This window comes from Nostoc sp. FACHB-888, from assembly GCF_014696655.1.
Classification (GTDB): domain Bacteria; phylum Cyanobacteriota; class Cyanobacteriia; order Cyanobacteriales; family Nostocaceae; genus Nostoc.
On record NZ_JACJQM010000034.1, the window covers coordinates 1 to 57,671 of the forward strand.

Sequence of the window (57,671 nt, forward strand, 5' to 3'; positions counted from 1 at the left end):
AAAAGAGGAGATAGAAACGTTCCAGCAAAATTTCATCAAAGGATTGGGTTACTGTCCACAAACCTTGGCTTGACCTCAGATTATTTCTTGCACTAAACGCTATTGACGCGGTTGTTGACAGAAAATTAAAGGTAAATGAATTTATAGAGCTTTTAAGAAAACCAATTAATGACTTATCATTAAGACCGCAGGGAGCAGGGGAGAAAGAGGGTTTTCCGATTTTTGCACAGATGTGGTAACTGTAACTAATTAGCCAGACATGATATGAAAGCGATCGCAATATCTTATGGATATCACCATTATTTACCCAAGCTACTTTCGCATATTTGAATGCAGGAGTGGGCGTTGGTTTATCAAAAACCTTGAAACCTTCGTAACCACCAGCACAACAAATCACAAAGACATCAATACAGTTTATGGTATTACTGAGGGACAAGTGGTAATTGAATTATTCCGAATTAATGGAGGAAAGTCAGGGTACTACCTCGCAAATATTCGGGATAAAAATACTATTACTGCATTGACCGCGATGGGGTAAAAACTAAATTGTTTGAGTTGGGCATTGGTCGAGTAGACCCAATGGAAGACGTGCATGGCTAAATCAGGATATCAACGGGTGAAAGAATGGCGCGATCACAACTCAAAAGGCGAGCAACTTCCTTTTCTGGATATCCAGAAAAACCGATCGCATTCCCCCATCTGCTACCATCATGAGTTAACCGCAGTTAACCCATGTCTCAGAACCAACGCCCGCTAATCGCGGCGAAGATTCACCCTCAACAAATGCAAGAAGTAGACCAAATATGCCACCAGACAGGGAAAAGCCGCAGTCAGATTTTACAAGAGGCGATCCAATACGGTTCGGTTAAGGTCACACACTATGTAAACTGATAATTTTCATCAGGGTGCAAACGGCAAAAATGCAACTCAAAGAATTCTCCTTATTTGTACCCAAACCGGAAACATCCCAAAGCTTGGATTATACGAAAAACGCAGAATGGATGTATGTCTGCATTGAAGGGGCTACGCTTACTGCCTGCACCTGGAAGGCAAAGCGGAGAGAGCCGTTTTTAAAGCTGGTAAGGCGCTGATGGAACTTGGCGATGGGCAGTAAAATACTTTTTAAGTAACCTCCTAAGGGAAAAATATACTTACAATGTAAGTATTAATTATATTATATAAGCGAAATATTACTGTGATTTCGTGAAGGTATTTATATATCAAAGAGTTCATTTCAGAGAATCTACGGTAACAAAAACCAAAGCGATCGCGGTACTTTAATTTCAATAAACTTTACCTTATCAGGTTAAAAAACTCAGAAAGGGTGACAAATACAGAATGTAGAAGCCTCAACTTTTATTCTGTACTAGGCTAACGCTAGTACAAGAAAGCTCTGACAAACGCCGGACGTGTTCTCATAAAGAGTATGAGAAGCCACACTCTAGGCGTCTGTATTTCTACTAAAGGTGCTTAAGCTCAAAGCCTCTTGCTTTATTACACTTTGGACTTTGGTAAAGACTTGTGCAGTGTATAGATTTTTATGATGGAATTTTTAAATAATTTTTTCTCTACTAGTCAGTTTATTCCCCACGGACATTGCTACCTCTGGAAACCAGAATTGGTCTGGTTGCACCTAGTTTCAGATGTATTAATTGGACTTGCTTATTATTCAATTCCAGTGATGTTGGTTTATTTTGTCCGTAAACGGCGAGATATACCTTTCGGCTGGATGTTCCTGATGTTTGGCACATTCATCATTGCTTGTGGCACAACCCATTTAATGGATGTGTGGACGCTTTGGTACCCTACCTATTGGCTATCAGGGTTAATTAAAGCTATCACCGCTTTCGTCTCCGTATTGACAGCTGTAGAACTTGTGCCATTAATACCCCAAGCACTGGCTCTACCGAGTCCTGCCCAACTAGAAACTGCAAATTCCCAACTAGCAAAGGAAATTGCTGAACGTATACGGACTGAGGAGGTGTTGAGGGAAAGTGAACAACGCTGGCAATTAGCTTTGCGCGGCAATAATGATGGAATTTGGGACTGGAATGTTAAAACCAATGAAGTTTTCTTCTCGGCTCGCTGGAAAGAAATGCTCGGTTACGAAGACCACGAAATTTCTAACCATTTAGATGAAAGGCTGACACGAGTGCATCCTGATGATCTTAACTGGGTGACACAAGCAGTTCAAGATCACTTTGCTCAAAAGACACCGTTTTATATTGCTGAGTATCGAGTTATATGTAAAGACCGCACTTATAAATGGATTTTAGATCGAGGTCAGGCACTGTGGGATGAAAACGGTAATGTAGTGCGGATGGCAGGTTCACATACTGACATTACTGGGCGCAAGCAAGTAGAGGAGGCATTAAGTAGCTTACTTTACCAACTAGAAAACAAGGTTGAGCAACGGACAGCAGAGTTAAAAAGAATTAATCAATCACTACAAGCAGAAATTACTGAGCGCCAGCGAATAGAACAAGCATTGCGGGAAAGTGAACAGCGATTCCGGGCTGCATTCCATCAAGCTGCTGTTGGCATCGCCCATGTAGATATAGATGGAAGATGGTTGTTAGTTAACCAGAGGCTTTGCGATATTGTCGGTTACACACCCGAAGAACTACAGTTGCTAACTTTCCAAGATATTACTCATTCAGATGATCTTAACGCCGACCTGAAATATGTTGACCAGATTTTAGCAGATAAGATTCAAACTTACTCAATGGAAAAGCGCTATTTCTGCAAAGATAGCTCCACAGTTTGGGTTAATCTCACCGTATCTTTAATGCGTGAACCTAGTGGGGAGCCAAAGTATTTTATTGCTGTGGTCGAAGACATTACCGAACGGCAAGCCGCGCAGCGCGATCGCAAGCAGTGGGAGGAGCAAATCAAAGCATCACTCTTAGAAAAAGAGGTGTTATTAAAAGAAATTTACCATCGTGTCAAAAATAATTTACAAGTTATTTCTAGTCTGTTAAGCTTGCAATCTGCTTATATCAAAGATAAAGACGATTTGGTAATATTCAAACAAAGCCAACAACGGATTGCATCAATGGCTCTAGTTCACGAAAAATTGTATCAGTCTCAAGACTTAGCAAAAATTGATTTTGGTGAATATATCCGAGATTTGGTAGCCAGTTTATTTAGTGCATACGAAGCCGATGAAGATGCGATCGCTCTGACAATAAATATCGATGAGCAACTGTTTTTAGGCTTAGATACAGCAATTCCTTGTAGCTTAATTATCCATGAGCTTGTATCCAATTCATTGAAATATGCATTTACAAAAGATATAAATGGTACGATTTATATCGGAATTCAAAAAAATCAGGATCATCAGGTTACAGTGGTAGTTAGTGATAATGGAATTGGTTTACCATCAAATTTTAATTTCAAAAATATGGCATCTTTAGGTTGGCAGTTAGTAGATGCCTTAACCAATCAACTTGGAGGAAATCTCCATATAAAAGGTACTAGTGGAGTAGAATGCCATATGGTATTTACATTAAGTTAAATATAAAATAACTACAAGATGGCAAACGCAAAAATTTTAGTTGTGGAAGATGAAGCTATTGTTGCTAAAGATTTACAGTATCGACTTACCAAATTCGGTTATACAGTTCCTGCTATCGCTTCTTCAGGAGAAGAAGCAATCGATAAAGCAGTAGAAATATCCCCTGATTTAGTACTAATGGATATTAGGCTAAAAGGATCAATGGACGGGATAGAAGCTGCCCAAGAAATTTATAAGCGTTTGGATATCCCAGTAATTTATTTGACTGCTTATGCAGATGAAAATACATTGGAACGAGCTAAGATAACTGAGCCGTTTGCCTACCTAATCAAACCTTTTAAAGAAAGAGAACTACAAACAAATATTGAAATAACTTTGACTAAACATGGTTTAGAAAGGCAATTAAAAGTAAATAAAAAATGGTTGGATGCCCTTTTAAGAAGTATTAGCGATGGTGTGATTGCTAGTGATATGCAAGAATTGATAACTTTTATGAATCCTGTTGCTGAAAATCTCACCGGATGGAAACAGCAAGAAGCTTGTGGCAGAAATTCATCAGAAATATTCAATATTGCTAATGCAGAAACTCATAACTCTATTGAAAGCCCGATCGTAAAAGTCCTTCAAGATGGGATTATCGTCAGTCTTCCAGCAGAAACTATTCTAATTACTAAACAAGGTGGAGAAATACCAATTGATGATAGTGCCGCACCAATTAAGGATGATCAAGATAAGATTACAGGCGCTGTGTTAGTTTTTCGAGATATAACTGAGCAAAAACGAGCTATTGAGGCGCGCCAAAAACAAAGTGAGCAAGAGCAACTTGTAGTGCAATGGCAGGAGATAAATCAACTTAAAAATGACTTTTTGAATTTAGTTTCCCATGAACTGCGATCGCCTCTGAGTAATATAAAGTTAATGATTCAAATGATACAATTATCTCCTGGTACTGAGGAAGCTCAACGCTATCTAGAACTGATGGAAGGTGAGTGCGATCGCGAGCTAGAATTAATTAACGATCTACTAGACTTACAACGGCTGGAAAGCTCATCTTATCCAGTTATTGCACCTGATGCGTTGCTCTTACAACAGTGGTTACCTTGGGTTATTGAGCCATTTCAAATCCGTGTTCAAAAACATCAGCAAACTCTACAGTTGAATCTCCCTTCAAATCTTCCGCCGTTGTTCTCAGATGGTATTAGCTTGGAACGAATCTTAGTAGAATTGCTCAATAATGCCTGTAAATACACACCTGCGGGTGGTGAAATTGCCCTAAGCGTACGTTACAATTCCTCGGAAGCGCCCGCAAAAACTATTATTATTACCAGTAATTCAGCAGAAATTCCGGTAACAGAGCTACCACGGATATTTGATAAATTTTATCGCCTCCCCAATGCAGATATCTGGAATCAAGGTGGTTCGGGATTAGGTTTATCTATAGTAGAGAAATTAGTCAAACAACTGCAAGGAAGCATTCAAGTAGAAAGCGGTAACGGCTGGACGACATTTACTGTCATACTAACTGATTTATAGCTTTGAAGTTCTATGAAAACTTTATGGATTTTCTGTTATAGATAGGTTGCTAAAAGCTTACATCTATCTAGACTATCTTACAGGCAATTTATTTGCCATAAATATTTTTGTAAATGATATGAGATAATTAATCAAAATTATTAAATTCAAAAAAAATGTCATCAATTATATCTTCCATGCCTCAAGGTTTTAGTGCATTTATTACTAATTTGGGAATACGAGATAAAACTGATGATTTTGTATTTATTAAATCATCAGTTCCTTGTGTTGCTGATGGAGTCTTTACTCAAAGTCTTTTTGCCGGGCCAAGTGTTACTATTAGTCGCAATAACTTAAAAGATTCACAAGCACAAGCAATTGTCGTTATATCTAAAAATGCAAATGTAGCTAATGGTTCTGTTGGCATCGCTGATGCTCAAGAGGTTCTGCAATTAGTTGCAGCTGAAACTGGAATTGCTGCACATAACATTGTCATAGCTTCTACAGGTGTAATTGGCAGACGTTACCCGATTGAAAAAATCCGGGCGGGTTTATTAGGATTGGGGAAGAACTTGACTGATGCTGATTTTCATGCAGCAGCCCGTGGAATTATGACCACCGATACAGTGCCGAAATTAGCTACACGGCAAATAGGCAATACCAAGCTGGTAGGAATTGCTAAAGGTGTTGGCATGATTGAGCCTAATATGGCTACCCTTTTAACTTTCTTTTTTACTGACGCTGCAATTTCTCCAAATAGCCTTCGTGCTATTTTTCGCTCTACTATAGATAAAACCTTTAACTGCTTGAGCGTAGACACTGACACTTCTACCAGTGACTCCGCCGTGATTCTAGCTAATGGAATAGCTGGTGAAGTTTCAGAAGCAGATTTTGCCAGCGCATTGCAAGAAGTTGCACAAGAATTGGTGCTAAAAATTGCCAGAGATGCAGAAGGTGCTACCAAAATTATTCAGGTGACTGTAGATTCAGCGATTAATTATGCACAAGCTAAAACAGTAGCTAAAGCAATTGTGAATTCACCATTAGTAAAAACCGCCGTTTATGGAGCAGATCCAAATTGGGGACGAGTTGCTATGGCTATAGGTAAATGTGAAAATGAACAGCAAATAAATCCAGAACAAGTTGTTATTAGCTTTGATAATGTAAAAGTTTATCCTAATAGCTTAACTAATGAAAATCTGGAACAGTTGCGACAAATTATGTCCAAAGATCAAGTAAATATCCACGTTAGTCTCAATATTGGTGAAGCCTCTGCAACTGTATGGGGTTGCGATCTTTCAGAGGGTTATATAGAAATTAATGGCAAATACTCAACTTGATTAACAAGAAGAGATACCTCATCAAAACCCCACCCCGCCAGCAGTTTTGTAGCGTGTGTTATGCCGTAGGCTAACGCACCATCCCTAATTTTCGATGCCTTTTTATAAGGCATCGGGAAAACCTACTCTTTTTAAACATGGGATGAGAGACACCCCGATGCCGTTGACAGTTAACCGAGTGGGATGAGCTTAACTACAGATGGATAAGTGGCGCAAGTACATTAAGAGTTAACTGCTTTGTCAAAAAAGTTGATCCAAGTAGTTGTTGTGTATTATATTGTGCTACATTGATGATGAGTTAAATTAAAAAGACTTCCTAGCTAGTACAGCACTGTGAAACTAAAATTACCATTTGTACGTAATTAGTTGATATTACGAGAAAATTTTTTAAAATCTCCTACTTAACACAAAATAACTCGATTAACGCTGCACAACTGACAAATATGGATTTTGACTATTTTAGAAGTAATGAAGGCAATCCTACAAATAATGCCCGGCAAAGCTTGCTTGCTAGCGGTTGGCGACCGTTTAACCGAGAATTAGATTGGGGGTTTTTGTGGCAACTGTTGTATAGTGACTCCCGCGAATTAACTCAAAAAAGTTTGAATTTAGCAAGTAATGTTGCTGATGTTTTGGGACGAAATAATTATGCTTGGTGGGCTAATTTATTAAATGTTGTATCTGATAATACGCGTTACGAAGTTGAAAAGTTTTGGAATTACATCACGCCAGATCCTCAATCACCGGATCATCGCTACAAAGATGTTTTAAGTACGGAAACACCCATTGTTCAATTTGTTAGCCGTAGTAGTATCCCCATTGACTATGTTCTTAACCGACTGCAAGAAATTACTGTATTACGAGTTTTACGTGTGTTGGGTAATCCCGATATTATTACCCAGTATTACTCAGAAAGAGATTTTTATTTCCCTATAGATAAATTTGTTAACTGGGAACGTTTAGATGTTATCAATACTGTTTATGCTTACTGGTCGAAGAATGACGTTTGGTTGCAAATTGATCCCTACGATCGCGGGCGACGACAATATACTATAATGGCGAAAAATCTCGCGCCGCTAATTAACAAAGCGACTTACGACTTAGCAGTTATGCTGAGTGGATATCAAAGTCGTGTAGGCAAGGTTCATAGTCAATTTCCCATTCGCACATTTCCGGCAGATATTCAAAGTTTTACTGATTCTGTACAACAAGCGATTCTTAATCAAAACCAGTTAGCGGTTGTTGTACATGGACAACCAGGTACTGGTAAAACGGTCTGGACACAGGCCGTAGCAAAAGAAATTCTTGTACCTTTAGGGTATGTAATTTTTATTTTAGATCATGATGCGATCGCTAACTTTGTCCCACCGACTTATATAGAGCGTATCTGTATCGTTATTAACGAAGCTGATAATCTAGCGCAAAATCGTGCTTCCGAGGTAGCTCAATACAATAACAAAACCGAACACATCCTGAGTTTACTGGATGGCACTTTGTATCAAAGTGTAATTGATGAGTCTGGGATTCAAATGCAGCAACGATTAGTTGTCTTGATGACTTGCAACACTACTGAAAGATTAGATCCAGCCATGTTACGTAAGGGCAGGGTGGATTTAATGTATGAATTTACGCAGCTATTTATTTGAATTAGGTAACTCCTTACACTCTGAAGCTAAGGGATAAACCAATTCGCAATTCGCAATTACGTTTTATCACAGCGTTTTAACCCCGTGACAAAACTTTTCGCCTTCAAAGGCGTTAGCGTAGCGGGACGAAGTTCGGTTTTAGACCCGATTGTTTTGATAATGGGGATATAAACACTCTTGACTTGACCGTTGTTGACTGTTAACTGTTGACAGTTAATGGTTATCAGTCATCAGTCATCGGTCATCAGTTTTCACGTAAATGTTCAAGTTAAATGCGTAACAGCTTATCAGCAATTTTGCCAAAATTTTACCTGTTTTTGCGATACAAGTTGATGCTCTTTGCGCCAAGCTTGGGGAGGTAAACCGTGATGTTGGCGAAACTGGCGAGAGAAATGGGACACATCCTGATAGCCCAATGCTTTCGCTATCTTCTCGACTGTCTGATCATCATTTTGGAGTAGAAAACGAGCGCCCGCCATCCGGCGTTTGACAATCCAGCAGTTTACAGTCTCTCCTGTCTGCTTTGCTACTCGGTTAGTTAAGTAAGCAGGTGAGTAACCAACAGCAACAGCCACATCACACAAAGTAATTCCTTGATGATAATGGGCTTCGATAAAGTCGAAAACTTCTTTTAATTGGGGAATGTAGGGAAAGATTGATTTAGGAGGGATCATGATTTCTGTATCAGGGGCTTCTCTAGCAGAGGCTTCTCTAGCAGAGGCTTCTGTACCAGAGGCTCTGCCAACACTAACGCTAACACCTCCAGCGATCGCTGTAGTATGATCTGCAAATACTGATTTTGGAGCTTTTTCAGATTTCATAGCCCACCAGTATTGGAGTGTAGCTTGCTTTTGCAAGCGAATAGCGATCGCTCTGAGCAATTCGTCTAGTGTAGAGGGTTTGGTAAGATAGTCGTCTGCTCCCAATTCCATAGCTTTGCGAACATCTGCTTTGGTACTACTGCCAGTCAGAAAAATGAAAGGAATAATTCCTGTAACGGGATCTTGGCGTAGTGTAGTTAAAACGTTATAACCATCCATATCTGGCATCGTGATATCGCAAATCACTAAGTCGGGTATATGCTCTTGTGCTTGTTGGATACCAGCAACACCGCTGTTAGCACCTATCGTATCAAAACCTTTAGCCTCAAGACCTTTTAAGTAAAGATTGCGGGTAACGTTATCATCTTCAATAACGAGAATTTTTTTTGGCGATTCGTACATAATTTTGTATTACCATAACTTTTTACAGAAGCTGCTTACTATACTCTTTGGTGAGTATGTAAATAGGCATGAGATAAATGACTTCGTTCCGAGAGTTATGATTGTTAATTAGTACTTAACAACTATCTTAATTTCAACACTCATAACTCGGAACTATTAAACTCTGATTTGCTTAATGGCAACATTACGGTAAATGTAGTGCCTGCACCAACTTGACTTTCTACAGAAACTTGACCGTGATGTAAATCTACAAGGGTTTTGAGAATTGATAGTCCTAATCCAGTACCAGGTATACTATCAATATTACTACCACGGTAAAATGGCTCAAATATTCGTTGTTGATCTGCAACTGAAATACCGATCCCCTTATCTTTTACCTGAAAAATTACTTTCTCATTTTTGCAAGAAAGTTTAAAATCAATTGCAATATTTGAGGGAGAATACTTGATTGCATTGTCGAGCAAATTATTTAAAATCGGCTCTAAAAGTTTTTTATCAATGCAGGCTGTTAAAGAGTTATCTTGACTCACAAAATTAATCGGAATTTGGCTAACACTCATCTGCATTTGTGTAACTATATCATTACAGAATTCAACTAACTCAAGCGGTTTTGGTTCACAGTTTATTTTTGCTGCTTCTGCTTTAGAGAAGAACAAAATATCATCCAACATCTGGCTGAGTTGTTCGGTGGCTTTTTGAATGTGATCCAGTAGCGGTTGTATTTTCTTTTGTGTACGTTTGTCTACTTCTTCCTTTAGTAAACTATTAGAAAACGAAACAATATTCAGTGGTGTCCGGAATTGATGGCAAACCATAGAAAGAAAACGCGCTCTAAGTTCGCTAAGTTGTTTTGCTTGTTCTAAAGCTTGGTTAAGACCTAATTCTGCATATTTGTAATCGGTAATATCTATGCCTGCAACCATTTCTACTGGTTTTCCACCAAAATCCAGCCCTCCATCCAGCATTACAACCGCACAAGCTAGCCAGCGCTCTGTGCCGTTTTTTGTCAGAATACTCATCTCCTGATATTCAAAGTTAGCTGCTTCACCCTGCTTACGTATCTGTCTGCGTTTTTTGCTTTTAATCAGTCGGCGAATATCAAAGCCTGTTAGTAGTTCCTCTTTTGTGTAGCCAGTGAGTTGCTCTACTGCTGGATTTATATAGCAAAGCCGCGCACCTTGAATCAAAAAAGTGCTGGTATCTGTCGTTTCGGCTAAAGTCCGAAATCTAACTGCGTTCAGCCGTAATGCTTCTTCAGTCCGTTTCGATTCAGTAATGTCCCAAATGCTCCATACTCTACCAATAATTGTCCCTTCTAATAAGTGGGGCTTAGAGTAATGTGCAAAAACTCTCCCATCTTTCAACTCTAGAATGTCGTAGCTCTCGAAATCAGATTGGCTAGATACTTCCCAAATCAACCGACTAAAAGCTTGTGGATCTTTAAGTTGGTTCTCAAAAAAAGCTTTACATCGAGGACATTTTTTAGATAGTATTAGAGACTCCGGTATCTGCCACATATCCACAAATTTCTGATTCAAGCTCAGAATATCTCCCTCGAAGTTAACTGCAACAATACCAATTGCAGTAGATTCGAGAGTAGAACGAAGTAAAGAAAGAGATGTTTCAAGTTCTACTTCTTTTGCCTTGAGTTGATAAAATTCCTGTTGCAAATTGTCTTTGGCATCCCTTAATTCATCTGTCCACTTTTGCACGCTCAGTTCTACTATTTCATCACTTATCTCACGAGCAAAAGCACAGCCAAATTCCATATTTTGTTGTTTTACATGGCTAATGGATATTTCTGCTAGAAATATCCGACCTCCTTTTGCCCGATAGCGAGATTTAAAGGTAAGGGAACTCTGTAAGCTAATATCTGACCAATTGTGTAGAGAAAAATCTACGTCTATATCATGCAGCCTCATGGAAAGTAATTCCTCACGGGAATACTCAGTCATCCGACAAGTGGCATCGTTGACGTAGAGAAACTGTGCGTTTTCTCCTAAACAGAAAGCAGCATCTACAGAGTGATTTATTAGGAAGTGAGCAAACTTCATCTCTACTTCTGGTTGTAGTACCGATTGATTCTTTGATCTAGCCAATGTATAGTCGCCAGAATTCATATTCCTACTTCCTCCTGGTAATCAATCAGTACCATAGCCATTAACGAGTTAATAGTCATAACTTACTAAAATCTTTAGGACACCGTTAGGCTATTAAAAAATTAAGATTAGTTAGTAAATTAAAAAATATTACTAATCAGGTTTACAAAACTTATCATACCAATAAACAGTGAATTATTAAACTAAATTCTCCTAAAAAAAACCTAAAGTATTCAAAATTTATTACTTATCTAAACAGTTTTTTATAGCTACACAAACCTTAGACCAATCAAATCTAGATTAGTCGATAAATCTTATTAGGTAAGAGTTCAAAACTCTTAATATATAAAGTAGAAAAGATATTTTACATTTAAACTAGACCTGCACCAAAGCTAATGGTTCACCAACCTAAAATTGCTGGGTTTTGAGAGAGGAAAGGTTAAAGTATACGAATTTTTATCCTTCAACCTTTCCCCAACTAAAGACTTTAGCGAACTACTGGTGTAGAGTCGTTTCATTGTCAGCATAAATCAATTTGCGGTGCTGGGCTTGGCTTAAATGAACAAATTTTCTTCCTCAATTTATTTTCTTAAATTATCTTAACCTACTCTCTCAGGAATTTAACTATAGAAGAATATGATTGGTCATCCGTCCTCAGAAATACATTTGTATTAGAGATATCACGGTTATTTTACGTGTATTTTGTAATTTTTTGTTATATAGAGAACATTTATTTTGATAGGATACGGTAATCGTGCTATATTTCACATCAAAATCTAATAAATTTTATCAAGCAGTACAAATATTTAGTTTTTAGCAATCTCTCAAAAGAAAGATAAAAGTTAAGTTATGATGTCTTTAGCGTTACAAGTTAACTTCTTCAAAGTAAGGCTGAAAGACTTATAGGGCTTACCTTACAAAAGATCACCCCCCCGAAAAAGAGGAGTTTGAAGGTTCTCCCGGTTGTAGCAAGTGGCGTAGGTTAGGGGGAATCTAGAAACAAAAGAATTGACAACTAGATCAAAAGATTGTCTATTATAAATTTGGTAATGTGTCTTAGCGGCGATCCCGGTATATCAATGTTTCAAAATGTCTAAGTTAAAAATGTCGCAATCACGATAAAAGCGAAAGAATTAATACCCTCATCAAAAGATTTTTCATTGCAAATAGGTTTTGTTTGTAGTAGACATCACAAAACAAGCACCTCTGCAAGCGTCTCATTAATTAGGTCGGCGTTATTAAACTTAACTATATTAAGTTTCGTAAAGTTTATGAGAAAGCCTTGAATTAAGCTTATTAGCTCGTTTGCATAGCTTTTATATGGTTTAGTTTTTCCCTAACGGCCTACTTAAGCACTGTAGTCATATAGTAGAAGCGAAAGATTTGACACCCCCATCAAAGGATTTTTGATTGCACAACAGTCTTTATCTCTTCTATTCTGGTCACAAGAAGCACAGTATTGATTGCTGTATGCTTCTGGTAAAAATTTTTTGTTACTGCGCTCACAAGCATCAATCAGCAGTAATCAACTGTTTCTACGAATGACCAAGCTCTGTCATAGTCGTTAAAAACAACAGGGTTGTTTGTATAAAATATTTTAGCGCTGTGATCGTAAATTAAAGAGCTTTTGTTTAACTTTATGTAATTACGTGAAACTAATGAGTCAAAACTATACTGGTTCACACTCTCCTCTAGTCACCACTGAGCCATACAAAGAATTTCCAGCAAACAGATATGTAGAGTCTGTATCTGACGCTTCGCATGAGCTTGATGAATTGCAGAAGAATGCGGAAATTGAGCCTTTTTTAAATGATGAAACGCCTCCAGCCCTCTCAGTTGCCGATGCGATCGCTCAGATGTTGGTAAATTTGGGAGTAAGCAACGCTTTTGGTGTTGCTGGTGGTGCGATGGCAAGCCTTTGGGGTGCGCTGTCCAATAGCACTATTAATGTATTGAACTTCCGCCATGAATCAGGAGCAGCATTTGCAGCCACCGAAGCATACTTTGCTAATAATCGCCCCACTGTAGTTTTTACCACAGCAGGGCCGGGGATCACCAATGCCCTCACCGGATTATTCGCGGCTCGTGGTGAAGGTGCAAAAGTAATTTTGCTCTCAGCTTGCACCTCAGCACCGCAGCGTGGACGCTGGGCAATTCAAGAAACCAGCACTTACACATTGCCAAGTGGAGGAATTTTTACCTCAGGAGCGCTATTTAACTATGCAATCACGATTGAATCTGCGGCTCAACTACCGCAGATTTTTCGCAAACTTGCTTTGGCTATGGCGCAACCAGGCGGATTTGTCGCTCATTTGAGTGTTCCCACGGCTGTGCAAACAAGTCTAGTTGAGAATATAGCTTTACCTCAACTAGATGTTTCTCCGTTCCCGATGACTGCTTCAAAAGAAGCGATCGCTAAATCTGTAGAGTTATTATCATCTGGCCCCTTTGCCATCTGGGTTGGTTTCGGTGCGCGTGACGCAGCAGAGGAAATCCTTGAACTCGCTGAAAGAACGGGAGCAGCCGTCATGTGTTCACCCCGTGGTAAAGGTATCTTCCCCGAAGATCATCCCCAGTTTGTGGGTGTTACAGGTTTAGGCGGTCATGCTTCCGTCTTAACTTATATGGAACAACAACCTCCACTACGCACACTCGTATTAGGAACCCGCCTTGGTGAACCGACTTCCTTCTGGAGTTCGGCACTAGTTCCAAAAGAAGGTTTTGTGCATGTAGATATTGATCCCGAAGTTCCAGGTGTAGCCTATCCACACGTTGAAACTTTCGGAGTTCGGTCTGATATCAAAGCTTTTGTGGAAGAGTTGTTGCAGCAATTACCGGATGCTGCTGATTCCACGACTTTGTCGCTACCTCGTCCAGAACAAAAAGCAATTGAACCTGCTCCAGAGGTAGATTATCCAGTGCGCCCAGAAGTATTGATGGCAGCTATTCAAAAAATAATTGTTGAAGATAGCGATGCCGTAGTCATGGCGGAGTGTGGTAACTCCTTTACTTGGTCAACTCATCTACTCCAATTTTCCGAAGCCAATCGTTACCGAGTCAGCACCGGAGTCGGCGCCATGGGTCACGCCGTTACAGGAGTGTTGGGTGCAGCAGTGGCGAACAATGGCAAAGCTGTAGGGATTGTAGGCGATGGCGCAATGCTGATGAATAACGAAATCAGCACTGCCGTGAAATACAAAATTCCTGCGATTTGGATTGTCCTCAACGATGCGCGTTACAACATGTGCCATCAAGGCATGAAAATCTTGGGATTAAAGGGCGCAGATGCAACGCTTCCACCAACAAACTTTGCCATGATTGCTCGTGGTATGGGAGCAGAAGCGATCGTAGTCGTCAGAGAGTCAGATATTGAAGCCGCATTAGAACAAGCGATGGCATCAACTGTTCCCTTTCTGATTGATGTAGTGATTGACGCTGATCGACCAGCACCTTCTGGGGCACGTAATAAAAGTTTGGCAGCACAAGGAGTTAAATCAAGTGCAGCTAAAAATGGAGCAAAGCAAGTTTCATTTCCAATGGTTTAATTCTAAAACCTGACAATTTCCTTCAATATAGACACTGAAACATCTCAACAAGACGGACTTTACAATCCAGTTTTGATTCGTCTATTGAGTAAAAGACAAAGGATGAATTTAGAAGCAGCAAAAACTTTATTGTAGCCAAAAAACTACACCTAATCAACTGGAATTTAAAGTTTTTGATTTTTAAACCCTAAGTCTTTTCCTAACTTCATCCAATCTTAATGTTTGAAAAGGTTTTTGTGTCTATATCTTTACATTTTGTAATGTTAATTACTTTCTCTAACCAATTCCAAACAATATCGAGAGGTGAAAATGCTGCTATTTGAAACTGTTAGAGAAATGGGCCACGAACAAGTGCTTTTTTGTCATGGTAAAAATCCCGAAATTAAGGCGATTATTGCTATCCATGACACAACTTTAGGCCCAGCTATGGGAGCTACAAGAATTTTACCTTATGTCAACGAAGAAGCTGCTTTAAAAGACGCACTTCGTCTTAGTCGTGGTATGACATATAAAGCTGCCTGTGCCAACATCCCGGCTGGTGGTGGAAAAGCAGTCATTATCGGTAATCCTGAAAATAAAACAGATGAGCTGTTAAGAGCCTACGGACGTTTTGTTGACAGTTTGAATGGGCGTTTTATTACCGGACAAGATGTCAATATTACTCCTGATGATGTGCGGACAATCAGTCAAGAAACTAAATATGTAGTTGGGGTATCAGAAAAATCTGGTGGACCTGCTCCCATAACATCACTAGGAGTTTTTCTAGGGATAAAAGCTGCTGTGGAGTCTCGTTGGCAAAGTCAAAGACTTGATGGCATGAAAGTTGCAGTTCAAGGTTTAGGAAATGTAGGTAAAAACCTTTGTCAGCACTTACATGAGCATGATATCAAGCTTTTTGTTAGCGATGTAGATCCAGCCAAAACGGAAGAGGCAAAACGGCTTTTTGGCGCAACTATTGTAGAACCAACTGAAATTTACTCTCTTGATGTAGATGTCTTTGCTCCTTGCGCTCTAGGAGGAATTCTTAATAGTCATACAATTCCTTTCCTAAAAGCTTCCATTATTGCTGGTGCAGCTAACAATCAGTTGGAGAATGAGCAACTACATAGTCAAATGCTTGCCAAAAAAGGGATTCTTTACAGCCCTGATTATGTAATTAATGCTGGAGGGCTAATCAATGTTTACAACGAAATGATTGGCTATGACGAAGAAAAGGCTTTCAAGCAAGTGCATAACATTTATGACACACTTCTAGCAATTTTTAATATTTCTAAAGAGCAGGAAATTACTACCAACGATGCTGCTAAACGATTAGCAGAAGACCGCATTCAGAACGGTAAACGAAAGAAGACTCAGGCGGTCGCAGCTTAATTATTATTATCTTAAGGAGTGATAAGTGGAAAAAAATACATTTGCAACATCAGCTTACATTGCTACTTCACCAGAGAGCGCCTTTGAGTACCTTTGCAGTTTAAAAAACTTAGACGAATGGACTCTTTATAGCCGGATGAAAGAGCAAGTTGACGAAGATACCTGGATCGGAACTGCATCTGGTTATCACAAAAATCTCTATTATCATGTTAAAAAATTAGAAAATCCGCTTTTCTACGGAATTGAGTGGCATTGTGGATTAGAGTATCAAAAATATTATCAGGTTTACCCTGTTTTGTTATTTCCCACTGATTATATTGAGCCGGGAACCGATGAAAAAGGTGTATACTTCCATTGGTTGAGCTTTGTCGATCCAAAACGACAAACTCAGATGATTATGCAGGGAATTCACACGGTACATACTTCCGAGTGTCGTTCTCTAAAAGGTAATTTGGAACGCAAGGCTGGTCTGACCTCAGCAGCCAAAGGAAGCCACTTTATCGATACAGATACTATCTATGTTGATGCCCCAATTGAAATGGGCATTGAATACCTACAAAACCTACAAAACATAGATGAGTGGGCACATTTACTACGCCCAAATGGTGACATTACTTCTGATTCAGGTGAATTCAAAGATGAATATGACCAGAAAGTAAAAGTTTCCGTGCGGGTTCATAGTCTGAGCAAATACTACTTGCTTGAACAAGAACACTTTTATCCAGATTACGAATATTATCAGCGTTCTGTAGCGTTACTGATCCCAACCGCTTATGCTTTCGCTGATCCGGAAGCTTCTGGTTTTATCCTGCATCGGATCACATTCTGGAAAACAGATGGAACTGTTACTCACGGCAAACTTCAAATTGAAGACTTTGGCGCTGAGAGCATGAACATCAAACGTTTACTAGAAGCCAAAGCTGGCAACCTCCAATCATTTGACCGAGGAATGAGCTATCTACCAAAAACTCCAGAATCACTAGTTAATAGTCATTAGTCATTGGTCATTGGTCATTCGTCAACTAACAAATGACAAATGACAAAGGACAAAATATGAAACTGAAACAACTTACCATTACTATCCTCACTTTTTGTGTTGCCAGTTTTTCTGGAATCAAAGCTGCCTCAGCTGCATCCTTTTCGGTAATCGCCGACGGTTTATATAATGCCGGAGGTTTGAGCTTTAGCCCTGATGGTGATCTCTATGTTACAGAGGCGGGAATAGGGGGGAGTGGGGCTTGTGTTCCACCAGCAAGCGGTCAAGGCGATTCTTTATGCTATGGCACAAGTGGTGCAGTTACCAAAATTGAGAATGGTAAGACCGAGCGCATACTTACAGGACTTCCTTCCTTAGCATTACCAGATGGTACTGGAGCCGCCGGGCCCCGTGACATCAAATTTGATGCTACAGGTAAACCTTATGTTCTGATTGGGTATGGGGCTAATCCAGTCTTTCGCGATCGCAATTTAGGTTACACTGACCTCGGTAAAATCATCGCTCCCGATTTTAAAACCAATTCCTGGGCGAGTATTGCCGATTTAGCTAACTATGAACTCGCCAACAATCCCGATAGTGGTGATGTCGGTAGCAATCCCTTGGGTTTTGCAATAGATGGCAATAAGTTAGTTGCAGTTGATGCAGGTGCAAACAACTTACTCAGTGTTAACGCTGATGGTAGTAATTTGCAGGCGATAGTTGCGTTTCCCCAAGATATCTTGACTAATCCAGTTTTTCCACCCTCCGGAACTCCATCTAATGAACCGGCACAGGTGCCATCTCAAGGTGAAGAGGTGCAATCGCAGTTTGCGAGTCAACCAGTACCCTCAAGTGTGACTAAAGGCCCTGATGGCGCTTATTACATCAGCCAATTTACAGGTTTTCCCTTCCCTGAAGGTGGAGCAAAAATCTATAAAGTCGGTGCTGATGGTAAGCCAACAGTATATGCCGATGGTTTTACCCAACTCACAGACTTGGAATTTGATACTGAGGGCAATTTGTATGCTTTGCAGTACGCTAATCAGTCAGCTTGGAAGGGTGATTTTGATGGTTCTGTCATCAAAATAGCTGCCGATGGGACACGCACAACTCTTCTGAGTGGGAATGGATTAGAGTCACCTAGCGCCTTGACTATTGGTGCTGATGGTGCAGTATACGTCACAAACCGAGGCGATCGCCCTGGACTTGGACAAGTTCTCAGAATTGAAAATGTCAAATCTGTCCCTGAACCAAGTTCTGCTTTAGGCATATTAGCGATCAGTGCCTTTGGCGTTGGTTGGTTGCACAAAAGGAGAGCCACGAAACCTCCCATAAATGGAGCCGTGGTCCTCAAGTAAAGAGTTTCAAACCAATCCTGCGTTCTTCAAAGACTGGGATTCGTTGTCTTTAAAACCATAAAAGTTTCCACTTATTTAACTCTCAATCTCCAAAGGTATGAAACTCAAGTCATTTGCTCTTACATCTCTTACATTTTGTTTTGCTGCTATTTGTGGAACGCCATCTGTACAAGCTGCAACACTAACGACAATTGTCGATGGAATCAGTAATGCAAGGGCTAATAGCTTTGGCCCTGATGGAAGTCTATACGTAGCAGAGCCAGGTATAGGAGGAAATGGGAATTGCCAGCCATCTCCAAGTGCAATATTTCAGCCTCTTTGTGCAGGCAATAGTGGTTCACTCGTTAAAGTCTCACCAGACGGTACCAAAACGCGTTTACTCACTAACTTTCAGTCTGTCGCAGAACAACCCTCCGGCAACCAAGGAGCTGGTATTCAAGACCTGCAATTCGACTCTTTGGGAAATGCTTATCTTTTAACTGGGTTTGCTGGATATCCTGGAAACCGCGATAAAGAAACACTTGAACTTGGTTCTAAATACCCTCTCCCAGAAACGCAACTTAAAGTTTTTCCGCCATCCGCACCCGATAAAGTTTTGAATGCCCCGAATTTAGCACAACTATACAAAGTTGACCTGAATACTGGCTCTCTCAACAGTATTTTCGACTTTGGCAAGTATGAAATTACCAACAATCCAGATGGTCAAGATGTAGTTACCAATCCCTACGATCTGACTATCGGTGGCGATACTGCTTATGTCGTTGATGGAGGTGGAAACGCTGCTTACAAAATTAAACTTGATGGCAGTGACTCTGAAGCGATCGCAATTCCTAAGAAAATCCTTAGCGCCTCAGTATTGCCATCTGCACCACCAGGGCAAGAGTTACCTCCAGACCTAGTAGAATTACTTCCAGGGCTAGTAGAACAAGTTCCTGGAGGAAAAATAGCGCTTCAATCAGTACCAACAGGTGGCGCAATTGGCCCCGATGGAGCTTTCTACGTTGGTGAATATACAGGCTTTCCATATCCAGAAAATGAATCGCGGATCTTCCGCATCGGCGAGGATGGCAACCCAGAGGTTTTTCTAGATGGGTTTACGCACATCACCGACCTAACTTTTGATGAGAATGGCAATTTGCTGGTCTTACAGTTCAGTGACGAGTCCCAGTTAAACGGTGACATCACAAATCTACCTGGTTCTCTTATCCAAGTTGCTCCTGATGGCACTCGCACAACACTCGTTGCAGCAGGTGAAGGATTAGATTCAGCTGATGGAATAGATATTGGCCCTGACGGCAAGATTTATATTACCAACCGTGGTGTCGGCCCAGAAAACGGGCAGGTTGTTCGGGTGGATGGTATCGTTACAGAAAAAGTCCCCGAACCTACTTCAATACTTGGCTTACTAGCACTTGCTAGTGTAGGCGCAACTAGTGCGATCGCCAAGCGCAAACGCCCAAACAAATTGGGTGAAGAGTTACTACCCAAAGCAGAGATAGTCTAATTCCTCATTACCTGGTGTCAGGTAATAGTTAGAGAATAGGCTGCTGCCTCACACAGAAAGTTGCATTTCAAACAGGAGGCAGCAGCCCGAATATTAGGGTTCCCGAACTAGAACTGGGAACGAATATTAGTCTAGGAAAGAGTATACACTCATACAACCAGGACTTCAAACTTATGGGATTAGTCAAAAATTTCTCAATCAGCATTCTCGGTACTGGATTCATGGTGTTGGCAACAGCAGCCCAAGCCAATGCTGTAACATTAACTTACGACAGAAGTATAGGTAGTCCTGGCTTCGGCCCAGGAGAACTGTTTGTTCCCCAAGGCATAGCGGTGGATAGCCAAGGGAATACCCTCATAGCTAACGGACGCGGTGTTAACCCGGCGGATGGTACTTCTAACTACGACATCGGTCACAAAATTGAAATATTTAATCCTAGCGGTCAGTATATTGGAGCAATTGGCTCCGGCGGCACAGGACCTGGGCAGTTTGACGAGCCAACAACTGTAGACTTTAATCCCGTAACAGGGGATTTGTATGCAGGTGATGTTCGCAACAACCGCATCAATCAATTCGATTCTCAGGGTAACTTTATTAGATCCTTTGCAAATGGAGCATTTACCCCTCTGGTAGAGGATAGATTGTTCTTTGGACCATCTGGTGTGACATTTGACAAGGATGGCAACTTCTACGTAGGTGATTTTAACGGCGAAAGGATTCTTAAATATACATCAGACGGACAGCAACTTGGTGTCATTGGTGGTACCAGAGGCACTGCACCTGGGGAATTCCAAGGTGTAGCAGGTGTAAGAATTTCCCCAGTTAGTGGAAATATCTTTGTAGCTGACCAGTATAACAACCGCGTTCAAGTACTCGATCCAAATGGTAGCCCTCTGTTGGCATTTGGTTCAGCAGGTAGCGAACCTGGACAGTTTCTTCAGCCAATTGGCATCGAAGTGGACGAAGAAGAGAATATTTATGTAGCTGATTCTATCAACAGCCGCGTTCAGGTGTTTGATAAAAACGGTAACTTCTTGACTTCCTTCGGTGAAAATGCCCGTGATGCATCAGGTAACCCTGTACCGCCTCCAGCATTCACTGGCCCTCCTTTTGGCAACCCCCTCGACCTCACTCCCGGCAGATTTAACTGGACGGGTGGCACAACCCTCAAAGATGACAAGCTTTATGTGGGCGATTTCTTCCAAGGTCGCGTCCAAGTGCTAAATGTAGAAGGCAGAAAGCAAGTACCGGAGCCAAGTTCAGCACTGAGTTTAGCATTGCTTGGATTTGGGGCTGCTACCGTCACATTGCGAAAACGTGGACAAAAAAAGCCAGTCTTCAGTTTAGAGAAGTAATTGCAAAAACAGTGTTGAGTTCTCATGCTTGATTAACAGTTTCGTAGGGTGCATTAGCCAAGGGCACAACGTACCATCTCAAGAATTTTGGTGCGTTACGGTTCGCTTTAACATCCCCTACGAAACTTTTCTAAAAACTTTCAGGTTATTAAATCCGGAATAAGGGAGATAAAAACTGGTTAACACAATTAAAGCCAACATCATTATCAAGGTGCTTCCAGGACATTAACAACTCATGCAAATTCTTATTTATTCATACAATTATCATCCAGAGCCAATTGGTATTGCACCTTTGATGACTGAACTAGCAGAAGGGCTGGTGAAGCGAGGCCACCAAGTGCGGGTAATCACTGGTATGCCTAACTATCCTCAACGCCAGATTTACGATGGGTATCGAGGTAAGTTATACGTTACTGAACAAAAAAATGGTGTCACCATTCAGCGTAGTTACCTGCGGATTAAGTCTAAACCTAACCTCGTAGATCGGTTACTGCTAGAGTTGAGCTTTGTTTTTACGAGTTTGCCACAAGCTCTTAAGGGCGAACGGCCTGATGTAATTCTCTTAACAGTACCGCCGCTACTAGTTTGTTTACCTGCAACCTTAATAGCTTGGCTATACAATTGCCCAGTAGTGCTGAATGTGCAAGATATCCTCCCGGAAGCTGCTGTACGTGTTGGGCTAATTAAAAATAAGTTGATGATTAAAGCTCTAGAAGCTTTAGAGAAGTTTGCTTACCGAACTGCACATACCATTAGTGTAATTGCCGATGGCTTTGTAGATAATTTAATAGATAAAGGTGTACCGACTGATAAAATTGCCTGCATTCCTAATTGGGTGAATCTAAATTTTATCCGCCCTTTACCGAAAGAGAATAACTCCTGGAGGGCTACCCATCAGCTTGATGATAAATTTGTAGTGCTTTATTCAGGTAATATTGCTCTGACGCAAGGTTTGGAGACAGTAATAGAAGCAGCAGTTCGCTTGCGTCATCTAAAAGAAATTGTCTTTGTCATTGCTGGTGAATCTCAGGCCCTCGAAAGGTTGCAAAAACATTGTCTGGCTTGTGGCGCAGATAACGTTTCGCTGCTACCATTGCAACCGCGAGAAAAACTACCACAAATGTTAGCAGCCGCAGATATCGGGTTGATTGTGCAAAAGAGCAATGTAATTTCCTTTAATATGCCTTCTAAAATACCACTGCTGTTAGCCAGTGGCCGCCCAATTGTGGGTTCAGTTCCTTCTGCTGGTACTGCTGCCAAAGCTATTAAAGAAAGTGGTGGTGGCGTTATCGTTGAACCAGAGTCAGCAGATGCTTTAGCTGCGGCGGTATTGGATTTATATAATCAGCCAGAATTAGTAGCACAATTAAGCTGCAAAGGAAGAAAGTTTGCGGTAGAAAATTATTCCTTTGAGCAAGCGCTAGATCGCTATGAAGAGTTATTTGCTGATGTGATTGCCAAAGAAGCAACAACTTTGGATATCTTGCCCGAATTAACTTCCAACGAATCACTTGTTGATATTTGAAAATTGGGGACAGGAAAAATGCCTTTGAAATCCTCTTATTCAGATCAGCTTAAAAAAACTGACCAAAGCTTAATCGCCCTACTTAGCGATCGCATATCATTATTAGCAGCATCAGAACAACCTTCTTTAGATGAACAACTCGCTGATGTGGCTCCCCTCCTCGCCCAAGCTGGTATTCCTGAGTCTGTTTGGGCAAGTGTAGTAAATAGTTGCCATGCTACTGTGATTCCTAAATCTGCAACCAATCATGTCAGTCCCCGACAAATTACCATCATCGGTGGACGCGGCAGAATGGGAAGATTATTTAAAGAACAGCTTTCGCTAGTAGGCCACAATGTCAGCGTTCTCGAACATGAGGATTGGGAATATGCAGATAAACTGTTGAGTCAGGCAGACTTAGTAGTAGTAAGCGTTCCCATTGAATATACGGTTGATGTTATCAAGCGTGCAGCCAAATACCTTGCCCCAACTACAGCTTTATGTGACATCACCAGCGTAAAGACTCAGCCAACTCAAGCGATGATCGAACACCATTCCGGCCCAGTTATGGGTTTACATCCAATGTTTGGGCCAAATATCAAATCGTTTTCGGGACAAAAAGTGGTAGTCTGTCCAGGTCGAAACGATGAATCATTTCAATGGTTATTAGATTTTCTTAAAAGTAAAGGTAGTGAATTAATTGTTTGCACGCCTGAAGAACACGATCAAATGATGGTGGTTATTCAAGCAACGCAGCATTTCTGTAGATTTAGCCTTGGTGTTTTCTTAGCACAAGTGAAAGTGGATGTAGAGCAGAGCTTAACAATGTCAACACCTAACTACCGTCAAGAAATTGATATTGTTAAACGTTTGTTTTCTCAAAATCCTAATTTATGTGTTGATATTATGCTAGCTACTGAGGAAAGGTGTAACGCAATTAACTTTTTAGCTAATACTTACAGCCGATTGGCGAAACTGGTAGCTAGGAAAGATAGAGACGCATTAATTCAAGAGTTTGAAAATACTCAAAGCTTTTTTGAAGAAAAAATCAACGTTTTTCTACAGCCTTTAAATCCAACGATTCAACGAGATTTTAAACCACAAATGCACAGAAATATTAGCATTTGAAGAATGACAACTATGCTGATAGACATCTTTCACGATCCAGTTTGTCCCTGGTGTAGAATAGGGAAAAAGCATCTGTTTGATGCACTAGCACAATGGCCAGAAAAAGAAGTTGATATTCGCTGGCATCCTTTTATGCTTGACAATACCGTTCCTGCTGACGGGTACGAATTTCGCAGCTTTATGCAAAATAGAAAAGGCATCAAACCAGAAGAATTGCAATATCTGTTTGATAGTACGCGACGTGCAGGTGAGGCGGCTGGAGTCAAACTAGATTTTGACAAAATCCGTTTGGCTGTAAATACTAAGCTTTCGCACCGACTGATTACCCTCGCACCAGCAAAGGTAAAAAACGATGTTGTAGAAGCCATTTATAAAGCTTACTTTGAAGACGGTTTGAACATTGGAGATATTGAAGTTCTTATTGCCATAGGTAGAGCTTATCAAATAGATGCTAGGGAATTACGGCTACAATTGAGCGATGATGCTGCGGTTAAAGGTTTTGTAGCGGAATCAATATTTGCTCGTCCCAACGGTATTAACAGCGTGCCATTTTTCATCATCAATAATAAAGTCAAGATCAATGGCTCTCACTCGGTAAAAATGTTCCTTGAAGCTTTCAATCGTGCCACACTTGTAGATATATCAGCAAAAACATGGTAGTTGACATTAAGCAAAAAAGTAGATTCAGTCTGCAACCAATTCATCAACGTGTTTCGGTTACTTTCAACTATGAGGTTTACTTCACCCAAAATTTATTTGAGTTGAAAAATCCCACCTTAGCCCAAGTGATTACAGCAGATGGGGAGACAAAGCCGAAGAAAGTTGTAGCAATAGTAGACGCAGGAGTATTGCAGCATCAACCTGAATTGGTTAAGCAATTAGTAGCGTATACCAAATTTTATGCAGAGATAGTAGCGATCGCAGCCGAACCAATGATCATTTCAGGAGGAGAAGCTGCTAAAAATGATGGCACTTTAGTAGAGCAAATCCAGCAATTGATTGAAGCAGCCGGATTATGCCGCCATTCTTATGTGTTAGCGATCGGCGGCGGGGCTGTATTGGATTTGGTTGGATATGCTGCTGCAACTGCTCACCGAGGAATTCGTCTAATTCGGATTCCAACTACGGTGTTAGCACAAAATGATTCTGGAGTTGGCGTAAAAAACGGCATCAACGCCTTTGGTAAAAAGAACTTTCTCGGCACATTTGCACCACCTTATGCAGTTGTAAATGATTCTGCCTTTTTAACAAGCTTAGACGATCGCGATTGGCGTTCTGGAATTGCAGAAGCCGTGAAAGTGGCGCTGATTAAAGATGCTAACTTTTTTGAGTATATCCACTCTCACACCACAGCCCTGGTGCGGCGAGACATGGATACCATGCAACAAGTGATTTATCGTTGCGCCCAATTGCACCTAGAACATATTGCCAATAGCGGCGATCCTTTTGAAATGGGTTCGTCTCGTCCTTTGGATTTTGGACATTGGGCGGCTCATAAATTAGAGCATTTGACAAATTATCGCTTACGTCATGGCGAAGCAGTTGCGATCGGTATCGCTTTGGATAGCACCTATTCCTATTTAGTAGGATTGCTGGATTGTTCAGAATGGCAACGGATATTAAGTACTTTATCAGCGTTGGGTTTCACTTTATATGTGCCAGAACTGGTTGAGAAGCTATCACAAATGGAACATCCTCATTGTCTATTCCGGGGTTTAACCGAGTTCCGCGAACACTTGGGCGGAGAATTGACTTTAACATTGTTACAACGCATTGGAAGAGCAATTGAAGTTCACAAGGTGGATTTGTTATTGTACAGACAAGCAATATCGCTGTTGCGCGAGTTTTAGGATTCTTTTTGGTGGCAAGTGAGGGGTGAATTTTAAATGCATAGGCGCTTCTCTACGAGACGCTACGCGTAGCTTGCTTCCCCGTAGGGGTACGCCTTCCTCTAAGGTAGTAATGCAGAGATTTGCTATTAACTTGTGAAATAATCTACTACCTTTGAGGGAAGCAAATAACTTTAAACAGTACTATCAGGAAATGTACTAGAAGAGCAGTATAAAAAGCGAATAAATTGACACCTAATCGAAAAATTATTCAATGTCTTATCTGCTTAATATCTAGTAATCTTAAATAACAAGCAAAAAGTTTTTCATTACATCTTTTAAAAAGAATATACAGGTCTGGATAATTTGAATTAAATTGACATCGGATTATCTGGATTTGTTTTGAATTTTAAGATAGTTATCAATAATGATTAATGGCTCTTGACTAATAACTCTTCCAGAGAAATTCCCCATGATTTTTGATTCGCGTTCCTACAAAACCTTTGGCGGTGTGATTGTTTCTCGCTCCATCACAGAAGTTAAGATGGACACTGCCCTTGAAGATATTCTGTTCCGCTTAAATTCTCAGCGTGGAGGCTTGCTAAGGAGCAGCTACGAATATCCAGGTAGATACAAAAGATGGGCGCTCGGATTTGTCAATCCACCATTGGAATTGACTACACAGGGAAATGCTTTTACTTTGATAGCGTTAAATGAGCGTGGTCGGGTACTTTTGCCATTCCTTTTAGAGCAAGTATCTCAGTCAGAACAACTCGAGAAAGTTACCCTAGATAATAATCATATCATCGGCTTTGTTAAAGCTGCGAAAAAATTATTTACTGAAGAAGAGCGCAGTAAACAACCTTCAGCATTTACAGTTGTCCGTGAAATTTTATCCGCTTTTTCTAGTCAAGAAGACGAGCATTTAGGATTGTATGGTGCTTTTGGTTATGACTTAGTTTTTCAGTTTGAACCAATTACCCAACGTCTAGAACGTCCTACAGATCAACGTGATTTAGTACTTTATCTGCCTGATGACTTGATAGTTGTTGACTACTATCAACAACGTGCATTCCGTCTACAATATGAATTTGAAACAGTGCATGGCAGCACTAATGATCTTCCTCGAACAGGTGAGTCTGTAGACTATCGCGGAAAACATCTTCAGCCAAATCAAACTGCTGACCATAAAGTAGGCGAGTATGCTAAAAAAGTTGAGGGTGCACTCGATTATTTCCGCCGAGGCGATTTATTTGAAGTAGTTCCTAGTCAAAACTTTTTTGAAGGCTATGAAGATGAACCCAGCAAACTATTTAATACTTTAAAAGAAATAAATCCTAGCCCTTATGGGTTTATTTTTAATCTAGGTGGAGAATATCTGATTGGCGCATCTCCAGAAATGTTTGTGCGGGTTGAAGGTAGGCGGGTAGAAACTTGTCCAATTAGTGGCACTATTAGCCGGGGACAAGATGCTCTTGACGATGCGGTGCAAATTCGTCAGTTACTCAACTCTCACAAAGATGAAGCTGAGTTGACCATGTGTACTGATGTCGATCGCAATGACAAATCCCGAATCTGCGAACCTGGTTCAGTACAAGTGATAGGTCGTCGTCAAATCGAATTATACAGCCACCTGATACATACAGTGGATCATGTAGAGGGGACGCTGCGATCGCAGTTTGATGCCTTAGATGCCTTTCTTTCACATACTTGGGCGGTTACAGTCACCGGCGCACCCAAAAGAGCCGCAATAGATTTTATTGAACAGCATGAACGTAGCGCCCGACGTTGGTATGGTGGAGCAGTTGGCTATTTAAATTTCAATGGGAATTTAAATACTGGATTAATTCTGCGGACAATCCGATTAAAAGACTGCATCGCCGAAGTGCGAGTTGGCGCTACTGTCCTTTATGACTCCATACCCCAAGCAGAAGAACAAGAAACAATTACCAAAGCTGCTGCCTTATTTGAGACGATTCGCCGTGTAAAGCAAACCACTCAGAAAATTGATGAATCTGATTCCATCAAATTAACTAAAATCCTACCTTGTGCAGAAGCAGGTAAACGCATCTTGCTAATAGACTATGAAGACTCATTTGTTCATACTCTAGCCAATTACATTCGCCAAACTGGTGCAAGTGTTACTACACTCCGTCATGGTTTCTCGGAATCTCTATTTGATACAGAACGCCCTGACTTAGTTGTTTTATCTCCTGGCCCTGGTAGACCAAGTGATTTTGGGGTTCCCCAGACAGTCGGCGCCCTTCTTCATCGCAAAATTCCTATTTTCGGAGTTTGTCTGGGATTGCAAGGCATTGTTGAAGCATTTGATGGAGAATTGGGAGTCCTCAACTATCCCCAACATGGTAAATCCTCAAGGATTTTCGTCACTGATTCTAATTCTGTGACCTTCAAAAATTTACCACAATCTTTTCCAGTGGGTAGATATCACTCATTGTTTGCCCTACCGCAACGTTTGCCAAAAGAACTCAAGGTAACAGCGATTTCTGATGACGACGTAATTATGGGCATTGAACATCAGACACTTCCTATCGCCGCCGTTCAGTTTCATCCAGAGTCAATCATGACTCTAGCGGGAGAAGTCGGTCTGGAAATCATTAAAAATGTGGTGCGTGCATATACAACCAAAGAGTCATTAGTCATTGGTCATTAGTCATTAGGCATTGGGCATTGCCAATTAGTTATTTTTTCTTGCTCCCTCATCTCCCCCTGCCTCCCCTACCCTCCATTCCCCCAAGTATTTTATGACTAACCAAGCTGCCCCTCCCCGCCATATTCTTGAAGAAATTGTGTTGCATAAAAAGAAAGAAGTTGCACAAATGCAGCAAGAACTGCCTTTAGCTTCTTTGCGACAACAGTTAAATGCAGCACCTACTGTGCGAAATTTCTTGAATGCTTTGCAGGAAAATCCTAACCAACCTAGCTTAATTGCCGAGGTAAAAAAGGCATCACCTAGCCGTGGAGTTATCCGCGCAGATTTTGATCCAGTAGCTGTTGCTCAAGCTTATGAACGAGGTGGTGCAGCTTGTTTATCAGTCCTGACTGACCAAAAGTTTTTTCAGGGCAGTTTTGATAATCTGCGAAGGGTGCGTCAGCAAGTTGCATTACCCTTACTGTGCAAAGAGTTTATCATTGACCCGTATCAAATTTATTTAGCACGGACAGCAGGTGCAGATGCAGTCTTGTTGATTGCCGCTATTTTATCAGATCAAGAACTCCAGGCTTTTTTGCAACTAATTCATGATTTAGGCATGAATGCACTGGTGGAAGTCCATACCTTGGCTGAACTGGATCGAGTGCTAAAGCTTGACAACCTAAGTTTAGTAGGAATCAACAATCGCAATTTAGAAGATTTTACCCTTGATATAGGCACAACACAGCAGCTTTTAGCACAGCGCCAACAACAATTACAAAGTTTGGATATCACCGTCGTCAGCGAGTCTGGACTGTATACACCTGCTGATTTATCTCTTGTTGCTGAAGCTGGTGCGCGTGCGGTTTTGATCGGAGAGTCTTTAGTTAAACAAAGCGATGTAGAGCAAGCTGTACGTACTTTGCTAAGACTTGATTCTCCTTAACATTAAAGCAAGCCTTTCTAAGGCGGTTGGGTGGATCTTTGGGAAAATAAGTTTCTTGCAGAATGCGGGTAAAGGGGACATTTAAGGAGCAAAATTCCTTTTTTCCTTTCCCCTTAACCCTTTCTTTATTCCCTAACGGAGCTAAAAAACTCATTCACGAGTATCAAAGACTCGTTAACGAAGATAAAAGACTCATTCACGAGTATCAAAAACTCGTTAACGAAGATAAAAGACTCGACGACAAAAAATCTAGCGTGGGCATCGCTAATTGCTAAGTGTTGATTATTCCAGAACTATTAACTAACCATTAACCATTTTTTAGAATGACTTCTATCTCAGCTTCCTTTCAAACTTTACGCGATCGCCAACAGTGTGCTTTAATCCCCTTTATCACAGCAGGCGATCCTGACTTAGAAACCACTGCCAAGGCTTTACGCATCTTAGATTGCAATGGTGCAGACTTCATCGAGTTGGGTGTTCCCTACTCCGACCCTCTAGCAGATGGGCCTGTGATTCAAGCAGCAGCAACCCGCGCTTTGCAAAAAGGCACTAAATTAGAGCAAGTGCTAGAGATGTTACAGGTGGTGAGTCCTAACCTAAAAGCACCGATAATTCTATTTACTTATTACAATCCCATTTTACACCGAGGTATTAAGCCATTTTTAGGAAAAATTGCCGCTGCTGGCGTGCGAGGCCTGGTAGTGCCAGACTTACCCTTAGAAGAAGCAGAAGAATTAATCCAAACTGCTGCATCTTTCGGAATTGAGGTAATTTTACTTGTAGCGCCTACCAGTTCTAAAGATAGAATTGAAGCGATCGCTCATCAATCTCAGGGTTTTATCTACCTAGTGAGCGTTACAGGTGTTACAGGTATCCGCGCTCAAATCCAAGACCGCGTAAAGTATTTATTAACAGATTTGCGAAGCGTTACCGATAAACCCATCGGCGTTGGTTTTGGCATCTCAGGGCCAGAACAAGCACATCAAGTAAAAGAATGGGGTGCAGATGCGGTGATTGTTGGTAGTGCCTTCGTTAAAAAGTTAGCTGAAGGTAGCCCAACCGAAGGACTACAAGCTGTAGAAAAGCTTTGTCAAGAACTGAAAACAGCTATTACAGAAAGTCGGCGCGAAAGTCCATCTCTTCAAGAGGTGAGATAAATTCACCCGCAGACTTAGGGGATAGGAAATAGGGATATTAGTATCAATTATTTCTCTTTCTGCCCCCAGCCTCCTGCCCCCAGCCCCCTGCTTTGATTAAGACAATGAAACTCCTGCTGAAATCTTTCAAAATATTAATTTATAGCTTACTTATAGTTAGCACCTGTGCTATTACAGTCTTCGCCCACGATCGCATTAACTACGGACAAGACAAGAACTATAAGTATGAAAATCTTCCAGGACAATACGCTCACTTAGCTGTAAGAAAGAACGTAACTGACCTGACATCAGCAGAAAAAACAGCCTTCGTCAAGGCTATTAAAACCTTAAAAACTACAATTCCCGCAGGTAGCAAGCTCAGTATTTACGACCAATTCGTTGCCATACATATAGGGGCAACACGGTTAATTCATAATCATAAAGGGCATTCCAATGCTTCCGTTGAGGAACTTGCTCATGAAAATGCCGCATTTTTCCCTTGGCATCGAGAATATATCCGCAGATTTGAACAAGCTCTGCAAGCAGTAGACCCAACTGTTACTCTCCCATACTGGGATTGGACAGATGCCAAAGCACTTGATGTGATTTTTAATGATGACTTTCTTGGTTCTAACGGTCAAGGAGTAACCATCAAAATTCCAAATCAGGGAAAATTTACAGGCGGGCCTGTAAAATCTGGGGCTTTTGCTGCTGCAAATGGCTGGGTTATGAATCCAGTATTAAACATCGACCAAGATACCGGAACATCATTAGGTACATCACTTGTTCGCTTTCTACAAGCACCTCCTGCCAGTGATTACCCTGTGCCCAAAAAAGATGTTGAGCGTGCCCTTCGTCTTAATGACTACTCTCTATTTCGCCCCGCTTTGGAAGGATTTATCTCTGTAGATGAGCAGGGTAAAGTCACCCCAGGAGGATTTCTACACAACTATATTCATGGTTTCGTAGGTGGGGTGCAGATAGACGCAAGCACAAGACCTGTAAAGTTTAAGGGTCTGGGTACCATGAGCAATATACCAAGTTCGCCATACGACCCAGTATTTTGGTTGAATCATGCAAACGCAGACCGCCTCTGGGCTGAATGGCAAGAGAAAGGTCATCAAGGTAGCGATTTTTATCCTGCTGATGGTCAGCCTTATGGACACAATCTTAAAGACCTAATGTGGCCTTGGGACGGCGGTATGTCTACCCCCAAAGCTACGGCGTTTGGAAATTTACTATCCTTATTACCAAATTTTGACTCTGACGATTTGGTGCGCCCTATAGACGTTTTGAATCACAGGAAACTGGGTTATACCTACGAAACCCGTGACAATCAAACGCAAAGAAGATTTTATCAGTGGCATAAGTTCTAAAAAGTTAGAACGAGAGTAAAAAATACTTGAGCATAAAGGATTTTCAACTGTGGTAAGCATCCAAGACATCAACACTATAATTTCAACTACGCCTGTGCTACCTGACCTTTTAGGCAGGTTTGGAAAATTCGGCGGTAAGTACGTCCCCGAAACCTTAATGCCTGCATTAACTGAGTTAGAAGCGGCATTTAATCAATATTGCAATGAGCCGAGTTTTCAAGCAGAACTGCAAAACTTACTGCGCGATTATGTGGGACGACCCAGCCCATTATATTTTGCTGAACGCTTGACAACAAACTACGCTAGACCAGATGGCACAGGGCCACAAATTTATTTAAAGCGTGAGGATTTGAATCATACAGGCGCTCACAAAATTAATAATGCTTTGGCTCAGGTGTTGCTAGCTAAACGCATGGGCAAGCAACGGGTGATTGCAGAGACGGGTGCAGGTCAGCACGGGGTTGCGACTGCAACTGTATGTGCTAGGTTTGGTTTGAAATGTGTAATTTACATGGGCGTTCAGGATATGGAACGCCAAGCCCTGAACGTGTTCCGCATGAAGTTGATGGGGGCAGAAGTTCGTCCAGTAGAAGCAGGTACGGGAACTCTCAAGGATGCAACTTCTGAAGCAATTCGGGATTGGGTGACGAATGTAGAAACAACCCATTACATCCTGGGTTCTGTTGCAGGGCCTCATCCTTACCCGATGATTGTCCGTGACTTCCACGCGATAATTGGTGTAGAAACTCGCGCTCAAGCTCAGGAGAAATGGGGAGGATTACCAGATATTCTACTGGCTTGCGTGGGTGGAGGTTCCAATGCGATCGGCTTATTCCATGAGTTTGTCCATGAACCTTCGGTGCGCTTAATCGGAGTCGAAGCGGCGGGTGAAGGTGTAGATACAGAAAAACACGCTGCTACCTTGACAAAAGGAAAAATAGGTGTATTGCACGGTGCAATGAGCTATTTACTGCAAGATGATGATGGTCAAGTCATCGAAGCCCATTCAATTAGTGCCGGATTAGACTATCCCGGCGTTGGGCCTGAGCATAGTTATTTAAAGGATCTTGGTCGCGCCGAATATTACAGTGTTACCGATAAACAAGCGTTAGATGCACTCCAAAGGCTTTCGCAACTAGAAGGAATTATCCCAGCCTTAGAAACTGCTCACGCGATCGCATATCTCGAAACCCTTTGTCCTCAGTTAGAAGGCAACCCCCGCATCGTCATTAATTGTTCGGGCAGAGGTGACAAAGACGTGCAAACCGTCGCCAAAGTCCTTATTCCTTAATTTTCTCTTCTTGTCATTAGTCATTTGTCCAAAGTCCAATCGTGAATGACTAATGATCCAATAACTAATGACCAATGACCAATGACTAATGACAAATATGATAGCTGTAACTAAAACTTCACTTGACAACATCCCCGTCACTTCTGAGTTCTACAACTGGTCAGCTTTATTGCAACAGTTGTTGAATCGGCAATCGTTGACGGTTCCCCAAGCTGCGGATCTGATGCAAGGTTGGCTCACAGATGCCATTCCTGATGTCCTATCAGGAGCAATTTTAGCCGCAATTCAAGCTAAAGGCGTATCCAGCGAAGAATTAGCTGGAATGGCTAGTGTCCTACAATCCCAATCCCCAATCCCCAGTACCCAATCCCTAACTCCCCTAATAGACACCTGCGGAACTGGTGGAGATGGCGCTTCCACTTTTAATATTTCCACTGCTGTCGCCTTTGTCGCTGCCGCCGCCGGGGTCAAGGTTGCCAAGCATGGCAATCGTTCCGCATCTAGCAAGACTGGTTCGGCTGATGTGCTGGAAGCTTTGGGTATAAATCTCAACGCCACTCCTGAGAGAGTGCAAGCCGCAGTGGGTGAAATCGGAATCACCTTTTTGTTTGCTCCAGGTTGGCATCCTGCACTCAAAGCGATCGCAACTTTGCGAAAAACTTTGAAGGTGCGGACTGTTTTTAACTTGCTCGGGCCGCTAGTAAATCCCATGCGGCCGACAGGGCAAATTATTGGTGTGAACGATCCGCTTTTACTAGAGGAGATTGTTCAAGCTTTATCCCAATTGGGATGTCAGCAAGCGATCGCAGTCCACGGACGCGAACGTTTAGATGAAGCTGGTTTGGCAGATGTCACTGACTTGGCTGTACTCCAAAATAAAAAAGTGCGTTCTCTAACGCTCAATCCTCAAGAACTTGGTTTGAGTTTTGCACCGACTGCGGCGTTGTGCGGTGGAGATGTCGAAGAAAATGCCGAAATTTTGAAGGCAGTTTTGCAAGGTAAAGGCACTCAAGCGCAGCAAGATGTAGTCGCTTTAAATACAGCCCTCGCACTGCAAGTTGGTGAAGCGATTGATGGGGAAACTGATGTTTTAGCAGGTTGTGTTAAAGGTATTGTTCTTGCCAAGGAAATTCTGCAAAGCGGCGCTGCTTGGACAAAACTAGAACAACTTGCTGAATTTTTGCGCTAGACGAACCTCTCCCACCCAGCCTCCCTCTCCTCGTAGGAGAGGGAGGAGCAACGAAAAAATAAGGTTTTTAAGCCTCTCCCCGAAAGGTCGAGAGGTTTGGAGAGGGGTCATAATATTACACCCATAAACTATCTATACACAAGGAAAAATAGATGATTATCATACTTAAAACCGGTACGCCTGTTGAAGAAATTACTCGCATCAGCCAAGAAGTGAGTGAGACTTGGGGAGTCACGGTAGAAAAAAGCGTTGGCACTCATAAAGTTGTGCTGGGGCTAATTGGTGATACCATTAGCATCGATAAATTACAAGTTCAAGAGTTCAGCCCTTGGATTGAGCAAGTATTACGAGTGCAACAACCTTTCAAACGCGTAAGTCGAGAATTCCGACATGGAGAAGCCAGCGAAGTTGTTGTACCAACACCTAACGGTGATATCTATTTCGGCGAAAATCATCCAATCGTAGTAGTAGCCGGGCCTTGTTCCGTTGAAAATGAAGCGATGATTGTCGAAACAGCAAAGCGCGTGAAGGCCGCAGGAGCGCAGTTTTTGCGTGGTGGAGCTTACAAACCTCGCACTTCACCTTATGCGTTTCAAGGTTATGGTGAAAGCGCTTTAGATTTGTTAGCAGCAGCGCGGGAAGCTACTGGTTTAGGTATCGTCACAGAACTCATGGATGCTGCCGATTTATCAGCAGTGGCGAAAACAGCTGACATAATCCAAATCGGAGCGCGAAATATGCATAACTTTTCGTTGCTCAAGAAGGTAGGCGCTCAAGATAAACCTGTGCTGCTGAAGCGGGGGATGTCTGCCACAATTGACGAATGGCTGATGGCGGCAGAATATATTTTGGCATCTGGAAATCCAAATGTGATTCTTTGTGAACGGGGAATCAGAACCTTTGATGGCAAATATGCTCGGAATACTTTAGATTTATCGGTGCTTCCGGTATTGCGATCGCTCACCCATTTACCGATTATGATTGATCCCAGTCATGGTACTGGTAGGTCTGAATATGTTCCATCGATGGCAATGGCTGCGATCGCAGCTGGTACAGATGCTTTAATGATTGAAGTTCACCCCAATCCAGCAAAAGCTTTATCTGATGGGCCTCAATCTCTCACTCCTGATAAGTTTGACCGCTTAGTTCAAGAAATGTCAATTCTGGGCAAAGTAGTTGATCGCTGGTCTACACCTGCATTTGATAAGATTGGTGAAAGCCGCATTCTCACGCCAGAACTATCAAAGTAGATAGACCGTAATCTGAGACGATTTTTTGCAAATGGTTAAACCTGATCAACAGATTCTTTCATCTAGAAAATCCGTTGATCAGGTTTTCATATCATTACCCCCTCTCGAAAAGCGGGGAGGGGTTCTTCGGGTTTAATAAGCAATTAAGCGAACATGATAAGCTAATCGTCATTTAAATTGCACCATTTTTATGGTGATAAAAGCTGCAAACCCTCTCCCCTGCTCCCTGCCCCCTGCCCCCCTGCGATCTCAATGTGCAAATTAAATGCGTAACAGCTTATTAGAGGGATAGTGATTGCCGCGTCTGTAATGAGTTTTATTACTTGCGATGGTTTCAAGTTAAATAAAGTTGTATTTAAGATTACAGATAATGAAAAACTAGATTTGTGCGGAATTAATTTTCCCCGGCTATCAAGGAGTAATAATGGTTTTAAGTCAATATAAACGTGCTATAGGCGTATTTACTCATCGTCGAGATGCAGAACAGGCACTACATGAGTTGAGAGATTCTGGCTTGGCTATGGAAAAAGTATCTGTAGTTGTACAGAATACAGATCGCAATCATGAGATTGCCGATGATGAAATTAAAGAGCGCACTGGTGATAAAGCCGACGAAGGTGCAACAGTAGGAGGGCTTTCAGGGGGCGCTGTTGGTGGGTTGACTGGTTTATTAGTAGGTCTTGGTACTTTAGCAATCCCTGGAGTTGGGCCAATAATGTTGGCTGGCGCAGCTGCAACTGCTTTAGTTACAACCCTTGTTGGTGCAAGTATTGGTGCTGCTACTGGGACTTTTGCTGGTGCGCTAGTTGGTTGGGGAATATCAGAAGACCAAGCTAGAACATATAACGAGCGAGTAGAGCATGGACACTATTTCATAATCGTGGATTGTACATCTTTTGAAATTGCTAAAGTAGAAGCAATCTTACACCGTTGGGGTATTGAAGAGTTTGGCATTTACGAGCCTCTCAATAGTGAGCAACTACCTACAAATTATTTGACCACTAGGACTTCTGCAACTGCCATGACTAATAAAAGTGGGATTTTGACCAAGTATGCTATTAGTTACTTTGATAGTATAAATAATGCTAAAACCGCAATTAACGATATGTATGCCGCAGGTTTTTCAGCAAACCAGATTTCCTTAATTTGCAAAGACTTTTCTCAATTGATTGGGTCAATTGATGTTAATTTAAGTGAGCGTTTTGACGCTATGAGGCTAGGAATAGCAGATGAGTGGGCACGTTTTTACAACGAACAAATTGCTCAAGGCAATTACATACTTATCGTTAGTGGCACAGACAATGAGCTTGAATCGGCTAGCTTAATTCTGGGCAATTACGGGGTTCAAGAATGTCAAATTTATGACCCCATGTTAATCCGTTCTTGAAAAATAGTAACGGAAAATTTAACAATTTTGTTAAAGCAAACAAATATACAGCAATACTTTCAATATACTCTAGTCTTTAGCTGTATCTGTTACAGATGATAATTCAAGCCAAAAACTAAGTATTTAAAAGGTATCAAAAAAGGAAAATACTTTTTATAAAGATTAGATGGCTGATCCCTATGCTTATCGATAGATGCCCTTGTTCACTTCGTTGTGTGAAGAAAGTGACTCTCGTGATTTAGTTTAAAAAAGTATAAAGTATCGGGCTACCTATTTTTTTTGAGTTCGTGCATACTTCTTACAACCTTTGTTACTAAATTTCTGGGTGTAAATCTGACGCTTTCAGTTAATAGCTTATTTCTTATACCAGGAACAACAACGGTTTTCTTTGTCATCAAGCCTCGATAACCAATTTTAGCAACGGTTTGCGTATCCATCATTCTCTTGACGTTAGCAATCTTTGAATCTTCCATTGCAGCAGTTTGTTGAAATTCCGATGCTGTTGGCCCTGGACAAAGAACAGTCACGCTGACACCTGTGCCCTGTAATTCATTAGCGATCGCTTCTGAAAATGATAACACATAGGCTTTAGTAGCAAAATAAACTGCCATTAAAGGCCCTGGTTGAAAAGCAGCCGCTGAGGCCACATTTAATATTTTTCCATAGTCTTGCTCAACCATATCCTTGAGAAATAACTTTGTTAAATGAGTTAGACTCACCAGATTTACCTGAAGCATTTGCAGTTCAATGTTGAGGTCTGTTTCGCTAAATGCTCCATAAGTACCAAAGCCAGCATTGTTAACCAGCACATCAATCTTGATGGATGCTTGCTGTAGTTCTGCGAAAATTTCTTCTGGGGATGTTGGGATAGATAAGTCCTTAGTTATAATTTTCACAAAAATGCCAAATTTTTGCGGAAATTCACCTATAATTTCACTAAGTTTTTCTTCATTCTTATCCACTAACACCAGATTATAACCATGACGAGCAAAAATCTGGGTTAATTGATAGCCTATCCCACTAGCCGCTCCTGTAATTAGAGCAGTTTTTTTTTTCCGACTTTCAGATGTTTTATTCATGCTAAAAAAATGACGAACGTGAGTTAATTAATTTAAGTTTTATAAATTTAGCTACAGCAATACAGCAGTTTTCCTTTGGATGAAGTACAAAATTACAGGTTTTGAGGTAGGGGGTGACTGAGCGTCTTGTCCTAAGCGTAGTCGTAAAGCCTGCGGCATAGATACGCTTCGGGCGAAGCCTCTCCAAGAGTTGGGAGCCGAAGTAAGGCAAGAAATAGAAACTCTTGATATCTGAGTTTTGAGTCCTACATTTTATACTTTACTTACTTCCAATCTGCTGTATAGTCTTTGCTCTAGCTATTTTTATGCAGACAATAAATGATGCTATCCACCTGAAATGAGTATGCTTCAATCAAGCATATTAGACGCAAATATAAAAATCTGTATCTATATAAACAAGAGCAAAAATATTTAATATCGTCATCAATGCTACAGCAAAATTCCGTTGCTATTTTAGGAGTACTACACCGGGCGACTGGAAGTCGCGGCTACACAAACAAAACCCGCCTCCGCGGGTTAAAAATCTTGATTTTCTGTTAATGAGTATATTCGTAGGGGCACGGTATGCCGTGCCCCTACACCTTGCGATAATTGTACTAACTTACGATCGCAGCCGATGTCCCATTCATAGATCCATTTACAGAAGAAGGCTGAACAGAATCGGCTGCTAAAGGATTCGTGACTTTGGAATTGCCTAATACGCTTCGCTTCTTCTTAGTATTACCTCGTCTAGCACCACCTGCCATCTCGTATTCCTGGCTGATTTTACCGTAACGGCTGGCAACTCCTAGTAACATTTTTTCTGACATTGCGATTACAGCCTGTTCTGCGTTATTCACGTCATCTGTGAGTTTGTCAATGGTAGATAACGCAGTGTTGTAAGCAGCTAGCTTAGACCGGAGATCGTTAATTGTCATAGTATAAGCTTGGATAGTCAATCCTTGGCCAAAGTCAAGTTCTACGCTGATAGATTGTAAACTCTCAATCCGGCGATCAGCTCGTTCTAAAACGCTGGAATTTCTTTTACGACGTGCCATAATGCATCTCTGCTACTAGGTTGATAGTACTGTTTTATACCAAAATATTTTTATTTGTCATGGGAAATATAGCAAATCAGTTGCGCTCATACTTCTAAAGCTTTAGTTAATTTCACTTAGACAAAGTTTAGCTTCAGGTAGTCAATAGATTTATAAGTTCATTACAACAAATGCTGCAATGATTAAAGCGTTTCTTATATATGAAAGAGTATTTGTTGCAAAGTATTAAACAATTGCTGCAACGACTTATACATTTGCAAGAAATACTTAAGCCTTTCTTATACATGGAAGAGCCTTTGTTGCAAAGTATTAAACAATTGTTGCAACGACTTATACATTTGCAAGAAATACTTAAGCCTTTCTTATATATGGAAGAGCATTTGTTGCAAAGGTTGAAATTTTTACAGTCTGAAGCGTAGATGCGTAGGCGTAGCCCGTCGTAGACATCGCTTTTGCTTGCTGTCTAAGATAAAATTGCCCCTCAAAGCTTGTTAACGTGATAAATGAAGTTCTGTTGGTATTGAGACAGATAATTTATGACAGCCAGAGAGCAACTTATTCAGGAAATTGAGCAGGTTTCAGATTCTTTAGTGAAAGAAGTGCTAGACTTCTTGCTATTCATCAAAGATAGACAGGATCAGAAAAATTCCCCATCTCATGGTGAGCAAAGCCAGCCATTTGAGCAAAGCATTCTAGAGCGCATGGGAGGAATTCCAAAGCATTTGCTCTCAGTTGGTAATTTATCAGATCGCCTAGACGCTAATCAAACAGCGATCGCCTATAAACAATAAGAATGTTACGATATCTTTCACCAGCTGCATCTGACTTATGAAATTAGTTTGCTCCCAAAGCGATCTCAGTACAAATCTCTCACTCGTTAGTCGTGCAGTACCTTCACGGCCGACTCATCCAGTACTTGCCAATGTACTGTTGCAAGCGGATGCTGAAACTAACCAGGTAAGCTTAACAGCCTTCGATCTCAGCTTAGGAATCCGCACCAGCTTTAACGCAGAGGTATGGCAAAGTGGTGCGATCGCACTTCCTGCTAAGTTACTTGTAGATATCACCTCTCGTCTTCCAGAAGGCGAAATCACTCTAGACGATGAATCAGCCCTCACAGGTGCAACACCCGGTGGAGAAGGTTTAATAGTCACACTTACCCCCAAGAGTGGACATTACCAAGTCCGAGCAATGGGGCCTGAAGAATTTCCCGAACTACCTGTAATTGAAAATACCGAAGTAATCCATCTCACCACTGCTGCATTAATTGAAGGATTACGGGGTTCATTGTTTGCGACAAGTGGTGATGAAACTAAGCAAGTACTTACGGGAGTACATTTAACAGTTAAACAAGATACGCTAGAATTTGCAGCTACCGACGGACATCGCCTCGCAGTGGTAGAAACTAGCAACGAGCGTCCTTTGGGTGGAACTAGTCAACTAGAAGTGACAGTACCAGCTAGAGCATTACGCGAACTTCAACGAATGCTAGCTCATAGCGCCTCATCAGATGAACCTGTAGCTTTATATTTCGATCAAGGTCAAGTTGTGTTTGCGTGGCAAAATCAACGTTTGACTAGTCGTACATTAGAAGGGCAATATCCTGCATATCGACAACTAATTCCGCGTCAATTTGAGCGACAAGTGACAATTGAACGGCGACAATTCGTCAGCACTTTAGAACGGATTGCTGTGTTAGCCGATCAGAAAAATAATATTGTTAAGGTTAGTATTGATAGCGAAGCTCAAGAAATTACCTTATCTTGTGAAGCTCAAGATGTGGGCAGTGGTAGAGAGTCAATGCCGGCGCAAATTTCTGGGGAAAACATTGAAATTGCTTTTAATATTAAATATTTGATGGAAGGCTTGAAAGAGTTACCATCTTCTGAAATTCAAATGCATTTAAATCAAAGTTTAACTCCAGTGATTTTTACGCCATTGGGTGGTTTGAAAATGACCTATTTAGCTATGCCTGTACAACTTAGAAGTTAAAAAGAATAACTTTAAGCACTTTTTATCGTCGCCCCCTTAATCCCCTCCTCGCTTGGGCTACGGTGTACACACAAGTCTTCTAGAGTTGCCCCACAGCCTTTTGATCCCCCCAACCCCCCTTAAAAAGGGGGGCGAAAACCTCTGATTATTTTTTTATTTGGAAGTGCCTTATGCACCATCTACTGGATGCTGCCCATAATATGGCAAAGCCTCTGACCAATTAGGAGACTTGCCCTCTTGCCAATCGAGATTAGCTAGTTCTAAAATACTCGTCACCGTTGCTGCTAACCCAGATTGGGCTTGAATCAACTGATAATTAGTGTTCCAATTAGCTAAAGTTTCCTGCCATGCTTCTGGCGCGAACACTCTATCTGGTAAACACGCTGTTAATTTAGAAGTATCTGGCTCAAACTGATAAATAGCAGCAAAAATTTGACCTCGTTGTGCTGGCATTTCCACAGCAAGAGTTTTTGGATTTTGACTTTTACCTGCTTCTGACCAAGCTACCGCAGCCAAAGTTGAAATCGCAAATACAGGAATATCTAACTGTTGTCCTAAAGTCCGAGCAGTGACAACGCCAATCCGAGTTCCCGTAAAGCCGCCAGGGCCTTTTGCAACTGCGATAAATGATAAATCTGCCCATGTTTGCGGTTTGATAAACTCAATTAAATATTGATGTATTAGGCTAGATAAATCACGTCCCAAATTCCAAACTTGGGAGCGAGTATCGCCTGCAAAATTACTAATTTCCAAACCTAATTCTGGTGTGGTAGTATGTAGTGCTAAAGCGTACTTATTTAATGCAAAGTCTTTTAGTTCCGTTGTCAAAGTTATTTAAAATATCTATTTTTATAGAGTTAACGTGAATTACTCAAGCATATAACATAGCTGTTCTTAATTGAATAGACTATAATTCTTTTGTTTTGGTGTGGATAGAAGCCTCAGCGCAAAGGTTTTGCTGTTTCAACAAAATCAGAAGGCGATGGCGTAGGTGATCGCAAATATTCACTTGCTGTTCACTTTCTCTGTGCGATCGCTTTCTTGACATTTTTCCCCATACCATAGATTCGCGAACGCTGATAAATAAAATCTCATTACAGTAGTTTTCATGTATTTAAACCACATCTGACGTAAGGGCACAGCATTGCCGTGCCCTTACCGCCTGGTCTATTTACCTGAAAATAGCTATAAGATACACCAATCATTTCTGTCAAGTCGGCACTAATTCACCAGGACGCAACTTCGACCATTTACCCGTTTCCCGTTTGAAGCTCAGACAACCAACAACATCCCATTCCATTTCAATTACATCCTCATTAGTCCGAATGTTGACATTAATAGAAGGTTCATTCGGATCAAAATTAGGTGTTTCAGTCAAGTGAGGCTGTTGGTGCTGCCCTTCTACAGCATGATAGGTAACACATCGGTCTACATAGTGGCAGTTCACGCAAATACACATAATAGAACCAACTCCAGGGGCCTTTATTGTTAATCTAACTTAAGCCCAACTTTTATTCATGAGTTGCTGGGTTGATTTTTATTACAATGCATCAATCAGTTCTTTCTACCCTAGCTTCCGAAAATTGGCCTTTTAGCTTGGAATTCTTGCCACAACCCGCTTACATGGTAGGTGGCGCTGTACGGGATGCCATCCTTGGCAGAACTCGCGAATATCTGGATCTAGATTTTGTTATACCATCTAAGGCGGTAAAGGTAGCGAGAGCGATCGCTCGTCATTACAAAGCTGGTTTTGTGTTACTTGATGCAGAACGACAAATTGCGCGTGTGGTTTTTCCCCACGCCACGGCTGACTTTGCCCAACAGGAAGGAAATAGCTTAGAAATTGATTTGCACAGACGGGATTTTACAGTAAATGCGATCGCTTATAATCCCCATACACAAGAAATCATCGATCCTCTGCAAGGTTACGAAGATTTACAACAGGGCATTTTGCGAATGGTATCACCTGCAAACCTAGAAGATGACCCTTTACGGTTAATGCGAGGTTATCGCCAAGCCGCCCAATTAGATTTTACTATTGAGCCAGCTACTCAAGCCGTAATTCGTTCTTTGGCATCGCATATTAGCAAAGTTGCAGCCGAACGAGTTAGGGTAGAAATTGGTTATTTGCTGGCAAATTCTCAGGGGACTCCTTGGATCACAACTGCTTGGGAAGATGGTTTACTTGCTCCTTTTTTCAAAAATGCCACCCCTGAAAGCTTGCTCAAACTAGCAGCAGTTGACGAAGCAGCTGCTTTACTCAGCCAAAATTGGCAACAATTAGGCGCACAACTGCAAGAATATGTCCGCGACAGTATTAAAACCACTTGGTTAGGTATTGCCAAACTTGCTTGTCTTGTCAACCCCAATCCGCAATTAGCAGAAATAGAGTTACAGGAACTAACTTATAGTCGTGCCGAAATTCGTGGTGTAACCACTGTTCTAAAACTATTACCGCAACTTCAAGTAGTCGATATGTCCTTGCGAGAACAATACTTGTTGTTCCGTGACGCAGATATTGTGTTTCCCGCTACGGCAGTGCTAGCTGTAGCACTCAATAATTTGGTAGAGGCGATGTCTGTTGAGAAGCCACTACACACAACAGTCGCTACAACTCTAGAAACCAAACTAAGGAATTGCCAAGTCTTAGCACCTTTGATCAACCGTTACCTAAACCCTGATGATCTGGTCGCTCATCCCACTCTACTAGTGAACGGCAAGGATTTGATCATAACATTAGATATTCCAGCCTCGGCAATCATCGGTCAACTGCTGACAGAAATTGCCGTAGCACAAGCTGAGGGGAAAGTCTCAACGCCAACAGAGGCGATCGCATTTGCACGTCAGTTACTTAAAGGATAAGTAATCAAGCAAACATGATATAACTTGAAATCTGCTGTAATATATGCGATCGCTATTTGGAAACAACCTGAAGCGATCGCGATCGCCCACCAAGACTAAAAACCACGTTTCTTTTTACCAGTGTGTAGTTACCTACACCGAACGTCTCAAACAGTTTTACCTTAGTGTCACACATCGCTTAAGTTTTGGAACGCCTTGTAAACAAGATATGTTAGATTTCTTTATTCCTACTTACATAACTTTTGTACAACAAGATACATTAAATGGTAGTTTAGTAGCAAAGGAACCAAAAAGTATGGCCGTCAGTAGCCCTGAAGTCATCCGTCATATATTGATTGGGCTGGGATATTTAGCTCCTGAAATAGATCCTAAGCCGGATCTGACTAAATTTGCTCCCTGGAAGCGGAATAACAACTCCTTAACAGATGCTCCTACTGAAGAAGCGATTAAAAAGTTTCAGAAGCAGTATTCACAAAAACTTGTGGTTAATGGTAACGCTGATGCTGATACTCGAACTGTAATGGAAGATACAGTCATAGGACTTCAGAATAGATTGAAGTTTCACGGTTTCGCAACCAATGCCGAAATTCCTCCAAACAAGCCATTTTATGGGCCAGCCACTTATACAGCAGTCAAGAAATTTCAGAAATCTCAGGGTTTAACTGAAAATGGCATTGCTACTATTGAACAGCGTCAAATTCTCCAGCTACCTACTCTAACAAATAAGCCCCAACCTCAGCCACAGACCCAACTCAGGCTGATCGATTTATGGTTTCAATTCAAAAAGAATCCTCAAAATCCTTCTTACATCGCAGCCCTAAATAACTTACAACAAAATCTACCCAAGGACGTTTTACACAAAGTTACCAACAAATGGAGGGGGACAAACGATCAAAATCCTGAAATTGTCAAGCTGACGAATTTGTTCACTTATTATGATGACAACAATCAAAATCATCGTGATGCACTAACTCACTTACAAAGTCAGATCACCCCAGCTATTTATAAAGAATTTATTAGTCTCTGGAATAAGAAGTAATATGAAGTTTTTGCCCCCTTTTTTAAGGGGGGTTGGGGGGATCAAAAGCCTGTGAGGCAACTCTAAAGGACTTGTGTGTACACCGTACGCTTGCGGGGAACTCAGGGCCCCCTCTGGGGATTAGCTACGGTGTACACACATCTTTTTGCTGGGTGCAAAATGTGTGTTGATCCCCCTAAATCCCCCTTTTTAAGGGGGACTTTGAGAGTTTTTTGCCCCCCTTTTTAAGGGGGGTTGGGGGGATCAAAAGCCGATGGCGCAACTCTAGAAGACTTGTGTGTACACCGTAGCTGGGGATTAGGGGCAGGGAGACAAAGCTACGCTTTGGCGGGGTGGGGTTCTTCGGGTTTAATAAGCAATCAAGCGGACATGATATAAACTACCCACCGTTGATGCAACGCAAGTGAGTTTGACAAACCTATCCCCGTCTTGAACTCAAGTTAAAATCTGCCTGTCCTTCTCCGGCTCGGAGAGGGACAGGTTTTGCGTAGTAAAACCAGGGAGAGGTTTTTTCTTCGGCTAATTAAGCCAATACCATCTGACCCGTTGAACTCACGCCCTTAGTCGGAAAACACCACAATTACTAATGAATAACTCAAACTGTTCACGCCTAGACGTAGTGAAACAGCATTTATTTTCTTAAACAGTCGATAATGTAAATAAATGTAATAAAACTCTCAGGCAGGACAGAAGCATTTATGCGTGTAATTTTGATGACTGGTAAAGGCGGCGTGGGCAAAACTTCCGTTGCTGCTGCAACTGGACTCCGTTGTGCAGAACTAGGCTATCAGACATTGGTTTTGAGTACAGATCCGGCTCATTCTTTGGCAGACAGTTTTGACATAGAACTAGGACATGCACCCCAAAAAATTCGCCCAAATCTGTGGGGTGCTGAACTGGATGCGCTGCAAGAACTAGAGGGAAACTGGGGTGCTGTAAAACGTTACATTACTCAAGTTTTACAGGCAAGGGGTTTAGACGGCGTACAGGCAGAAGAATTGGCAATTTTACCAGGCATGGATGAGATTTTTGGCTTGGTAAGGATGAAACGCCATTACGATGAAGGTGAGTTTGATGTTTTAATTATCGACTCAGCCCCCACGGGCACAGCACTGCGCTTGCTGAGTTTACCAGAAGTTGGTGGCTGGTATATGCGCCGTTTTTACAAACCATTTCAAAACATCTCGGTAGCGCTTCGACCTTTGGTTGAACCTTTTTTCAGACCAATTGCTGGTTTTTCGCTACCAGATAAAGAGGTGATGGATGCACCTTATGAGTTTTATGAACAAATTGAAGCTCTAGAAAAAGTATTAACAGACAATACTCAAACCTCAGTGCGTCTAGTGACTAATCCCGAAAAGATGGTGATTAAAGAATCTCTTCGCGCCCATGCTTATCTGAGTTTGTATAATGTTGCAACAGATTTAGTAGTGGCTAATCGAATTATTCCTAGCGTTGTCCAAGACCCATTTTTCCAACGTTGGAAGGAAAGCCAGGAGCAATATCGCCAAGAAATTCATGATAATTTCCACCCTTTACCTGTAAAAGAAGTTCCACTTTTTTCTGAGGAAATGTGTGGATTGGCGGCATTAGAACGCCTGAAGGAAACCCTCTATAAAGATGAAGATCCAACTCAGGTTTATTACAAAGAAACGACTATGAGAGTCGTGCAAGAACAAAACCAATACAGCTTGGAAATTTATTTACCTGGGATTCCTAAAAACCAAGTTCAACTGAGTAAGAATGCTGACGAATTAAACATTACTATTGGCAACCACCGTCGTAACTTAGTTTTGCCGCAAGCCTTAGCAGCACTACAACCAGGAGGGGCAAAGATGGAAGATGACTATCTAAAAATCCGCTTCACTGACAATATAAGAGTTTAATTTTGTCGCTACAGCAATGTTCGACAAGAAGCCAAAACTAAAAAGCAAGAATCTTCTCTTGTAGCTAGTACAGACGCGAATTTTTGAGCGTCTGTTTTTGTAAGATTTTGATTAATTTTTATCAAAGGTAAATAAATATTTTTATTAGTGATTTGCCCGTAGTTTTACTGAAGACACTTTGATTAATTAAATCTGAAAATGGCTTTAGATTTAATTATGTCACTTTGCAAATTATTAATTGATTTTCTTATAAGCAATGATTTCCAACCCTGAACAAGATTTGTCCTTATGCCGCCATGAAGAAAGTTTATTACGCCGCATTACAAACCGTATCCGACGAAGCTTAGAGTTGGAAGAAATTATCACGGTGACAACGGCAGAGGTGCGATCGCTATTAAACACTGACCGAGTGATGATTTACAAATTTCATCCCGATGCTAGTGGTCAAGTGATTGCTGAGTCAATTTACGAAAATCGTTTACCATCGCTACTGGGGCTAAATTTTCCTGCTGATGATATTCCAGCTACTGCCCGTGAACTATTTATGAAATCACGGGTGCGTTCTGTTGTTAACGTTGATACTCAAGAGATTGGTCAAAGTCACCTCCATGACTTGGAAAATGGAGAAACTATATCAGAGGAGATCCGTTACCGCCCTGTAGATTCATGTCATGTTGAATACTTGAGTGCAATGGGAGTTAAATCATCTGTAGTAGCGCCCATTATTGATCAAGATCAGCTCTGGGGGTTGCTGGTGTCTCATAATTCCCAAGCGCGTTTGATTTCAGAATATGAACTAGAAGCAGTACAAATGGTAGTTGATCAGCTGTCAGTAGCGATCGCTCAAAGTACCCTGCTCACTCAAGTCCGCAAAACAGCCGAACGGGAAACTATCATTAACCGCATTGCTACCCTACTACATTCACTACCCACAATTGTATTACAACCAGCCTTAGAAGCAGCTGTTGCTGCCTTTAATGGTGTTGGTGGTCGTCTTTGCATTAGAAATGCAGCTTTTGATTTTCACAATGGCAACATCAGCAGCTTAACAGAATGTTTAATACCAGGAAATAATTGTGCCAGGCTTTATATCTGTGGGCAGCAACCTGTAATGCCAGAACAAACCATATATCCATTGATAGAGCAGTATAGCGTTTGGCAGGAACACTACAAGTCTGGTAAATACGATACTTGGGCCATTTCAGATATATATCAAACTTCTAACTTGCGAAGTCTGCAAGTTACTTTTCAACCAACTAAAATTCGCAGTATGTTGATGATCCCACTTCAGTATCGTCAGCAGTTGCTAGGCTATTTAAGTATTTTCCGCAATGAAATAGATACAGAAACTCTCTGGGCGGGGCAGTATGACAGCGATCAAAGGCAACTCTACCCACGTTTATCGTTTGAGGTTTGGCGCGAATCTAAAAAAGCACAAGCTCAAAAATGGACAAGCGAAGAAATTGAACTAGCTACAGACATCGGAAAACACTTTGCTTCAGCAATTCAGCAGTATGAACTATACCAACAGGTGCAAACCTTTAATGAAAATTTAGAAAAACAAGTTAAAAGGCGCACAGTTGAGTTGCAACGGACAAGTGAACAACAACAGGCTGTGTTCAAAGTTATTGCCGAGATTCGAGAATCTCTTGACACAAATATTATTTTTCAAACAACTACTAAAGAAGTTTGTCAATTAATCAAAGCCGATCGAGTTTCTGTTTATCGTTTCGATTCTAATTGGGGTGGTGAATTTGTCGGGGATTTCGAGGCTGCTAGTCCATACTGGTCGAATGAGTCTGAACTAGGTATTAATACAGTTTGGAATGACACCTATTTACAAGAGACACAGGGAGGGCGCTATCGCAACAATGAAACATTTGCTGTGGATGACATCTACAATATGGGGTTTGCTCAGTGTCATATCGACAATCTAGAACAGTTTCAAATTCACGCTTTTGTGCTTGCTCCGATCTTTGTTGGGCAAAAACTTTGGGGTTTGCTGGCAACTTATCAACACACTGGCCCTCGTCAATGGAAAGCTTCTGAAGTTAACTTTCTTAGTCAGATTGCTGCCCAAATGGGAGTAGCACTCCAGCAAGCAGAATTACTCACGCGAACAAAACAGCAGACGTTAAGTTTGCGACAAGGGGCAGAACAACAACGCGTATTATTTGAAGTTGTTGCCAAAATTCGAGAATCTCTTGATCTAAAGACAGTCTTTGCCGCAACTGTGTGTGAAGTCCGTCGGTCTTTGAATGCTGACAGAGTGGTAGTATACCGCTTTGACCCGAATTCCGAACTTGATGAAGGTGAAATTGTTTCAGAGGATCTTTTGCCAGAGTTTACTTCTGCTTTAACATTAAAGATTCAAGACAACTGCTTTAAGAAGAAGTATGATGCCCTCTATCGTCAGGGACGCATCCACGCGATCGCTGATATCCACAACTCTGGGCTGAATGTTTGTTATGTCCAAATGCTGGATCAACTTCAAGTTAAAGCCAATTTAGTCTTACCACTGGCTAAAAGTAATGAATTGTGGGGTTTGTTGTGCATTCACCAGTGCGACCAACCGCGTGAATGGCAATCCTCAGAAATCCAGTTCGTTATCCAAGTTGCTGCACAGCTTTCTGTAGCGCTAGAACAAGCTGATTTACTTGAACAAACTAAACATCAGGCTGCTGATTTGCAACAAGCGGCAGAACAACAACGCGTATTATTTGAAGTTGTTGCAAAAATCCGGGAATCTTTGAACTTAGATATGATTTTTCAAACAACCACTCAAGAAATTTGCAAATCACTGCAAGCGGATCGTGTGGCTGTCTATCGTTTTAATCCAGATTGGAGTGGTGAATATATCGCCGAGTTTGTGGGTGATGGGTGGGTAAAACTTGTAACTTCTAGTTTAAAAACAGTTTGGGAAGATAGCTATTTACAAGAAACCGAAGGTGGACGATATCGCCACAATGAAAGCTATATAGTTGATGATATCTATAAGTCTGGTCATTCGGAGTGTCACATTGCGGCTCTGGAGAAATTACAGGCAAAAGCTTATGCGATCGCACCTATATTTATCGGACAACAGCTATGGGGCTTACTAGCAGCTTATCAGAACTCTGCACCCCGCCATTGGGAAGCCTCAGAAATGAAGTTCATCACTCAAATTGCCAATCAGCTTGGGGTTGCACTCCAACAAGCCCAGTTACATAATCAAACCAAAGAGCAGACCCAAAAGCTGGCTACAGCTTTGCATGATTTACAACAAACTCAAACCCAACTGATCCAAACTGAGAAAATGTCCTCACTGGGTCAACTGGTAGCTGGTATTGCTCACGAAATTAATAACCCGGTGAACTTCATTTATGGCAATATCAATCATGTCAATGATTATGCCGAAGATTTACTCAGTATACTAGACCTCTATGTGCAAAACTGCCCTAACCCCAACTTTGAAATTCGCGATCGCTCTGAAGAAATAGACTTAGAATTTATCATGGAGGATTTGCCCAAAACTCTATCTTCCATGAAAGTTGGAATTGATCGCATCCGGCAAATTGTCTTGGGTTTACGGAATTTCTCCCGTCTTGACCATGCAGAAATGAAGCCAGTTAATATTCATGAGGGCATTGATAGCACCTTGCTCATTTTGCAGCATCGCTTGAAAGCAAAACCAGAGAGTCCAGCGATTAAATTAGTCAAAGAGTACAGCAACCTGCCTTTAGTAGAGTGCTATGCCGGGCCACTAAATCAGGTATTTATGAATGTTTTAAGCAATGCGATCGATGCCCTAGAAGATTATAGGGAATCTCAAGTAAAACCTGATGGCAATCAAATTACTATCAGCACTGCTTTCGGAGAGCTTGAAGGCAATGTTAAGAGTGTAGTAATTCGCATTGCAGATAATGGACCAGGAATACCCGAAGCCTTAAGGGCAAGAATTTGTGACCCATTTTTTACTACTAAACCAGTAGGAAAAGGCACTGGTTTGGGGTTATCAATAAGTTATCAGATTGTTGTAGATAAACACGGTGGTGTATTTAAATGTGATTCTCAGCCGGGTTTAGGTACAGAATTTTGGATTGAAATTCCAGTGATACAAATCACCAAATCGCTCTATCAACTTCCAGAGATGGAGGAGTCATCGCCCTAAAACAGCCACAGCCAAACTGGGAGAGTAATCAGTAATACTATAGCCCCAGCAGCTAAGGCAGTAACTGCCAGATCGCGATCGAGATTGAATGTTTCAGCAATTATCAGCGTACCGAAAGCTGGGGGCATGGCCATTTGTAAGACAATTACCTTTGCTGTGGAACCAGTTAATCCAAACAGTGGTAATGTGCTGCCCAATATCAAGGGAACTAACAGCATTTTGATTCCCAAGCTCATCGCTACTTGTGGTAGGCTACTCCAAGATTTGATTAGCGCCAGTCGCATTCCAATTAACACCAGAGATAAAGCTACACTACTCCAAGCAAATTTTTCTAGCCAGAATTCCGTGACTGTGGGAATTGCCACTTCTCGAACCAACAAGCCAAATCCGAAACTCCATAGGGCAGGATTAATTAAGATGGCTTTAATAATCTGCCAATGATTTTGGGAACCGCCGTTAAAACGGGCTGCTAGAAAAACACCCAAGCCATAAGTTCCTAGTAATGTACCTAGTAAATCGTAAAATAACGCCCAAGCAAAGTATTCCTTGCCTAGTATTGCTAAGGTAATGGGAAAGCCCAGATAACCTGTATTACCAAACATTGCGGCTAGGAGCAAGCTAGCCTGAGTTGGTGCTTGAAGGACAGTATTTCTAAAATAGGCTTGTCCTTTAATTCCTAACCAAGCTAAAAATGCTCCTAGTAAAATGGCTAGATAAGCGATCGCAGGTGCAATCCAAATTTGCCCTGACAAGCTGGATTGACGCAAAAAGGATACTATGCTTATGGGTACTCCCACCCAAAACAGAAACTGTCCTAAACGTGTAGGAACTGTCACAGGTAATTTGCGTCCCAGAATGAAACCTACCAGGACTAATCCTCCCAGCTTGACGTATAGTTCTAAAAGATTTGTCAATATTTCTCCTAAGAACCATAAATGTAAAATGCTACCTGTTACATCTACTTTTGTCCAGTGCAAAATCTGTTATGGCTATCCCACAGAAACAGGAGTTTACCGTTGAATAAGGCTGGGTTTTCTGAAAAACCGCAAAACTCATCGAATGACCTTGGTGATGATATTCCAGTGGCTGTACGCGATGCCCCTGTTGCAGCGCCTAAAATGTGGTTGCAACCCAAAATTATGCTGATTGGGGGAATTGCGGGATTTGTCTTGCTGGGTTTAATTAGTGGGTTTTTTCTTTTCGTTACTGCACCCAAAAAAACCGCAGATTCTCAACCCTCACCCACTACTTCTGCACCCACACCAACTACAGAATCTAGTAATTCTGTCAACGCTCTATTAGGGCATCTGGCATACCCAGAAGCTCCTGTGTCAGAACTAGTAACCATCTCCGCAAATAGGGGCATTAGAATGCGAAAAGCTGCTGCCCAAAAGTTTGAGGAGATGGTAGCAGAAGCGCGGAGTGCAGGTGTAACTTTAGTACCAATTTCTGGCTTTCGCTCAATCAAAGATCAGGAACCGTTGTTTTTTAGTGTCGGTGCCCAGCGAAATCAAACACCAGCACAACGAGCTGCCCTCAGCGCTCCTCCTGGTCATAGCGAACATCACACAGGTTATGCTGTAGATATTGGAGACGGAGCAGTACCAGCTACTAATCTCCAAACCAATTTTGACAATACCAAGGCTTATCGGTGGCTGCAAGCAAATGCAGCGCGTTTTAGCTTTGAAATGTCATTTCCTAAAAATAATACTCAAGGTGTGAGTTATGAGCCTTGGCACTGGCGTTTTGTAGGCGATCGCAATAGCTTAGAAACGTTCTACAAAGCCAGAAATCTGAAACCCGCTCAGATATCGCCATCGGAGCCAAAATAATTCGTAATTATTACCTTGCTTCTTATAATGGAGGCTGAAGAACTACTTCCTTAAGAGCTGGACAGTAGTATTCAGCAATTTTCTTAGCGATCGCATCTGGTCGAGAAATTTTATCTAGGTTGCAAAGTAAGATCACGGTAATTCTGTCATCAATAAAGCGGGTAATATTACTTGCAAATCCTAGTATCGAACCATTATGACCAACTACTCGGCGATCGCTATAATTCAATACCCACCAACCTAAACCTGCAACATATCTCAACTTTTCCCAATCATCGCCTTGATTTGGAAAATGAGGTGTCCACATCAGATCAAGGGTTGATTGCTTTAGCAAAGTCGCAGCAAAAAGCGCCTGTTCCCACTTCACCATATCTTCCACACTGGAAAGTTGACCTCCAGCAGAATAGGTAACAGAAGGACTGTAGTAAGGTTTGTTAACGAGTTTGCTGTTTGGCAAGCGATAGCCAGCAGAGCGGTGCGGCACAATATCTTTGGGATCATTCATTACGGTTGCATTCATTCCCAAAGGAGCAAAAATGTGCTCTTGCAACAAATCTCCATAAGATTTTTCAGTAACCTTTTCTAGGATCAAACCCAGTAGATAGTAGCCTGTATTGTCATAGGCGCTAAAGTCACCCGGTTGGAACTTGAGGGGTAGGTGAGTAACTAGAGCCAAAATTTCAGATTTAGATAAATCAAGATGGGTAATTTCCCAGTAGTTTGGCGTGTCGGTATAGCTGGGAAGTCCAGACTGATGAGACAGAATATGCCCGATTGTGACATTTTGCCACGTTAGGGGTAGATGATCGAGATAATTTGCGATCGCTTCTTTTAGCGAGATTATCCCTTGCTCCACCAGCATCATTGTGACTGTAGCGGTGAAAGTTTTACCGACAGACGCAATTTCATAAACTGTCTGTTCAGTCGCTGAAACAGAGTGTTCAACATTCGCCAGTCCATAGCCCTTAACTAAAACAGGTTCACCTTCCTGTACCACTGCCACAGAAAGCCCCGGAATCTGATTTCTAGTCATTGTGGCTTGAATATAGTAATCAATCACGATTGACCTCATTTTTTTTGGTGATGGGGTGATAGGACAAGGGGCGTATTGAACAAGTTTCTCCCTTGTCTCTTCTCCATGCCCAATCCCCAATTTCATGATTTCTCAGGCACTGGTTTCTGGTACTTACCTGGATACTTGCGCTGAAAATATTCTTCCATAATTTCTAAAATCATCGGCGCAGCAATGCTACCACCACCGCCGCCAGAATGTTCTGCAAATGCCACAATTAGAACTTCTGGTTGATCAGCAGGCGCATAGGCTCCAAACCAAGCGTGATTTTGCTTAACACGACCCTTCCAAGCTTCGGCGGTGCCACTCTTACCAGCGACTGGGGGAACTGTTGGCTGCATCAAAGCCTTACCTGTACCTTCAGCTACTACTTTCCGTAGTCCCTGACGGAGAACACTTATGGTTGTTGGCTTCATATTTAAAGATTCTCGCCAGCTTTTTGCTTCTTCATTGTCTTTAAGTAAATGCGGCTGGACTCGGTAGCCACCATTGGCCGGCACGGCGAACATGATGGCGACTTGTAAAGGTGTAGTTTGTAAGGCACCTTGACCAATTGACATATTAATGCTGTCACCTACAGTCCAAGGTATCTTCCAAGTTTTCTGCTTCCATGTCTCATCTGGTACTAAACCTTTTGCCTCTTCCTTGGGAAACTCAAAGCCGGTTTTTTGGCCAAATCCATACTTGCGAGTCCATTCAATTAAAGTTGGGCCACCGACTCCCCGACCAATTTGATAGAAGAAGGTATCACTGCTCCACTGTAATGCACCGACAAAACCCAATGGGCCGAATCCAGCATGATTCCATTCACCAAATCGGGTACCGCCAAAGTTTAAGGAACCGTAGGTTTGCAAGACTGTGCTAGGAGAAAATTTACCGGATTCTAGACCGGCTGTGGTGGTGACAATTTTAAAGGTGCTAGCGGGTGGAAAAGCACTGAGGGCGCGATTTACCAAGGGATGATCTGAACCTTGTACAGTTTCCCAATCTTTTTGAGTGAGTTTCTGCTTTGAGAAAATATTGGGGTCAAAGGTGGGGTGAGATACCATTGCTAAAACGGCACCGTTCTTTGGGTCAAGTGCCACGATCGCACCGTCGCGATCGCCCAAAGCTTTTTCTGCTGTCTTTTGCATATTTAAATCTATGGTCAAGTGCAAATCATTACCAGCTTTCGCCTGTTTCTCTCCCAAAACCCGGAGCGGCCGACCTGCACCATCTACTTCTACCTGCTGACCGCCCCATTCGCCCCGCAGCATTTTCTCATAAGCTTTTTCAACTCCCATTTGACCAATCACATCACCCAATCTATAGCCTTCCTGCTTCTTTTCTTTTAACTGATCGGCGGTCAGTTCTCGCGTATATCCTAATACATGAGCTAATTCCCTACCGTGGGGGTAGTAACGAACGGCTTCTGTATGAATTTCCACACCTTGAAGATCGGTTTCATACTCTTTCAATGCCGTAATTTGCGCTTCGTTCAAGTCACGGGCAATTCGTATGAGTGAAGAAGAGTTAGCACCTGCCTCTTCTAGTTTCTTTTCCATTTCTTCTTCGGAAACGTCGAGAATTTGAGATAGACGTGCTCCCACAACTGACCATGCTGGCTTAGTATGTGCCATTGGCCACAAATATACAGAGCGAGGATAGCGAGTACTGGCTAAAAGTTTGCCATTGCGGTCAAAAATGTTGCCTCGTTCTGGTTGTTTGGGAATCATCCGAATTCGATTTGACTCGGCTCTTTTTCGGTGGTTTGTTCCTTCAGTAATTTGCAAATATGCCAAACGAACGCTGATTCCCGTCACCATAAATAGAGTAAATATCATTAAAAATATTGATTGGAAACCACGTCCAACGGTACGCGTATCTTTTTTGCTGCCAATTGATGGGAATAAGGACATAAGACAAATAGTGATTCCAATAGCGGTATTATTTGTATACAATTACTCTAAATTCATACCCACTAGTGGGTATAAAAGAATTGGGCGAGTATATTATTGAACAATGGTTTTTGGGGGATACAATAAACCAAAGTGTCAAATTTAGTCTGCCCAATAGACTATTGACAAAATTACGTAAGATCACGGCATTCTACTAAGGATTATGGCTCAAATTGTCATGCAGAATCAAAGGGGGATAACAACTTTTCAGCCACTTGATGTTGAACTGCGTAATGTCTTCAAGTTTTTTAACCAAGAACCAGCAGTACATGGAATAGATTTGGATGTTAAACAGGGAGAATTTTTTAGTATTTTAGGCCCCTCCGGTTGTGGTAAAACAACAACACTGCGCTTAATTGCTGGGTTTGAGATCGCTGACGCTGGTAAGGTTTTGATTCAAGGTCAGTCTATGACTAATGTGCCGCCTTACCGCCGACCCGTCAATACTGTATTTCAAAGTTACGCTCTATTTAACCACCTGAATATCTGGGATAACATTGCTTTTGGACTGCGGTTAAAAAAAATACGCAAATCGGAAATTGAAGCTAGAGTCCAAGAAGCTTTAAAACTAGTAAAAATGGAAAGTTTGCGATCGCGCTTTCCCAATCAACTTTCTGGTGGTCAACAGCAGCGAGTCGCCTTAGCAAGGGCCTTAGTCAACCGTCCCACCGTTGTACTACTGGATGAACCTTTAGGGGCGTTAGATTTAAAACTGCGTAAAGAAATGCAGGTTGAGTTATCAAATTTACACAAAGATTTGGGATTGACCTTTGTGATGGTGACACACGACCAAGAAGAAGCATTATCTTTGAGCGATCGCATTGCAGTGATGAACCAAGGCAAAATTGAACAAGTTGGCACTCCTAGCCAAATTTATGAACGTCCTTGCACATCCTTTGTTGCTAATTTTATTGGCGATACTAATTTATTTAGCGGTGAAATCGTAGCAGTAGACTCTTCTAATGTTCAAATTTCGACAAAAACGGGACTTTCAATTGTCGTTAGCCGCGCTGAAGATACACCATCTGAATTATCACAAGCGGTGGTAGTAAGTGTACGCCCAGAAAAAATACAGCTTTCGCTTTATCCACCCAATTTGCCAACTAACTGCTTTGAAGGACGGCTTGTCAATATTATGTATTTGGGTACACACGTTAATTATGTTGTGCAATTAACAAATAGTACTGGCATAAATGTGTTGCAACCTAATACTTTTGGCACTTTACCAGACCGCAACACACCCATCTACGCTTGGTGGGCAGAAAATGATTGTTTAGCTATTAGTCAATAGTTATAAGAATCGGCTTATATAAGATTAAATAATAAAATAAGACCTTGACCCTGTACTAGAAATATTAACCCATGTCAATTTTGAAAAGAGTTCCTTGGGTGTCTTTGGCGCTAGTACTGCTTAGTTACAGTACTTTGGGCTGGGTAATATCTGAAACACGCGCTCCTTTATTTGTGTGGCTGGTGACAGTGGTTGCTATCTTACTTTTAGTAGTAACGTTGACCATTCCTTGGCTAAAAATGACATATTATTTGAATGTTTTGTTGAAATCAAATACTAGGTCTTTCGGCGTTGCCGTTTTAGCAGCTTTCTTGTTTTTTATTATGATTGCTTGGTTTCGGGTATTTCTTGATACTTTA

At 41.5% G+C, this 57,671-nt stretch carries 43 protein-coding genes (1 of these 43 running past the window's edge); 32 read left to right on the forward strand and 11 right to left on the reverse strand.

The genetic code is table 11. The annotated features are described in order from the left end of the window. The coding region (locus H6G26_RS42085) for a hypothetical protein (protein ID WP_206757549.1) at positions 1–436 on the reverse strand (436 nt) is incomplete at its 3' end. A 156-nt stretch (positions 437–592) separates the two neighbouring features. On the opposite strand from H6G26_RS42085, the gene H6G26_RS20640 reads away from it, so the two are divergent. The 5 genes from H6G26_RS20640 to H6G26_RS20660 all read left to right on the forward strand — a co-directional run bounded on the left by H6G26_RS20640 (position 593) and on the right by H6G26_RS20660 (position 8,015). Further along, positions 593–757 carry a hypothetical protein gene (locus H6G26_RS20640; RefSeq protein WP_190731035.1) on the forward strand — a complete coding sequence of 55 codons (165 nt, stop codon included), beginning with the start codon at positions 593–595 and terminating at the stop codon, positions 755–757. Positions 758–1,540: 783 nt separating this feature from the next. Continuing rightward, entirely contained in the window at positions 1,541–3,517 is a 1,977-nt protein-coding gene (locus H6G26_RS20645; protein ID WP_190731036.1) for a PAS domain S-box protein, read from the forward strand. A gap of 18 nt (positions 3,518–3,535) precedes the next feature. Further along, positions 3,536–5,050, forward strand: coding sequence for an ATP-binding protein (locus tag H6G26_RS20650; protein WP_190731037.1), 1,515 nt, complete (start codon positions 3,536–3,538; stop codon positions 5,048–5,050). Between the two features lie 155 nt (positions 5,051–5,205). Then, positions 5,206–6,369, forward strand: coding sequence for a bifunctional glutamate N-acetyltransferase/amino-acid acetyltransferase ArgJ (gene argJ, locus H6G26_RS20655; protein WP_190731038.1), 1,164 nt, complete (start codon positions 5,206–5,208; stop codon positions 6,367–6,369). A gap of 443 nt (positions 6,370–6,812) precedes the next feature. Further along, on the forward strand, positions 6,813–8,015 hold the full coding sequence (locus H6G26_RS20660) for an AAA family ATPase (RefSeq protein ID WP_190731039.1): 1,203 nt from the start codon (positions 6,813–6,815) through the stop codon (positions 8,013–8,015). Between the two features lie 287 nt (positions 8,016–8,302). Here the strand turns inward: H6G26_RS20660 and H6G26_RS20665 are convergent, their stop codons facing one another. After that, entirely contained in the window at positions 8,303–9,238 is a 936-nt protein-coding gene (locus H6G26_RS20665; protein ID WP_190731040.1) for a response regulator, read from the reverse strand. Positions 9,239–9,378: 140 nt separating this feature from the next. Further along, on the reverse strand, positions 9,379–11,358 hold the full coding sequence (locus tag H6G26_RS20670; protein WP_190731041.1) for a scytonemin biosynthesis sensor histidine kinase: 1,980 nt from the start codon (positions 11,356–11,358) through the stop codon (positions 9,379–9,381). Between the two features lie 1,637 nt (positions 11,359–12,995). Here H6G26_RS20670 and scyA point away from each other — a divergent pair. The 18 genes from scyA (at position 12,996) to H6G26_RS20760 (ending at position 37,135) form a co-directional block, all read left to right on the forward strand. Beyond that, on the forward strand, positions 12,996–14,882 hold the full coding sequence (gene scyA, locus H6G26_RS20675; RefSeq protein WP_190731042.1) for a scytonemin biosynthesis protein ScyA: 1,887 nt from the start codon (positions 12,996–12,998) through the stop codon (positions 14,880–14,882). A gap of 309 nt (positions 14,883–15,191) precedes the next feature. Beyond that, positions 15,192–16,253, forward strand: a complete 1,062-nt coding sequence (scyB, locus tag H6G26_RS20680) for a tryptophan dehydrogenase ScyB (protein WP_190731043.1) — start codon at positions 15,192–15,194, stop codon at positions 16,251–16,253. A gap of 25 nt (positions 16,254–16,278) precedes the next feature. Further along, positions 16,279–17,250 carry a scytonemin biosynthesis cyclase/decarboxylase ScyC gene (gene scyC / locus H6G26_RS20685; protein ID WP_190731044.1) on the forward strand — a complete coding sequence of 324 codons (972 nt, stop codon included), beginning with the start codon at positions 16,279–16,281 and terminating at the stop codon, positions 17,248–17,250. 56 nt (positions 17,251–17,306) lie between these two features. After that, entirely contained in the window at positions 17,307–18,587 is a 1,281-nt protein-coding gene (locus H6G26_RS20690) for a ScyD/ScyE family protein (RefSeq protein ID WP_190731045.1), read from the forward strand. A 97-nt stretch (positions 18,588–18,684) separates the two neighbouring features. Then, positions 18,685–20,091 carry a ScyD/ScyE family protein gene (locus H6G26_RS20695; RefSeq protein ID WP_190731046.1) on the forward strand — a complete coding sequence of 469 codons (1,407 nt, stop codon included), beginning with the start codon at positions 18,685–18,687 and terminating at the stop codon, positions 20,089–20,091. A gap of 173 nt (positions 20,092–20,264) precedes the next feature. Continuing rightward, positions 20,265–21,446, forward strand: coding sequence for a scytonemin biosynthesis PEP-CTERM protein ScyF (gene scyF, locus H6G26_RS20700; RefSeq protein ID WP_190731047.1), 1,182 nt, complete (start codon positions 20,265–20,267; stop codon positions 21,444–21,446). Between the two features lie 235 nt (positions 21,447–21,681). Beyond that, positions 21,682–22,971, forward strand: coding sequence for a glycosyltransferase family 4 protein (locus H6G26_RS20705; RefSeq protein ID WP_190731048.1), 1,290 nt, complete (start codon positions 21,682–21,684; stop codon positions 22,969–22,971). Between the two features lie 18 nt (positions 22,972–22,989). Continuing rightward, complete coding sequence (tyrA, locus tag H6G26_RS20710; RefSeq protein ID WP_190731049.1) at positions 22,990–24,078, forward strand: bifunctional chorismate mutase/prephenate dehydrogenase; 1,089 nt, start codon at positions 22,990–22,992, stop codon at positions 24,076–24,078. Between the two features lie 12 nt (positions 24,079–24,090). Then, complete coding sequence (locus H6G26_RS20715; RefSeq protein WP_190731050.1) at positions 24,091–24,738, forward strand: DsbA family oxidoreductase; 648 nt, start codon at positions 24,091–24,093, stop codon at positions 24,736–24,738. Further along, on the forward strand, positions 24,732–25,928 hold the full coding sequence (locus H6G26_RS20720; protein ID WP_190731051.1) for a 3-dehydroquinate synthase: 1,197 nt from the start codon (positions 24,732–24,734) through the stop codon (positions 25,926–25,928). The genes H6G26_RS20715 and H6G26_RS20720 overlap by 7 nt, the downstream gene beginning before the upstream one ends. A gap of 451 nt (positions 25,929–26,379) precedes the next feature. After that, the gene (locus H6G26_RS20725; RefSeq protein WP_190731052.1) at positions 26,380–28,581 is read left to right on the forward strand and encodes an anthranilate synthase; all 2,202 of its coding nucleotides are present in this window, start codon (positions 26,380–26,382) and stop codon (positions 28,579–28,581) included. 91 nt (positions 28,582–28,672) lie between these two features. Then, positions 28,673–29,506 (forward strand): indole-3-glycerol phosphate synthase TrpC, encoded by an 834-nt coding sequence (gene trpC / locus H6G26_RS20730; RefSeq protein ID WP_190731053.1) that lies wholly within the window; start codon positions 28,673–28,675, stop codon positions 29,504–29,506. 323 nt (positions 29,507–29,829) lie between these two features. Next, entirely contained in the window at positions 29,830–30,663 is an 834-nt protein-coding gene (gene trpA / locus H6G26_RS20735) for a tryptophan synthase subunit alpha (RefSeq protein WP_190731054.1), read from the forward strand. 104 nt (positions 30,664–30,767) lie between these two features. Then, positions 30,768–32,018, forward strand: a complete 1,251-nt coding sequence (locus tag H6G26_RS20740) for a tyrosinase family protein (RefSeq protein WP_190731055.1) — start codon at positions 30,768–30,770, stop codon at positions 32,016–32,018. A 58-nt stretch (positions 32,019–32,076) separates the two neighbouring features. Next, positions 32,077–33,309, forward strand: a complete 1,233-nt coding sequence (gene trpB, locus H6G26_RS20745; RefSeq protein WP_229559516.1) for a tryptophan synthase subunit beta — start codon at positions 32,077–32,079, stop codon at positions 33,307–33,309. Between the two features lie 97 nt (positions 33,310–33,406). Next, complete coding sequence (gene trpD / locus H6G26_RS20750) at positions 33,407–34,498, forward strand: anthranilate phosphoribosyltransferase (protein ID WP_190731081.1); 1,092 nt, start codon at positions 33,407–33,409, stop codon at positions 34,496–34,498. 152 nt (positions 34,499–34,650) lie between these two features. Continuing rightward, the gene (gene aroF / locus H6G26_RS20755; protein ID WP_190731057.1) at positions 34,651–35,748 is read left to right on the forward strand and encodes a 3-deoxy-7-phosphoheptulonate synthase; all 1,098 of its coding nucleotides are present in this window, start codon (positions 34,651–34,653) and stop codon (positions 35,746–35,748) included. Between the two features lie 424 nt (positions 35,749–36,172). Then, on the forward strand, positions 36,173–37,135 hold the full coding sequence (locus H6G26_RS20760; protein ID WP_190731058.1) for a general stress protein: 963 nt from the start codon (positions 36,173–36,175) through the stop codon (positions 37,133–37,135). 266 nt (positions 37,136–37,401) lie between these two features. On the opposite strand, the gene H6G26_RS20765 is transcribed toward H6G26_RS20760, so the two are convergent. Together H6G26_RS20765 and H6G26_RS20770 are read right to left on the reverse strand one after the other, a co-directional pair. Next, positions 37,402–38,214 (reverse strand): SDR family oxidoreductase, encoded by an 813-nt coding sequence (locus H6G26_RS20765; protein WP_190731059.1) that lies wholly within the window; start codon positions 38,212–38,214, stop codon positions 37,402–37,404. A 596-nt stretch (positions 38,215–38,810) separates the two neighbouring features. Then, complete coding sequence (locus H6G26_RS20770; RefSeq protein WP_190731060.1) at positions 38,811–39,251, reverse strand: hypothetical protein; 441 nt, start codon at positions 39,249–39,251, stop codon at positions 38,811–38,813. Between the two features lie 536 nt (positions 39,252–39,787). Between H6G26_RS20770 and H6G26_RS20775 the strand changes: the two genes are divergently transcribed. Next, on the forward strand, positions 39,788–40,042 hold the full coding sequence (locus tag H6G26_RS20775) for a hypothetical protein (protein ID WP_190731083.1): 255 nt from the start codon (positions 39,788–39,790) through the stop codon (positions 40,040–40,042). Positions 40,043–40,079: 37 nt separating this feature from the next. Then, complete coding sequence (gene dnaN / locus H6G26_RS20780) at positions 40,080–41,243, forward strand: DNA polymerase III subunit beta (RefSeq protein WP_190731061.1); 1,164 nt, start codon at positions 40,080–40,082, stop codon at positions 41,241–41,243. Positions 41,244–41,411: 168 nt separating this feature from the next. On the opposite strand, the gene tsaB is transcribed toward dnaN, so the two are convergent. The 3 genes from tsaB to H6G26_RS20795 all read right to left on the reverse strand — a co-directional run bounded on the left by tsaB (position 41,412) and on the right by H6G26_RS20795 (position 42,702). Continuing rightward, positions 41,412–42,071, reverse strand: coding sequence for a tRNA (adenosine(37)-N6)-threonylcarbamoyltransferase complex dimerization subunit type 1 TsaB (gene tsaB, locus H6G26_RS20785; protein WP_190731062.1), 660 nt, complete (start codon positions 42,069–42,071; stop codon positions 41,412–41,414). A gap of 79 nt (positions 42,072–42,150) precedes the next feature. Continuing rightward, positions 42,151–42,306: a hypothetical protein gene (locus tag H6G26_RS20790; RefSeq protein ID WP_190731063.1), complete on the reverse strand. Its 156-nt coding sequence runs from the start codon at positions 42,304–42,306 to the stop codon at positions 42,151–42,153. 147 nt (positions 42,307–42,453) lie between these two features. Continuing rightward, positions 42,454–42,702, reverse strand: coding sequence for a Ycf34 family protein (locus H6G26_RS20795; RefSeq protein ID WP_190731064.1), 249 nt, complete (start codon positions 42,700–42,702; stop codon positions 42,454–42,456). Positions 42,703–42,788: 86 nt separating this feature from the next. Between H6G26_RS20795 and H6G26_RS20800 the strand changes: the two genes are divergently transcribed. The 4 genes from H6G26_RS20800 (at position 42,789) to H6G26_RS20815 (ending at position 51,180) form a co-directional block, all read left to right on the forward strand. Next, a complete protein-coding gene (locus H6G26_RS20800) occupies positions 42,789–44,105 on the forward strand; it encodes a CCA tRNA nucleotidyltransferase (RefSeq protein ID WP_190731065.1) in 1,317 nt (438 codons plus the stop codon). A 43-nt stretch (positions 44,106–44,148) separates the two neighbouring features. Continuing rightward, positions 44,149–45,144 carry a peptidoglycan-binding domain-containing protein gene (locus tag H6G26_RS20805; protein WP_190731066.1) on the forward strand — a complete coding sequence of 332 codons (996 nt, stop codon included), beginning with the start codon at positions 44,149–44,151 and terminating at the stop codon, positions 45,142–45,144. 698 nt (positions 45,145–45,842) lie between these two features. After that, positions 45,843–47,030, forward strand: coding sequence for a TRC40/GET3/ArsA family transport-energizing ATPase (locus H6G26_RS20810; protein ID WP_190731067.1), 1,188 nt, complete (start codon positions 45,843–45,845; stop codon positions 47,028–47,030). A 256-nt stretch (positions 47,031–47,286) separates the two neighbouring features. Beyond that, a complete protein-coding gene (locus H6G26_RS20815; RefSeq protein ID WP_190731068.1) occupies positions 47,287–51,180 on the forward strand; it encodes a GAF domain-containing protein in 3,894 nt (1,297 codons plus the stop codon). Here the strand turns inward: H6G26_RS20815 and H6G26_RS20820 are convergent. After that, entirely contained in the window at positions 51,177–52,094 is a 918-nt protein-coding gene (locus H6G26_RS20820) for an AEC family transporter (RefSeq protein ID WP_190731082.1), read from the reverse strand. The two genes, H6G26_RS20815 and H6G26_RS20820, sit on opposite strands and share 4 nt — an antisense overlap. 102 nt (positions 52,095–52,196) lie before the next feature. On the opposite strand from H6G26_RS20820, the gene H6G26_RS20825 reads away from it, so the two are divergent. Further along, positions 52,197–53,012, forward strand: a complete 816-nt coding sequence (locus H6G26_RS20825) for a M15 family metallopeptidase (RefSeq protein ID WP_190731069.1) — start codon at positions 52,197–52,199, stop codon at positions 53,010–53,012. 22 nt (positions 53,013–53,034) lie between these two features. Here H6G26_RS20825 and H6G26_RS20830 read toward each other — a convergent pair whose 3' ends face one another. Both H6G26_RS20830 and mrdA read right to left on the reverse strand, forming a co-directional pair. Continuing rightward, the gene (locus H6G26_RS20830; protein ID WP_190731070.1) at positions 53,035–54,072 is read right to left on the reverse strand and encodes a serine hydrolase; all 1,038 of its coding nucleotides are present in this window, start codon (positions 54,070–54,072) and stop codon (positions 53,035–53,037) included. 95 nt (positions 54,073–54,167) lie between these two features. Further along, the gene (mrdA, locus tag H6G26_RS20835; protein WP_190731071.1) at positions 54,168–55,982 is read right to left on the reverse strand and encodes a penicillin-binding protein 2; all 1,815 of its coding nucleotides are present in this window, start codon (positions 55,980–55,982) and stop codon (positions 54,168–54,170) included. Between the two features lie 202 nt (positions 55,983–56,184). Between mrdA and H6G26_RS20840 the strand changes: the two genes are divergently transcribed. Both H6G26_RS20840 and H6G26_RS20845 read left to right on the forward strand, forming a co-directional pair. Beyond that, positions 56,185–57,312: an ABC transporter ATP-binding protein gene (locus H6G26_RS20840; RefSeq protein ID WP_190731072.1), complete on the forward strand. Its 1,128-nt coding sequence runs from the start codon at positions 56,185–56,187 to the stop codon at positions 57,310–57,312. 71 nt (positions 57,313–57,383) lie between these two features. Next, positions 57,384–57,671, forward strand: partial view of a hypothetical protein gene (locus H6G26_RS20845; protein WP_190731073.1) — the 5' portion only. It continues 144 nt past the right edge of the window; 288 of the gene's 432 nt are visible here — the first part of the coding sequence; its start codon is at positions 57,384–57,386; its stop codon lies off the right edge, out of view.

Bases quoted from the DNA above. Each gene is read 5' to 3' on its own strand.
- H6G26_RS20800 (WP_190731065.1), top strand. From the start codon at position 42,789: ATGCATCAATCAGTTCTTTCTACCCTAGCTTCCGAAAATTGGCCTTTT.
- H6G26_RS20720 (WP_190731051.1), top strand. From the start codon at position 24,732: ATGGTAGTTGACATTAAGCAAAAAAGTAGATTCAGTCTGCAACCAATT.
- H6G26_RS20795 (WP_190731064.1), bottom strand. From the start codon at position 42,702: ATGTGTATTTGCGTGAACTGCCACTATGTAGACCGATGTGTTACCTAT.
- dnaN (WP_190731061.1), top strand. From the start codon at position 40,080: ATGAAATTAGTTTGCTCCCAAAGCGATCTCAGTACAAATCTCTCACTC.
- H6G26_RS20670 (WP_190731041.1), bottom strand. From the start codon at position 11,358: ATGAATTCTGGCGACTATACATTGGCTAGATCAAAGAATCAATCGGTA.
- H6G26_RS20715 (WP_190731050.1), top strand. From the start codon at position 24,091: ATGCTGATAGACATCTTTCACGATCCAGTTTGTCCCTGGTGTAGAATA.
- H6G26_RS20650 (WP_190731037.1), top strand. From the start codon at position 3,536: ATGGCAAACGCAAAAATTTTAGTTGTGGAAGATGAAGCTATTGTTGCT.
- trpC (WP_190731053.1), top strand. From the start codon at position 28,673: ATGACTAACCAAGCTGCCCCTCCCCGCCATATTCTTGAAGAAATTGTG.
- scyB (WP_190731043.1), top strand. From the start codon at position 15,192: ATGCTGCTATTTGAAACTGTTAGAGAAATGGGCCACGAACAAGTGCTT.
- H6G26_RS20645 (WP_190731036.1), top strand. From the start codon at position 1,541: ATGATGGAATTTTTAAATAATTTTTTCTCTACTAGTCAGTTTATTCCC.
- H6G26_RS20790 (WP_190731063.1), bottom strand. From the start codon at position 42,306: ATGGTATGGGGAAAAATGTCAAGAAAGCGATCGCACAGAGAAAGTGAA.
- mrdA (WP_190731071.1), bottom strand. From the start codon at position 55,982: ATGTCCTTATTCCCATCAATTGGCAGCAAAAAAGATACGCGTACCGTT.
- H6G26_RS20640 (WP_190731035.1), top strand. From the start codon at position 593: ATGGCTAAATCAGGATATCAACGGGTGAAAGAATGGCGCGATCACAAC.
- H6G26_RS20770 (WP_190731060.1), bottom strand. From the start codon at position 39,251: ATGGCACGTCGTAAAAGAAATTCCAGCGTTTTAGAACGAGCTGATCGC.
- H6G26_RS20775 (WP_190731083.1), top strand. From the start codon at position 39,788: ATGACAGCCAGAGAGCAACTTATTCAGGAAATTGAGCAGGTTTCAGAT.
- H6G26_RS20740 (WP_190731055.1), top strand. From the start codon at position 30,768: ATGAAACTCCTGCTGAAATCTTTCAAAATATTAATTTATAGCTTACTT.
- trpD (WP_190731081.1), top strand. From the start codon at position 33,407: ATGATAGCTGTAACTAAAACTTCACTTGACAACATCCCCGTCACTTCT.
- H6G26_RS20840 (WP_190731072.1), top strand. From the start codon at position 56,185: ATGGCTCAAATTGTCATGCAGAATCAAAGGGGGATAACAACTTTTCAG.
- H6G26_RS20760 (WP_190731058.1), top strand. From the start codon at position 36,173: ATGGTTTTAAGTCAATATAAACGTGCTATAGGCGTATTTACTCATCGT.
- H6G26_RS20665 (WP_190731040.1), bottom strand. From the start codon at position 9,238: ATGTACGAATCGCCAAAAAAAATTCTCGTTATTGAAGATGATAACGTT.
- H6G26_RS20805 (WP_190731066.1), top strand. From the start codon at position 44,149: ATGCGATCGCTATTTGGAAACAACCTGAAGCGATCGCGATCGCCCACC.
- H6G26_RS20690 (WP_190731045.1), top strand. From the start codon at position 17,307: ATGAAACTGAAACAACTTACCATTACTATCCTCACTTTTTGTGTTGCC.
- H6G26_RS20660 (WP_190731039.1), top strand. From the start codon at position 6,813: ATGGATTTTGACTATTTTAGAAGTAATGAAGGCAATCCTACAAATAAT.
- argJ (WP_190731038.1), top strand. From the start codon at position 5,206: ATGTCATCAATTATATCTTCCATGCCTCAAGGTTTTAGTGCATTTATT.
- scyF (WP_190731047.1), top strand. From the start codon at position 20,265: ATGGGATTAGTCAAAAATTTCTCAATCAGCATTCTCGGTACTGGATTC.
- H6G26_RS20695 (WP_190731046.1), top strand. From the start codon at position 18,685: ATGAAACTCAAGTCATTTGCTCTTACATCTCTTACATTTTGTTTTGCT.
- H6G26_RS20705 (WP_190731048.1), top strand. From the start codon at position 21,682: ATGCAAATTCTTATTTATTCATACAATTATCATCCAGAGCCAATTGGT.
- H6G26_RS20725 (WP_190731052.1), top strand. From the start codon at position 26,380: ATGATTTTTGATTCGCGTTCCTACAAAACCTTTGGCGGTGTGATTGTT.
- H6G26_RS20815 (WP_190731068.1), top strand. From the start codon at position 47,287: ATGATTTCCAACCCTGAACAAGATTTGTCCTTATGCCGCCATGAAGAA.
- trpA (WP_190731054.1), top strand. From the start codon at position 29,830: ATGACTTCTATCTCAGCTTCCTTTCAAACTTTACGCGATCGCCAACAG.
- H6G26_RS20810 (WP_190731067.1), top strand. From the start codon at position 45,843: ATGCGTGTAATTTTGATGACTGGTAAAGGCGGCGTGGGCAAAACTTCC.
- scyA (WP_190731042.1), top strand. From the start codon at position 12,996: ATGAGTCAAAACTATACTGGTTCACACTCTCCTCTAGTCACCACTGAG.
- H6G26_RS20765 (WP_190731059.1), bottom strand. From the start codon at position 38,214: ATGAATAAAACATCTGAAAGTCGGAAAAAAAAAACTGCTCTAATTACA.
- tyrA (WP_190731049.1), top strand. From the start codon at position 22,990: ATGCCTTTGAAATCCTCTTATTCAGATCAGCTTAAAAAAACTGACCAA.
- aroF (WP_190731057.1), top strand. From the start codon at position 34,651: ATGATTATCATACTTAAAACCGGTACGCCTGTTGAAGAAATTACTCGC.